Source organism: Pseudomonas paraeruginosa, assembly GCF_003025345.2.
GTDB lineage: Bacteria > Pseudomonadota > Gammaproteobacteria > Pseudomonadales > Pseudomonadaceae > Pseudomonas > Pseudomonas paraeruginosa.
In genome coordinates this window covers 1,125,278-1,182,038 of record NZ_CP020560.1, presented here as the reverse complement: position 1 = coordinate 1,182,038, position 56,761 = coordinate 1,125,278, and the positions used below count along the sequence as shown (strand labels likewise).

General features: G+C 65.8%; 51 protein-coding genes and 2 pseudogenes (1 of these 53 only partly in view). 17 read left to right on the top strand and 36 right to left on the bottom strand.

The features are described 5' to 3' along the window. The 6 genes from B7D75_RS05695 to B7D75_RS05670 form a co-directional block, all read right to left on the bottom strand. Nucleotides 1-353: the 5' portion of a hypothetical protein gene (locus B7D75_RS05695; RefSeq protein WP_124103543.1), read on the bottom strand. It extends 121 nt beyond the left edge of the window; only the first 353 of its 474 coding nucleotides appear in the window; it begins with the start codon at nt 351-353; the stop codon falls past the left edge of the window. 97 nt (nt 354-450) lie between these two features. Then, a complete protein-coding gene (locus B7D75_RS05690; protein ID WP_058172679.1) occupies nt 451-1,101 on the bottom strand; it encodes a BRCT domain-containing protein in 651 nt (216 codons plus the stop codon). 131 nt (nt 1,102-1,232) lie between these two features. Beyond that, a complete protein-coding gene (locus tag B7D75_RS05685) occupies nt 1,233-1,544 on the bottom strand; it encodes an outer membrane protein assembly factor BamE (protein ID WP_031631670.1) in 312 nt (103 codons plus the stop codon). A 68-nt stretch (nt 1,545-1,612) separates the two neighbouring features. Then, nucleotides 1,613-2,569, bottom strand: a complete 957-nt coding sequence (locus tag B7D75_RS05680; protein ID WP_223716503.1) for a tyrosine-type recombinase/integrase — start codon at nt 2,567-2,569, stop codon at nt 1,613-1,615. Between the two features lie 519 nt (nt 2,570-3,088). After that, nucleotides 3,089-3,412 (bottom strand): hypothetical protein, encoded by a 324-nt coding sequence (locus B7D75_RS05675; protein WP_034081197.1) that lies wholly within the window; start codon nt 3,410-3,412, stop codon nt 3,089-3,091. A gap of 202 nt (nt 3,413-3,614) precedes the next feature. Beyond that, entirely contained in the window at nt 3,615-5,180 is a 1,566-nt protein-coding gene (locus tag B7D75_RS05670) for an EAL domain-containing protein (RefSeq protein ID WP_012074549.1), read from the bottom strand. Nucleotides 5,181-5,311: 131 nt separating this feature from the next. On the opposite strand from B7D75_RS05670, the gene B7D75_RS05665 reads away from it, so the two are divergent. Next, a complete protein-coding gene (locus B7D75_RS05665) occupies nt 5,312-5,809 on the top strand; it encodes an RDD family protein (protein WP_053816777.1) in 498 nt (165 codons plus the stop codon). A 176-nt stretch (nt 5,810-5,985) separates the two neighbouring features. Here the strand turns inward: B7D75_RS05665 and lptG are convergent, their stop codons facing one another. Next, the gene (gene lptG / locus B7D75_RS05660) at nt 5,986-7,053 is read right to left on the bottom strand and encodes an LPS export ABC transporter permease LptG (protein WP_012074547.1); all 1,068 of its coding nucleotides are present in this window, start codon (nt 7,051-7,053) and stop codon (nt 5,986-5,988) included. Further along, nucleotides 7,046-8,164: an LPS export ABC transporter permease LptF gene (gene lptF / locus B7D75_RS05655; RefSeq protein WP_107113823.1), complete on the bottom strand. Its 1,119-nt coding sequence runs from the start codon at nt 8,162-8,164 to the stop codon at nt 7,046-7,048. The genes lptG and lptF overlap by 8 nt, the downstream gene beginning before the upstream one ends. A 512-nt stretch (nt 8,165-8,676) precedes the next feature. On the opposite strand from lptF, the gene B7D75_RS05650 reads away from it, so the two are divergent. The 4 genes from B7D75_RS05650 to B7D75_RS05635 all read left to right on the top strand — a co-directional run bounded on the left by B7D75_RS05650 (nt 8,677) and on the right by B7D75_RS05635 (nt 13,942). Further along, the gene (locus B7D75_RS05650) at nt 8,677-10,164 is read left to right on the top strand and encodes a leucyl aminopeptidase (protein WP_107113822.1); all 1,488 of its coding nucleotides are present in this window, start codon (nt 8,677-8,679) and stop codon (nt 10,162-10,164) included. Next, on the top strand, nt 10,161-10,589 hold the full coding sequence (holC, locus tag B7D75_RS05645) for a DNA polymerase III subunit chi (RefSeq protein ID WP_053816775.1): 429 nt from the start codon (nt 10,161-10,163) through the stop codon (nt 10,587-10,589). The genes B7D75_RS05650 and holC overlap by 4 nt, the downstream gene beginning before the upstream one ends. A gap of 11 nt (nt 10,590-10,600) precedes the next feature. Next, complete coding sequence (locus tag B7D75_RS05640; protein ID WP_034081205.1) at nt 10,601-10,969, top strand: hypothetical protein; 369 nt, start codon at nt 10,601-10,603, stop codon at nt 10,967-10,969. A 120-nt stretch (nt 10,970-11,089) separates the two neighbouring features. Beyond that, on the top strand, nt 11,090-13,942 hold the full coding sequence (locus B7D75_RS05635; protein ID WP_043100977.1) for a valine--tRNA ligase: 2,853 nt from the start codon (nt 11,090-11,092) through the stop codon (nt 13,940-13,942). A gap of 37 nt (nt 13,943-13,979) precedes the next feature. Here the strand turns inward: B7D75_RS05635 and B7D75_RS05630 are convergent, their stop codons facing one another. Beyond that, on the bottom strand, nt 13,980-14,393 hold the full coding sequence (locus B7D75_RS05630) for a putative signal transducing protein (RefSeq protein WP_003157606.1): 414 nt from the start codon (nt 14,391-14,393) through the stop codon (nt 13,980-13,982). 194 nt (nt 14,394-14,587) lie between these two features. Between B7D75_RS05630 and B7D75_RS05625 the strand changes: the two genes are divergently transcribed. The 5 genes from B7D75_RS05625 to rlmF all read left to right on the top strand — a co-directional run bounded on the left by B7D75_RS05625 (nt 14,588) and on the right by rlmF (nt 20,381). Further along, nucleotides 14,588-15,565, top strand: coding sequence for an ABC transporter substrate-binding protein (locus tag B7D75_RS05625; protein WP_107113821.1), 978 nt, complete (start codon nt 14,588-14,590; stop codon nt 15,563-15,565). An 82-nt stretch (nt 15,566-15,647) separates the two neighbouring features. Continuing rightward, nucleotides 15,648-16,538, top strand: coding sequence for an ABC transporter permease (locus B7D75_RS05620; RefSeq protein WP_003157608.1), 891 nt, complete (start codon nt 15,648-15,650; stop codon nt 16,536-16,538). Between the two features lie 2 nt (nt 16,539-16,540). Continuing rightward, on the top strand, nt 16,541-17,335 hold the full coding sequence (locus tag B7D75_RS05615; protein WP_012074543.1) for an ABC transporter ATP-binding protein: 795 nt from the start codon (nt 16,541-16,543) through the stop codon (nt 17,333-17,335). A 117-nt stretch (nt 17,336-17,452) separates the two neighbouring features. Beyond that, nucleotides 17,453-19,285 carry an SLC13 family permease gene (locus B7D75_RS05610; RefSeq protein WP_107113820.1) on the top strand — a complete coding sequence of 611 codons (1,833 nt, stop codon included), beginning with the start codon at nt 17,453-17,455 and terminating at the stop codon, nt 19,283-19,285. A 91-nt stretch (nt 19,286-19,376) separates the two neighbouring features. Then, a complete protein-coding gene (rlmF, locus tag B7D75_RS05605) occupies nt 19,377-20,381 on the top strand; it encodes a 23S rRNA (adenine(1618)-N(6))-methyltransferase RlmF (RefSeq protein WP_034081235.1) in 1,005 nt (334 codons plus the stop codon). A 222-nt stretch (nt 20,382-20,603) separates the two neighbouring features. On the opposite strand, the gene B7D75_RS05600 is transcribed toward rlmF, so the two are convergent. The 4 genes from B7D75_RS05600 to B7D75_RS05585 form a co-directional block, all read right to left on the bottom strand. Further along, nucleotides 20,604-21,857: an OprD family porin gene (locus B7D75_RS05600; RefSeq protein ID WP_043100979.1), complete on the bottom strand. Its 1,254-nt coding sequence runs from the start codon at nt 21,855-21,857 to the stop codon at nt 20,604-20,606. A 39-nt stretch (nt 21,858-21,896) separates the two neighbouring features. Continuing rightward, nucleotides 21,897-23,201, bottom strand: a complete 1,305-nt coding sequence (locus B7D75_RS05595) for a CitMHS family transporter (protein ID WP_012074539.1) — start codon at nt 23,199-23,201, stop codon at nt 21,897-21,899. 126 nt (nt 23,202-23,327) lie between these two features. Beyond that, on the bottom strand, nt 23,328-24,635 hold the full coding sequence (gene dctA / locus B7D75_RS05590; RefSeq protein ID WP_107113819.1) for a C4-dicarboxylate transporter DctA: 1,308 nt from the start codon (nt 24,633-24,635) through the stop codon (nt 23,328-23,330). Between the two features lie 60 nt (nt 24,636-24,695). Next, a complete protein-coding gene (locus tag B7D75_RS05585; protein ID WP_107113818.1) occupies nt 24,696-25,775 on the bottom strand; it encodes a 4-oxalomesaconate tautomerase in 1,080 nt (359 codons plus the stop codon). Nucleotides 25,776-25,919: 144 nt separating this feature from the next. On the opposite strand from B7D75_RS05585, the gene B7D75_RS05580 reads away from it, so the two are divergent. Further along, entirely contained in the window at nt 25,920-26,813 is an 894-nt protein-coding gene (locus B7D75_RS05580) for a LysR family transcriptional regulator (protein ID WP_003151833.1), read from the top strand. 148 nt (nt 26,814-26,961) lie between these two features. Here B7D75_RS05580 and B7D75_RS05575 read toward each other — a convergent pair whose 3' ends face one another. Continuing rightward, the gene (locus tag B7D75_RS05575; RefSeq protein ID WP_107113817.1) at nt 26,962-27,573 is read right to left on the bottom strand and encodes a glutathione S-transferase; all 612 of its coding nucleotides are present in this window, start codon (nt 27,571-27,573) and stop codon (nt 26,962-26,964) included. A 123-nt stretch (nt 27,574-27,696) separates the two neighbouring features. Between B7D75_RS05575 and B7D75_RS05570 the strand changes: the two genes are divergently transcribed. Further along, entirely contained in the window at nt 27,697-28,593 is an 897-nt protein-coding gene (locus tag B7D75_RS05570; RefSeq protein WP_012074535.1) for a LysR substrate-binding domain-containing protein, read from the top strand. Here the strand turns inward: B7D75_RS05570 and B7D75_RS05565 are convergent. Next, nucleotides 28,583-29,125 carry a hydrolase gene (locus B7D75_RS05565; RefSeq protein ID WP_012074534.1) on the bottom strand — a complete coding sequence of 181 codons (543 nt, stop codon included), beginning with the start codon at nt 29,123-29,125 and terminating at the stop codon, nt 28,583-28,585. The two genes, B7D75_RS05570 and B7D75_RS05565, sit on opposite strands and share 11 nt — an antisense overlap. A gap of 103 nt (nt 29,126-29,228) precedes the next feature. Between B7D75_RS05565 and B7D75_RS05560 the strand changes: the two genes are divergently transcribed. The 3 genes from B7D75_RS05560 (at nt 29,229) to yejK (ending at nt 32,225) form a co-directional block, all read left to right on the top strand. Next, a complete protein-coding gene (locus B7D75_RS05560) occupies nt 29,229-29,699 on the top strand; it encodes an SRPBCC family protein (RefSeq protein ID WP_012074533.1) in 471 nt (156 codons plus the stop codon). Nucleotides 29,700-29,772: 73 nt separating this feature from the next. Next, complete coding sequence (locus tag B7D75_RS05555; RefSeq protein ID WP_107113816.1) at nt 29,773-31,128, top strand: TAXI family TRAP transporter solute-binding subunit; 1,356 nt, start codon at nt 29,773-29,775, stop codon at nt 31,126-31,128. A 92-nt stretch (nt 31,129-31,220) separates the two neighbouring features. Next, nucleotides 31,221-32,225, top strand: a complete 1,005-nt coding sequence (gene yejK, locus B7D75_RS05550; protein ID WP_003092908.1) for a nucleoid-associated protein YejK — start codon at nt 31,221-31,223, stop codon at nt 32,223-32,225. 42 nt (nt 32,226-32,267) lie between these two features. Here yejK and B7D75_RS05545 read toward each other — a convergent pair whose 3' ends face one another. The 20 genes and pseudogenes from B7D75_RS05545 to B7D75_RS05450 form a co-directional block, all read right to left on the bottom strand. Next, nucleotides 32,268-33,179 (bottom strand): hypothetical protein, encoded by a 912-nt coding sequence (locus B7D75_RS05545; protein WP_107113815.1) that lies wholly within the window; start codon nt 33,177-33,179, stop codon nt 32,268-32,270. Between the two features lie 103 nt (nt 33,180-33,282). Beyond that, a pseudogene (locus B7D75_RS05540) lies at nt 33,283-33,573 on the bottom strand (VIT1/CCC1 transporter family protein); the annotation flags it as partial. Further along, nucleotides 33,530-34,465 carry a glutathione S-transferase family protein gene (locus tag B7D75_RS05535; protein WP_012074529.1) on the bottom strand — a complete coding sequence of 312 codons (936 nt, stop codon included), beginning with the start codon at nt 34,463-34,465 and terminating at the stop codon, nt 33,530-33,532. The pseudogene B7D75_RS05540 and the gene B7D75_RS05535, both read right to left, overlap by 44 nt. Nucleotides 34,466-34,587: 122 nt before the next feature. Next, entirely contained in the window at nt 34,588-35,277 is a 690-nt protein-coding gene (locus B7D75_RS05530; RefSeq protein ID WP_012074528.1) for a CatB-related O-acetyltransferase, read from the bottom strand. Nucleotides 35,278-35,305: 28 nt separating this feature from the next. After that, nucleotides 35,306-35,620 carry a GIY-YIG nuclease family protein gene (locus B7D75_RS05525; RefSeq protein ID WP_003152939.1) on the bottom strand — a complete coding sequence of 105 codons (315 nt, stop codon included), beginning with the start codon at nt 35,618-35,620 and terminating at the stop codon, nt 35,306-35,308. Further along, a complete protein-coding gene (locus B7D75_RS05520) occupies nt 35,613-36,314 on the bottom strand; it encodes a glutathione S-transferase C-terminal domain-containing protein (protein ID WP_012074527.1) in 702 nt (233 codons plus the stop codon). The genes B7D75_RS05525 and B7D75_RS05520 overlap by 8 nt, the downstream gene beginning before the upstream one ends. A gap of 66 nt (nt 36,315-36,380) precedes the next feature. After that, complete coding sequence (locus tag B7D75_RS05515) at nt 36,381-36,863, bottom strand: nuclear transport factor 2 family protein (protein ID WP_053813452.1); 483 nt, start codon at nt 36,861-36,863, stop codon at nt 36,381-36,383. A 73-nt stretch (nt 36,864-36,936) separates the two neighbouring features. Beyond that, a complete protein-coding gene (gene pcsA / locus B7D75_RS05510; RefSeq protein WP_023443016.1) occupies nt 36,937-37,653 on the bottom strand; it encodes a phosphatidylcholine synthase in 717 nt (238 codons plus the stop codon). A gap of 112 nt (nt 37,654-37,765) precedes the next feature. After that, nucleotides 37,766-38,791: an amino acid ABC transporter substrate-binding protein gene (locus B7D75_RS05505; RefSeq protein WP_012074525.1), complete on the bottom strand. Its 1,026-nt coding sequence runs from the start codon at nt 38,789-38,791 to the stop codon at nt 37,766-37,768. 250 nt (nt 38,792-39,041) lie between these two features. Further along, nucleotides 39,042-39,695 carry a hypothetical protein gene (locus B7D75_RS05500; RefSeq protein ID WP_033997054.1) on the bottom strand — a complete coding sequence of 218 codons (654 nt, stop codon included), beginning with the start codon at nt 39,693-39,695 and terminating at the stop codon, nt 39,042-39,044. A gap of 3 nt (nt 39,696-39,698) precedes the next feature. Continuing rightward, entirely contained in the window at nt 39,699-39,959 is a 261-nt protein-coding gene (locus B7D75_RS05495) for a PAAR domain-containing protein (RefSeq protein ID WP_033997057.1), read from the bottom strand. Between the two features lie 102 nt (nt 39,960-40,061). After that, on the bottom strand, nt 40,062-40,472 hold the full coding sequence (locus B7D75_RS29705; protein ID WP_228380088.1) for a DUF2388 domain-containing protein: 411 nt from the start codon (nt 40,470-40,472) through the stop codon (nt 40,062-40,064). A gap of 4 nt (nt 40,473-40,476) precedes the next feature. Then, nucleotides 40,477-42,020 (bottom strand): annotated as a pseudogene (locus tag B7D75_RS05485) (type VI lipase adapter Tla3 domain-containing protein). Nucleotides 42,021-42,079: 59 nt separating this feature from the next. Beyond that, complete coding sequence (locus B7D75_RS05480) at nt 42,080-43,633, bottom strand: type VI lipase adapter Tla3 domain-containing protein (RefSeq protein ID WP_322887930.1); 1,554 nt, start codon at nt 43,631-43,633, stop codon at nt 42,080-42,082. Nucleotides 43,634-43,707: 74 nt separating this feature from the next. Continuing rightward, entirely contained in the window at nt 43,708-45,264 is a 1,557-nt protein-coding gene (locus B7D75_RS05475) for a type VI lipase adapter Tla3 domain-containing protein (protein ID WP_407692173.1), read from the bottom strand. A gap of 68 nt (nt 45,265-45,332) precedes the next feature. Beyond that, nucleotides 45,333-46,925 (bottom strand): type VI lipase adapter Tla3 domain-containing protein, encoded by a 1,593-nt coding sequence (locus B7D75_RS05470; protein ID WP_311622000.1) that lies wholly within the window; start codon nt 46,923-46,925, stop codon nt 45,333-45,335. Further along, nucleotides 46,925-49,075 carry a T6SS effector phospholipase Tle3 domain-containing protein gene (locus B7D75_RS05465; RefSeq protein WP_107113814.1) on the bottom strand — a complete coding sequence of 717 codons (2,151 nt, stop codon included), beginning with the start codon at nt 49,073-49,075 and terminating at the stop codon, nt 46,925-46,927. The genes B7D75_RS05470 and B7D75_RS05465 overlap by 1 nt, the downstream gene beginning before the upstream one ends. Then, nucleotides 49,072-49,569 (bottom strand): hypothetical protein, encoded by a 498-nt coding sequence (locus B7D75_RS05460; RefSeq protein WP_012074521.1) that lies wholly within the window; start codon nt 49,567-49,569, stop codon nt 49,072-49,074. The genes B7D75_RS05465 and B7D75_RS05460 overlap by 4 nt, the downstream gene beginning before the upstream one ends. 3 nt (nt 49,570-49,572) lie before the next feature. Next, a complete protein-coding gene (locus B7D75_RS05455; RefSeq protein WP_058136892.1) occupies nt 49,573-52,632 on the bottom strand; it encodes a type VI secretion system Vgr family protein in 3,060 nt (1,019 codons plus the stop codon). A gap of 172 nt (nt 52,633-52,804) precedes the next feature. Next, nucleotides 52,805-53,323, bottom strand: a complete 519-nt coding sequence (locus B7D75_RS05450) for an Hcp family type VI secretion system effector (RefSeq protein WP_012074519.1) — start codon at nt 53,321-53,323, stop codon at nt 52,805-52,807. 102 nt (nt 53,324-53,425) lie between these two features. On the opposite strand from B7D75_RS05450, the gene B7D75_RS29310 reads away from it, so the two are divergent. Both B7D75_RS29310 and B7D75_RS05445 read left to right on the top strand, forming a co-directional pair. Then, nucleotides 53,426-53,947 carry a hypothetical protein gene (locus B7D75_RS29310; protein WP_162600465.1) on the top strand — a complete coding sequence of 174 codons (522 nt, stop codon included), beginning with the start codon at nt 53,426-53,428 and terminating at the stop codon, nt 53,945-53,947. 166 nt (nt 53,948-54,113) lie between these two features. After that, nucleotides 54,114-54,761 carry an alpha/beta hydrolase gene (locus B7D75_RS05445; RefSeq protein WP_043103461.1) on the top strand — a complete coding sequence of 216 codons (648 nt, stop codon included), beginning with the start codon at nt 54,114-54,116 and terminating at the stop codon, nt 54,759-54,761. A gap of 15 nt (nt 54,762-54,776) precedes the next feature. On the opposite strand, the gene B7D75_RS05440 is transcribed toward B7D75_RS05445, so the two are convergent. After that, entirely contained in the window at nt 54,777-56,675 is a 1,899-nt protein-coding gene (locus tag B7D75_RS05440) for an acyl-CoA synthetase (RefSeq protein WP_107113813.1), read from the bottom strand. Nucleotides 56,676-56,761: the final 86 nt, after the last annotated feature.

Below are 56,761 nucleotides of genomic sequence, written 5' to 3'. Positions count from 1 at the left end.
AGTTGGCGCCACATCTGCCTGGCAATATGGCGAAGCTCATGCGGACCTCCAACGCGCATCGTGTGCAGCCATACCATCAGGGCTGCGGCATCACTTGGTTGGCCGACCTTTTGGTATTCCCTGATAACCCGCCCTATCTTGAGCACGACGGTTGGATCCATGGAGTAAGAAACTATGGGATCAAGGAAGTTGTACCCTTCATCCTCCCAGTGGTGCCGCTGATGGGTTGCGATGGCAACGAGATAGCCGAGCTCGCTTCCATCCATAGAGGAAATCCTGTCAACGAATGACTCCATTTCCTTCCGCTGGATTCTCCCGAACCACGCCAGCATCCATCTGGATAAAAAAGCCATCATTGGCCTCCTATAAATCCCCACCCCTCCAGATGACCTTGCCTATGATGCGGTGCTTGTGAGCCTGCGACCCATATGCGATGACGCTGTGGTTCACCTAGACCAGATTGAACATCGAGGCTTGCCAGTGCTTCTCGCTGATGATCGCAATGGGATGCCCTTCCTCGCGCAGCTCGACAGCTCGCTTGATCTTGGTTCCATACGTGCTGTGTAGCCACTGCTCGTTGCCGATCTCGCCGACGACCAGGTAGTGCACCTTTTTGCTGATGCCTGAAGCTATTCCCCCGCCGCGGTTGACGACGATCTCTTCGCAATGCTTCCTGGGGCCGTAGACCATGACGCCAGTGAAAACGTAGAGATGGCCCGACCACTCAAGCTTGGGAGCTGGATTGTTGAGCGGAAGAGCATTCGATGGAGTAAAGGCATTGTCGCTTGGTTTCGGCTTGGAAGCAGAGAGGCCACCAAACCCTCTAAGAATCTCGAGCAGTTCGGCAGACTCATCAGCGTCTAACACGCCATCGGACAGCATGTCTGAGAGCCTCCTGTAGAGGAGGTTGGTCACTGGATCGTCAAGATGGACCAGGTTCGTAGCGATCCAATCCTGTAGGAACTCGGCCTCCTGCTGATTGATATGCCCATCAGCAGTGATCCCGGCGGCCAGTCCTGCGAGCGCATCGACAGATCTTCGGTCTATGCGTTTCTCGTGGAAAATCCGACTCCCCCCAAATTCAGCATGCAAATCGACCATCATTCGTCTCCTTGAACTTCAGGTTCCCATCAGACTCTTTGCGCGTTCCAGACAAGCAGTATTCTGGGCTGGATGTAGGTCTCTCAGCTAGCCCATGATCGGCCCGATCTCCGCCCCGCCAGACGAGCACCTCAGCGCTTCCCGGGTCGGCCGTTGGTCATCACGTATCGCTTGACCCTGTTTTCCTTGTCGAAAAGGACAGTGAGGTTCTGCTGCTCCATGCCAGTGCCAAAAGGCCCTACGTAGACGTAGAACCAAATCGCTTGGAGATTTCCTTCGGAGTCAAAAGACTGGGAAAGCGGGTTTCCGAACCGCTCCAGCATCTGGTCGTAGGTGGTTTGACCTTGAACGATCTGGCGGACGTCATCCTGTTCAATCGGCGTTCCGTTGCTGGCGCAGCCAGCCAGGGTGATCAACAGCGCTGCAATAACGAGTATACGCATACCTACCTCCTTGCCCTGAAACGCCATCATAATGCCGTGAAAAGAACTGACCTGCACCGACTGAAGGCTCAGCCCAAGCGGCTCGCCACCTCTGTTGCAGTCGCATTGTAGTAGACCATGAGCGAGCGCGGGTCACGGTGTCCCGTCATCCTAGCCAGGTCGAGCACATCGAGTTTCCTGGCGAGCCTGGTGGTCGCCTCGTGACGGGTGTCGTGGAAGTTCAGCCCGTCGATTTTCTGTCTGTCCCGCACCTTCCGAAAGAGGGTATCGGCCGAGCCGGACGTCAGCGTAAACAGGTTCTGGCGCTTCCCGGCAGCATCTACCAGAACTTGGAGCAAGGTCACCGCACGGGAACTGAGCGGCACCTTACGGGCATCTCCGTTCTTCGTCTTGTCCAGTTCGACGTAGCGGGCACTCAAGTGGACCCGGGCAGCAACGAGGCCGAGGATCTCACCCTGCCGCATAGCCGTCTCCAGGGCGATCAGGAAGGCGTAGGCAAGCTCCTGCATCTTGCCGACCGGCGCCACGCCCTCCTGATACCCGAGCCCCTCAAGGATCAGGGCTTCCTCGGCAGCCGAAATGCGCCTGTCCCGCGGCGGGCGACTCTTCGGGCGCCGCACTTCGCGAACGGGGTTTGTCGGGCACCATCTCCACTCCCGTCGTGCCTGCTCGAACACGCTCGACAGCAACGTCATTTCACGGCGCACAGACGACGTGGCCACCGACTTCAAGCGGTGATCGCGCCAGGCCGCGATCTGGTCTGCGCCGATATCACAGATTCGCTCGCCGACAAACTCCAAGTCATTGACCAGCTTGTCGAGCCGGATCTCTTCCCAGCGTTTGCCGGCCTTGGTGGGTGAGACTTCGTCCTTGTATTTCTCCAGCGCCTCCTTCAGAGTGAAGTTCGATGCCCCTTTGGGGCTCCCAACTCTCGCCAGAATCTCGGCCTCCCGCTGAATCGCCCAGGCCACCGCCTCGGCCTTGGTGGAAAAGGTGCCGGAGTCTCGAACGCCCTTCTTTGCCACCTCGGCGCGCCATCCACCGCTTCGCTTTCTGTACGATGCCACCACATGCCCCGCTTGGCGTAAATTTGGCGTAAAGGGTATCAGGAAATTACGCCAAGCTGCGGGAAGTCGCAGGGCCGCGCCGAAGGAAAACCCCGGTAAATCAGGCCATTACAGGAAGACGATGGAAGTTTCGGGATCCTACCGAGCCGGCCTAGGTGCCCTCCCGAGGCACCATCCTGGATTCCCATGCCTTCCCGAGGGGACCCAGGACAGCAGAGAAACCGGCCTTAGCGCCGGTTTTTTGTTGCCTGCATTTCCTCATCCAATCCAGGCAACCTCATAACTGCGCGACAGCCTGAACGCCATCACGAGCTTGCGCAGCGGTCCGGCTGGAACACCGGCCGAGCCACCATCGTCCCGGAAACGTGCAGCGCCGCAGCTCCGCAAGCCCGGCAGGAGCGGCCTCGGCGGAGCATACGGGGAGAAGGCATATGCCGTCGTAGCGCAGCGGATATTGCAAGCGCTTTCGAAGCCATCTCACGCGCAGGAAAAGTCCAGCCGCGCAACGCCATTGATCAACACATGCGAGTCCGTCCGTTCCTTGACCACCCGCGCGGCCTTGCTCTGCGCTTCGCAGTACTTCACCGCATCCTCGTAGGCAGCAGCTTTGGCGCCCCGTATACGTCCACGCCCGGGAGAGGCTTCGACCTCGGCCCGATAGAGACCGTCCGCGACTTCCTTTATGTCCGCGTGGTAGCTCAGTCCGATGAAGCCCAGTTCGGTCCTGTCGTTCTTTACCGCGCACCCCTGAAGGACGATGGTGAACACGGCGCCAGCAATGATGCTCCTCTTCGATTTCATCGAATGTCTCTCTCTTGGGTTCTATGGCGCTCATGGTTCTAAGGCACCGCCGCTTAAATTCTTCTTAAGGGAGAGTTTCACCACCGCCAACCGAGCCGAACGACTTTCGATATTCACTCACATCGATACCCTGCCAGCCGGGAATCCCGCATCGCTGCTGCTCCCCCGCTCCGCCGTGCGCGCTCCAGCGCCGCAGGAACAGTTAGTGTCCGGCCACGAACGCTGGCTGGTCAGCCTGTGCACTCAGGCTGGCAAGAAAACTCTCCAGCGGCATCGGCCGGCCGATCAGGTAGCCTTGCAGGTAATCCACCCCGCGGGCGGCCAGGTAGTCGCGCTGCTCGGGGGTTTCCACGCCTTCGGCGACGATGTCCAGGTCGAGCTTGGCGGAGAGTTCGACGATGCTGTCGAGGATGTGTCCGGAGAGGGTATCGATGCCGATGCGGGCGACGAAGCTCTGGTCGATCTTCAGGCAGTCCACCTGGAACTTGCGCAGGTAGGCCAGGCTGGAATGGCCGGTGCCGAAGTCGTCGATGGCGATCTTCACCCCCAGCTCGTGCAGTTCGGCGAACAGCCGATCGGTAACCGCGCTCGACTCGATCAGCTCGCGCTCGGTCAGCTCCAGGACCAGGGTGATGTGCCCGGGCGGAAACGCCGCCAACAGCTCGCGACAGTCGTCCACCAACGCCAGTTCGTGGCAATGGGTGGCGCTGATGTTGAAACCGATGTGGAAGCCCGGCTCCAGCTTCCCGGCATGCCCGCCCAGGTCTTCCGCGACCTGGCGCATCAGCGCGCGCGTCATCGGTACGATCAGCCCCGAGCGCTCGGCGAAGGGGATGAACAGGTCCGGCCGGATCAGGCCCTCGCGCGGATGGCGCCAGCGCATCAGGACCTCGACACCGATCCAGGCGCCGCCCTGGCCGGGACTCAACGGCTGGTAGTAGGGAATGAACTCGTTGGCGTCGAGAGCCCGGCGCAACTCGCCGCTGGGCGAGGCGACGCGCCGCGACAGCCAGTAGCAGAGGGTACCGGCCAGGGCGCCGAAGAACAGCAGCAGGCCGAACATCGCCGGGTTCTGCGAGCGGATCGAGCGCCACTGCTCGCCCTCCGGAAAGCCCGACAGGACCCGGAACGGGTAGCGCTGCGAGGCGAGATCCTGGGCGGCCACCGCATAGAGCGGCGGCGCATCGCGGTGCGTGCGGCCCTCGGCGTCCAGCCAGTGGGGCCCGACCACCAGGACCTGGCGACTGCGCCGGTCGACCAGGTCAAGCACGTAGCTCAGATAACGCCCGTCGATGGCCGACAGCACGCCGCGGCGGCCGTCCGAATCGCGCAGCACCAGCAGCGCCGAGTCCGGCGTCACCTGGTTGCCGGGCATCAGCCGAAGGCGTCCGTCGACGTAGCTGTCGATCCGTACCGGCTCGTCGAAGCCACCGAACAGCGAGGTGCAATAGATGGTGCGGTCGCGCGTCAGGTTTACCGAGCGAACGAACGGCATGGTCGCCACCTGCTCGCGCAACGCCAGCTCGGCCTCGGGGCACGGGCGCCCCGCCACCGGCATGACGTTGCGCGCGGCCAGCGCGGCGTTGTCGAGCATCCGCTCGAATTGCCGCACCGCGTTCCCGGCAGCCTGCTCGGAGGTCAGCTGGAGGCTGCGCCCGGCCTGCCAATAGAGGATCAGCAGGCCGAGAAGGATCGGCAGCATCCCGACCAGGACGGACAACAACAGCCGCAGCGCCTTGCGCCGCGCTCGCCTCACCGGAATCGGCATGGAAAAGACTCGAAATGATTGGGAACTGCCAGAAGCCTAGAACAACCGGGAAAAAGCGTGCCCCGGGTGGACGGCGCCGGCGACGGATGCACGTATAATCGCCGCTTTTGCCGATGCCGCGGAACACGCCGATGCCGAAACACATGCTCTCCCCCAAGGGCGACTATGCCCCCGCAGGACTGGTCCGCCGCCTGGCGGCGATGTTCTACGACTTCCTGCTCTGCGTGGCGCTGATGATGGTGGTCACCCTGGTCTACCAGCAAGGCATCCTTCGACTGATCTACGGCAGCGACCACCTGCGCGAGCTGGCCGACCGCGGCGCGCTGATCGGCGACCCACTGCTCTCGACCCTGCTGGTGTTCGCGTTGTTCGGCTTCTTCGCCAAGTTCTGGACCCATAGCGGCCAGACCCTGGGCATGCAGGTCTGGGGTCTGCGCGTGCAGAACCGCGACGGCAGCGCCATCAGCCTGCTGCAGGCGTTGCTGCGCTTCATGATCGCCATCGCCTCCTGGCTGTGCCTCGGCCTCGGCTTCCTGTGGATGCTCTGGGACAGCGACAAGCGCACCTGGCACGACCGTTATTCGGAGAGCCAGGTAGTCAGATTGCCGAAGAACATCCACAAGAAGTGAGCGGAAACCACGGTCCGGCCGGCACCCCCTGCCGGCAATCCACGGACTGCTAGCCCCCCGGCGCCGTGCGCCGATAATCCGGAACAGCGACGGTTGTCCGCCCTGCTGCACGCACGGCACGGAAACGGAAAGGCCACCCGAAGGTGGCCTTTTTGCGTTCTCGCAGACCGAGCCCGTCAGCCCGCCCGGCGTAGCAGCCAGAGGCCCGCCAGGGCGCAGGCCGAGGCAGGGATCACCACCGCCAGCAGCGGCGGGAAATCGAACACCAGGCTCGACGGCCCAAGCAGATCCTGGGCGATGCGGAAGACGAAGCCCACCAGCACGCCGGTGAAGATCCGCTGGCCCAGGGTCACCGAACGCAGCGGGCCGAAGATGAACGAAATCGCCATCAGCACCAGGGCGGCGGTCACCAGCGGCTGCAGCACCTTGGTCCAGAACGCCAGCCAGTAGCGGTTGTTGTTCAGGCCCTGGTCGGCCAGGTAGTGGATGTACTGCCAGAGGCCGCTGATCGACAGCGCCTCGGGCTCCATCACCACGGTATTCAACAGTTGCGGACTGAGCTGGGCATCCCAGCGTTCGGTCGGCAGCTTGACCACCTCGGAGCGTTTCTCCTGTGGGTGCAGCAGTGTGGTGGTGACGTCTTCCAGTTGCCAATGGTCGGTCTCGAAACGCGCGCGCTTGGCGAAGCTGGCCGATTGCAACCCGCGCTGCTCGTCGAAGCGGTAGCGGGTAACGCCATACAGCACGCCATTGGGCTGCACCGCGTTGATGTGGATGTATTCGCGTCCCTGGCGATGCCACAGGCCGCGCTTGGAACTTTGCGAGTCGCCACCGCCCTGGGCCAGGGCGCGGCCGCTCTGGGCGATATTCTCGGTCCAGGGCGCGACGTACTCGCCGACCAGGATGCCAGCCAGCATCAGTACCAGCATCGGCTTCATCACCGCCCAGACGATCCGCGACAGCGACACCCCGGCGGCGCGCATGATGGTCAGTTCGCTGTTGCTGGCCAGGGTGCCGAGGCCGACCAGGCAGCCGATCAGCGCCGCCATCGGCAGCATGTCGTAGGCGCGGCGCGGCGCGGTCAGTGCGATGAAGCGCAGGGCCTCGCCGATGCCGTAGCTGGCGCTGATATCGTTCAGTTCGTCGATGAAGGCGAACAGCAACGCCAGGCCGAGAATCACGCCGAGCACCGCGAGAATCGCGACGAAGACGGTGACACCGATGTAACGATCGAGCTTAACCATGCGCCACCTCGCGACCGGCACGGGAGGACGCCAGCTTCAGGCGCAAGGGATCCCAGTAGAACAGGACGAGGCCGATCGCCAGGAACAGCCCGTGTACCCACCACAGGCCCACGGCCATGGGGATCTTGCCTTTGTCCAGCTGGCCGCGCACGGCGATCAGCAGGGCCAGGTAGGCCATGTAGAGGAGGATCGCCGGCAGCAGCTTGAGGAAGCGTCCCTGGCGCGGGTTGACCCGCGACAGCGGCACCGCCAGCAGGGTCACCACGAACACCAGCAGCGGGGTCGACAGGCGCCATTGCAACTCCGCCTGGTAGCGCGGGTTGGCGCTACCGAGCAGGTCGGTGGTGGGCACCGCGTCGCGCTCGCTGACCTCGCTGCTGGCTTCCGGCTTGGGCAGCATCACGCCATAGGTGTCGTACTTGATGGCACGGTAGTTGGCCTGCCCGGGGTTGCCATCGTAGCGGTAGCCGTTGTGCAGGATCAGATAGCGGCTGCCGTCCGCCTGAATGTTCTGGGTGCCCTTCTCCGCCACCAGGATCGAGATGCCGCGTTCCTGGTTGCTGCTGTTGAGGTCTTTCTGCGAGATGAAGATGCCGGCCAGCTCGCCGCGGTCCTTCGACAGATCTTCGGTGTAGGTCACCCGGGTGCCGTCGCGCATCGCCTGGAAGCGACCCGGGACCAGGGTGTCGAACTCGGTCAGGGTATCCTGCTTGTTCAGCAGCAGGGCGAACTGGTTGATGCCCTGGGGCGCCAGGAACAGGCTCAGCCAGGCTACCAGGATCGCCACCAGCAGCGCCGGCGCCATGGTGTAGCCGAGCAGGCGCTTCTGGCTCATGCCGGTCGCCGAGAGCACCGTCATCTCGCTTTCCAGGTAGAGCCGGCCATAGGCCAGCAGGATGCCGAGGAACAGGCCCAGCGGCAGGATCAATTGCAGGAAACCGGGAATCCGGAACGCCATGATCAGGAACAGCGAGCCGGGGTCGAGCAGCCCCTGGGCCGCCTGCGCCAGGTACTTGATGAAACGGCCACTCATGATGATCACCAGCAGCACGGCGCTGACGGCGCTCATGGTGACCAGCACTTCACGGGACAAATAGCGGAAAACGATCAATCCGGACACTCCTGGGTTGCCAGGCTCTGACAGGACCTCGCGGCCCCGTCATCACGCGTTTCCGGCCATGGCGACATGGCGCGGAGAAAATAGCCGGTATTATCCTGCGATTCGGCGAGCCTGTCACTGCGCAGGCCGAACCAAGAGCCCGATAGACCGTCGCGGGGAACGCTCGTTCAGCGCGTTCCAATTTATTTGCCGTCGCCGCCGACCGGCTCGCCGCCCGCCCCGGACGCCGGACGAAAAGGTGGTGGATAGCTAGCGTCGGCCGGACGCACACGGTCGTGCCAGAGACGCCGGACTTGTGCGACCATGTGCGGCAACGGCCGGAGGGCGGTTGCCGCAGGCGTCGCTCGAGCGGTTCCGGCGCCGTGAATACCGGCACTCGACCGGCCCCCGCGTCGCTCCGGCGATGACGCGAGCCACGCAACGGAGCCTGCCGGAACGATCGCTCATCGGTAATGGATGCCGCCCTTGCGTCATCCCGACTGTCTGTATTGGGGACCTCTTCCATGGAATTCCTTGTAAAAAGCGTACGCCCGGAAACCCTGAAAACCGCCACGCTGGTGCTCGCCGTGGACGAAGGCCGCAAGCTCGGCGCCAGCGCCAAGGCGGTCGACGACGCCACCGGCGGCGCGATCGGCGCCGTGCTCAAGCGCGGCGACCTGGCCGGCAAGGTCGGCCAGACCCTGCTCCTGCAGAACCTGCCCAACCTCAAGGCCGAGCGCGTGCTGCTGGTCGGCGCCGGCAAGGAGCGCGAACTGGGCGACCGCCAGTACCGCAAGCTGGCCTCCGCCGTGCTGTCGACCCTCAAGGGCCTGGCCGGCGCCGATGCCGTACTGGCCCTCGGCGATCTCGCGGTGAAAGGTCGCGACGCCCACGCCAAGGCGCGCCTGCTGGTGGAAACCCTGGCCGATGGCCTGTACGTGTTCGATCGCTACAAGAGCCAGAAAGCCGAGCCGCTGAAACTGAAGAAGCTGACCCTGCTCGCCGACAAGGCCGACAGCGCCGCCGTCGAGCAAGGGAGCAAGGAAGCCCAGGCCATCGCCAACGGCATGGCCCTGACCCGCGACCTCGGCAACCTGCCGCCGAACGTCTGCCACCCGACCTTCCTCGGCGAGCAGGCCAAGGCCCTGGCCAAGGAATTCAAGGGCCTGAAGGTCGAAGTCCACGACGAGCAGAAGCTGCGCGAACTGGGCATGGGCTCGTTCCTCGCCGTCGCCCAGGGCAGCGAACAGCCGCCGCGGCTGATCGTCCTGCAATACAACGGCGCGAAGAAGGACCAGGCGCCGCACGTGCTGGTCGGCAAGGGCATCACCTTCGACACCGGCGGCATCAGCCTCAAGCCGGGTCTGGGCATGGACGAGATGAAGTTCGACATGTGCGGCGCCGCCAGCGTCTTCGGCACCTTCCGCGCGGTGCTCGAGCTGCAGCTGCCGATCAACCTGGTCGGCCTGCTCGCCTGCGCCGAGAACATGCCCAGCGGCGGAGCCACCCGTCCGGGCGACATCGTCACCACCATGAGCGGGCAGACCGTCGAGATCCTCAACACCGACGCCGAAGGGCGCCTGGTGCTGTGCGACGCACTGACCTATGCCGAGCGCTTCAAGCCGCAGTCGGTGGTCGACATCGCCACCCTCACCGGCGCCTGCATCGTCGCCCTGGGCAGCAACACCTCGGGCCTGATGGGCAACAACGAGGCGCTGGTCAGGCAACTGCTCAAGGCCGGCGAGTTCGCCGACGACCGCGCCTGGCAGTTGCCGCTGTTCGACGAGTACCAGGAACAGCTGGACAGCCCCTTCGCCGACATCGCCAACATCGGCGGTCCGAAGGCTGGCACCATCACCGCCGGCTGCTTCCTCTCGCGCTTCGCCAAGAAGTACCACTGGGCGCACCTGGACATCGCCGGCACCGCCTGGATCAGCGGCGGCAAGGACAAAGGCGCCACCGGCCGCCCGGTACCGCTGCTGACCCAGTACCTGCTGGAACGGGCCAAGTGACCCGGGTCGACTTCTACGTGATCCCCAGCGCCGATCCGTCGGCGCGCCTGCAGGTCGCCTGCCGCCTGGCCGAGAAGGCCTGGCGGCAAGGCATGCGGGTCTACCTGCATTGCGCCGACGAGGCGCAGCGCGGCGAGCTGGACGGCCGCCTGTGGAGCTTCCGCGGCGAGGCCTTCGTCCCCCACAGCCTGGCCGAAGACGACGCCGAGGCGCCGGTGGCGCTGGGCCTGGGCGCCGACGCCGGGAACCATCGCGACCTGCTGATCAACCTGGCCCTCGAGGCGCCCGGCTTCGTCCCGAACTTCGCGCGGGTGGCCGAACTGGTGGTCGAGGAACCGACGATCCGCCAGGCGGCACGGGATAAGTTCCGCTTCTACCGGGAGCGGGGCTATCCTCTACAGGACCATCGTTTGCCGCGTATCTGAAGTGCACGACCATGGACAGCCACAAACCGACACAACCCCCGGAGCGCTTGCTCGATGACCTGGAGTCGATCCACGACCTGCTCTACGAAAGCAACGAGCCGCCCTTGCTGACCGAATCCTTCGAGCCGGACAACATTCCCCTGCTCTCCGACGTCGTCTCCCCCGGCACCGCCCCGCGCGCCTCCGAGCCGCTGGCCGAAGCGCCCGCACCGACGGGCCTGGCGCCCGCCGAACAGGAGCGCCTGGACGACGAGCTGCGCGCCTCCGCCGAGCTGATCCTGCAAGAGGTCATCGACGACTTCGCCCCGCAGATCGAAGCCGAGCTGCGCCGCCGCCTGCAGGCCCGCCTCGGGCGCCTGCTCGGCCAGCGCAACGACTGAGCCGGGCGCCGTGCGCGCCCGGCGCGGCCCGCGGCCTTACCCCCGGGCCGCCATCCCCGCTATACTCCCGGACTTTCTTCGCATTTTCCCCAGCCATATTCAGCTTTGGTCCCCTTTCGCATGGACAAGACTTACCAGCCGCACGCCATCGAGACTTCCTGGTACGAGACCTGGGAGTCCAACGACTACTTCGCTCCGAGCGGCGAAGGCCAGCCCTACACCATCATGATCCCGCCGCCGAACGTGACCGGCAGCCTGCACATGGGCCATGGCTTCAACAACGCGATCATGGACGCGCTGATCCGCTACCGCCGCATGCAGGGCCGCAACACCCTGTGGCAACCGGGCACCGACCACGCCGGCATCGCCACCCAGATGGTGGTCGAGCGCCAGCTCGGCGCCCAGGGCGTGAGCCGTCACGACCTCGGCCGGGAGAAGTTCCTGGAGAAGGTCTGGGAATGGAAGGAACAGTCCGGCGGCAACATCACCCGGCAGATTCGTCGCCTGGGCTCCTCGGTGGACTGGTCGCGCGAGCGCTTCACCATGGACGACGGCCTCTCCGAAGCGGTCAAGGAAGCCTTCGTGCGCCTGCATGAAGACGGCCTGATCTACCGCGGCAAGCGCCTGGTGAACTGGGACACCAAGCTGCACACCGCGATTTCCGACCTGGAAGTGGAAAACCACGACGAAAAGGGCCACCTCTGGCACCTGCGCTACCCGCTGGTAAACGGCGCGAAGACCAGCGAAGGCCTGGATTACCTGGTGGTCGCCACCACCCGTCCGGAAACCCTGCTGGGCGACGCCGCGGTCGCGGTGCACCCGGAAGACGAGCGCTACGCCAAGCTGATCGGCCAGTTCGCCGAACTGCCGATCGTCGGCCGGCACATCCCGATCATCGCCGACGAGTACGTCGATCGCGAGTTCGGCACCGGCTGCGTGAAGATCACCCCGGCCCATGATTTCAACGACTATGAGGTCGGCAAGCGCCACGACCTGCCGCTGATCAACATCTTCGACAAGAACGCCGCGGTGCTGGCCCAGGCCCAGGTGTTCCACCTCGACGGCAGCGTCAACCCGAACCTCGACCCCAGCCTGCCGCAGAGCTACGCCGGCATGGACCGCTTCGAGGCGCGCAAGGCCATCGTCGCCGAGTTCGAGGCCATGGGCCTGCTGGAGAAGATCGACGACCACGCGCTGAAAGTGCCGAAGGGCGACCGTTCCGGCACCGTCATCGAACCCTGGCTGACCGACCAGTGGTACGTCAGCACCAAGCCGTTGGCCGAGGACGCCATCGCCGCCGTGGAAGACGGCCGCATCCAGTTCGTGCCCAAGCAGTACGAGAACATGTACTTCTCCTGGATGCGCGACATCCAGGACTGGTGCATCAGCCGCCAGCTCTGGTGGGGCCACCGCATCCCGGCCTGGTACGACGAGGCCGGCAACGTCTACGTCGGCCGCGACGAGGTCGAGGTGCGCAGCAAGCACCAGCTCGGCAATGACGTCGAGTTGCGCCAGGACGAAGACGTTCTCGACACCTGGTTCAGCTCCGGCCTGTGGACCTTCTCCACCCTCGGCTGGCCGCAGCAGACCGAGTTCCTCAAGACCTTCCACCCCACCGACGTGCTGGTCACCGGCTTCGACATCATCTTCTTCTGGGTCGCGCGGATGATCATGCTCACCATGCACCTGGTGAAGAATCCCGACGGCACCCCGCAGATCCCGTTCAAGACCGTCTACGTCCATGGCCTGGTGCGCGACGGCCAGGGCCAGAAGATGTCCAAGTCCAAGGGCAACGTGCTCGACCCGCTGGACATCGTCGACGGCATCGACCTCGATACCCTGCTGCAAAAGCGCACCAGCGGCATGATGCAGCCGAAGCTGGCGGAGAAGATCGCCAAGCAGACCCGCGCCGAATTCCCCGAAGGCATCGCCAGCTACGGCACCGACGCCCTGCGCTTCACCTTCTGCTCGCTGGCCTCCACCGGCCGCGACATCAAGTTCGACATGGGCCGCGTCGAAGGCTTCCGCAACTTCTGCAACAAGATCTGGAACGCCGCCAACTTCGTCATCGAGAACACCGATGGCCAGGACACCGGGGTCAACGGCGAGCCGGTCGAGCTGTCCTCGGTCGACCGCTGGATCATCTCCCAGTTGCAGCGCACCGAGCAGGAAGTCACCCGCCAGCTCGACGCCTTCCGCTTCGACCTGGCCGCCCAGGCCCTCTATGAGTTCATCTGGGACGAGTACTGCGCCTGGTACCTGGAGCTGGTCAAGCCGGTGCTGTGGGACGAGAACGCCCCCATCGAGCGCCAGCGCGGCACTCGTCGTACCCTGATCCGCGTGCTGGAGACGGCTCTGCGCCTGGCGCACCCGTTCATGCCGTTCATCACCGAGGAAATCTGGCAGCGCATCAAGGCCCAGGCCGGCAAGCAAGGCCCGACCCTGATGCTGCAACCCTGGCCGGTGGCCGACGAAGGCCGGATCGACGCCGCCGCCGAAGGCGACATCGAGTGGGTCAAGGCGCTGATGCTCGGCGTGCGGCAGATCCGCGGCGAGATGAACATCTCCATGGCCAAGCGCATCGACATCATCCTCAAGAACGCCTCGCCCAGCGACCAGCGCCGCCTGGCCGACAACGAGCCGCTGCTGATGAAACTGGCCAAGCTGGAAAGCATCCGCGTGCTGGAAGCCGGCGAGGAAGCGCCGATGTCCGCCACCGCCCTGGTCGGCGATATGGAAGTATTGGTGCCAATGGCCGGCCTGATCGACAAGGGCGCCGAACTGGGACGCCTGGACAAGGAGATCCAGCGCCTGGAAGGCGAGGTCAAGCGCGTCGGCGGCAAGTTGTCCAACGAAGGCTTCGTCGCCAAGGCCCCGGCCGACGTGATCGAGAAGGAGCGCGCCAAGCTCGCCGAGGCCGAACAGGCCCTGGCCAAGTTGGCCGAGCAACGGCAGAAGATCGCCGCGCTCTAACTCCAGCGCCCGCCTCCCAGAGGCGGGCGTTTTTCTTTCACTCGCATAGAGGCAACGGTACTTCGCTGCGGAGACCGCAGGCCTCGCACACTAACCGACGCCGGATCGGCCACAGCGGTACGTTGAGCAGCAGGATGCCAAGGAAAGCCTGGCGGCGGCCGTCCACCTTCCAGGCCACCTGGTCGCTGCCGCAACGCAAGCACTGGAACTCGCTGCTGCCCTGCTCGGCCCGCAGCGCCTCGCTTTCATCGGTGGCCAGCAGCGCCAACGCCTCTTCGCGACAGACCGTGGGCACTTGCAGGCGCACGCCGCCCAGGGCGTTGGAGTACAGCCATTGCATGTTGATGGTGTGCTCGTCGGCGACGAACGCCGGAATTCCAGCGGCCTCCAGACGGGCGCGAGCGATCTGCGCTTCCAGGGGATGGGAAAAACGGCCGATGGTCGTGAGCATGTCGCCTCCTTTCGGTCACGGTCCGACGCCGACACCTTACCCGGATCACCCCGAGCGGTAATCCCACCGCAAGAAAAAACATCAAACCTGCTGACGACTTGCGCGAAAAATGCGATGTTTCGGCCACGCTGTACCCGCACCGTCCAATCAGAACAATTCGCTACAGCGCGCCAATACAATCAGGAGATCGCCGCATGATGCAGGCCTATAAGAATAAATGGTTGCCCCTCAGTGTCCTGGCCCTTGGCATGGCCCTGTCCTTCGGCGCCAACGCCGACGAGCAGAAGTCGGTCGCCGTGACCGCCATCGTCGAGCACCCGGCGCTGGATGCCGCCCGCGACGGGGTCAAGGAAGCCCTCCAGGAGGCCGGCTACGAAGACGGCAAGAACCTCAAGTGGCAATACCAGAGCGCCCAGGGCAATACCGGCACCGCCGCGCAGATCGCCCGCAAGTTCATCGGCGACAAGCCCGACGTGATCGTCGGCATCGCCACCCCCTCGGCCCAGGCGCTGGTGGCCGCGACCAAGAGCATTCCGATCGTCTTCAGTACCGTCACCGACCCGGTCGGCGCGCGCCTGACGCCGAGCTGGGAAGCCTCCGGCACCAACGTCACCGGGGTTTCCGACATGCTCGCGCTGGACAAGCAGATCGAGCTGATCAAGAAAGTGGTGCCGGGCGCCAAGCGCATCGGCATGGTCTACAACCCCGGCGAAGCCAACTCCGTGGTGGTGGTCAAGGAACTCAAGGAACTGCTGCCGAAGATGGGCCTGAGCCTGGTCGAGGCCTCGGCCCCGCGTTCGGTGGACGTCAGTTCGGCGGCGCGCAGCCTGGTCGGCAAGGTCGACGCGATCTACACCAACACCGACAACAACGTGGTGTCCGCCTACGAGGCGCTGGTCAAGGTCGGCAACGACGCGAAGATCCCGCTGATCGCCTCCGACACCGACAGCGTCAAGCGCGGCGCGATCGCCGCCCTCGGCATCAACTACAAGGAGATGGGCAAGCAGACCGGCCGCATGGTGGTGCGCATCCTCAAGGGCGAGAAGCCGGGCGAGATCAAGCCGGAGACCAGCGACAAGCTGCAACTCTTCGTCAACCCGGGGGCCGCGCAGAAGCAAGGCGTGACCCTGTCCGACGAGCTGGTCAAGTCGGCTGCGGAAGTCATCCAGTAAAAAAGCGGCCGCCGGCCGCGGGTTTCTCGCCCGTGGCCGGACGGCACGATAATCCTGCCTTCACGCACTCGGTTACCAAGTCATGTCTCTGTTTTCCCTGTTCGGTGCCCTGGAGATCGGCCTGATCTTCAGCCTGGTGGCACTCGGCGTGTTCATCTCCTTCCGCCTGCTGCGCTTCCCCGACCTCACGGTGGACGGCAGCTTCCCGCTCGGCGGCGCGGTCTGCGCGACCCTCATCGCCCTCGGCTGGGACCCCTACAGCGCGACCCTGGTGGCCACCGCCGCCGGCGCGCTGGCCGGGCTGGCCACCGGCCTGCTCAACGTCAAGCTGAAGATCATGGACCTGCTCGCCAGCATCCTGATGATGATCGCGCTCTACTCGATCAACCTGCGCATCATGGGCAAGCCCAACGTGCCGCTGATCGCCGAGCCGACGCTGTTCACCCTGCTGCAGCCGGAATGGCTCAGCGACTATGTGTTCCGCCCGCTGTTGCTGGTATTCATCGTGATCGCCGCGAAGCTGCTGCTGGACTGGTTCTTCACCACCCAGAAGGGCCTGGCGATCCGCGCCACCGGCTCCAACCCGCGGATGGCCCGTGCCCAGGGGGTCAATACCGGCGGCATGATCCTGCTCGGCATGGCCATTTCCAACGCACTGGTGGCGCTGGCCGGCGCACTGTTCGCGCAGACCCAGGGCGGCGCCGACATTTCCATGGGCATCGGCACCATCGTCATCGGCCTGGCCGCGGTGATCGTCGGCGAGAGCATCCTGCCCTCGCGCCGGCTGATCCTGGCGACCCTCGCGGTGATCCTCGGCGCCATCGTCTACCGCTTCTTCATCGCCCTGGCGCTGAACAGCGACTTCATCGGCCTGCAGGCCCAGGACCTGAACCTGGTCACCGCGGTGCTGGTCACTGTCGCCCTGGTGATCCCGATGATGAAGAAACGCCTGCTCGGCAAGAAGGGGGCCTGACCATGCTCAGCGCGAAGAACCTGAAGATCACCTTCAACCCCGGCACTCCCATCGAGACCCGCGCCCTGCGCGGCCTGTCGCTGGACATCCCGGCCGGCCAGTTCGTCACCGTGATCGGCTCCAACGGCGCCGGCAAGTCGACCTTCCTCAACGCGGTCTCCGGCGACCTGCCGATCGACAGCGGGCAGATCCTGATCGACGACGAAGACGTCACCCGCAAGCCGGTCTGGGCCCGTGCCAACCGCGTCGCGCGGGTTTTCCAGGACCCCATGGCGGGTACCTGCGAGGACCTCACCATCGAGGAGAACATGGCCCTGGCGCAGCGTCGCGGGGCCGGCCGCGGCCTCGGCCGGGCGGTGCAAGCGTCGATGCGCGACGGTTTCCGGGAAAGCCTGGCGACCCTCGGCCTCGGCCTGGAGAACCGCCTCGGCGACCGCATCGGCCTGCTCTCCGGCGGCCAGCGCCAGGCCGTCAGCCTGCTGATGGCGGCGCTGCAACCCTCGCGCATCCTGCTGCTCGACGAACACACCGCGGCGCTCGACCCGCGCACCGCCGACTTCGTCCTGCATCTCACCGCACGGATCGTCGCCGAGAAGAAACTCACCACCATGATGGTCACCCACAGCATGCGCCAGGCGCTGGACGTCGGCGAACGCACGGTGATGCTGCACCAGGGCCAGGTGGTGCTTGACGTCTCCGGGGATGAACGCAAGGGCCTCGACGTGCCGGATCTGCTGGCGATGTTCGAGAAGGTGCGCGGCGAGAAGCTCGCCGACGACGCCCTGCTGCTCGGCTGAGCCCACCCGGCGCCTCTTCGCCCCGAGCCGGGGAGGCGCCGGCGACCTGCAACAGATCAAGGCACGCCCCGCGTCCGTCTGCCACACTCGCAGGCATCCTCCCGCCCGGATGCCCGCATGAACCTCGAACTGCTCTGGGTGGTCGGCCTGCTCGCCACCACCGTCGCCCTCTTCATCCACAACCGCCTGCGCCTGGACGTGATCGCCCTGCTGGTGATCATGGCCTTCAGCGTCAGCGGAACCCTGACCCTCAACGAGGCCCTGGCCGGCTTCAGCGATCCGAGCGTGGTGCTGATCGCCGCGCTGTTCGTGATCGGCGAAGGCCTGGTGCGCACCGGGGTGGCCTACCAGGTCGGCGACTGGCTGATCGCCCGCGCCGGCAGCAGCGAAGCGCGCCTGCTGGTGCTGCTGATGCTGGCGGTGGCCGGGCTGGGCTCGGTGATGAGTTCCACCGGGGTGGTGGCGATCTTCATCCCGGTGGTCCTGAGCATCGCCGCCAAGCTGAAGATCCCGCCGGGCCGGCTGATGATGCCGCTGGCCTTCGCAGGGCTGATCAGCGGCATGATGACCCTGGTCGCCACGCCGCCGAACATGGTGGTGAACAGCGAGCTGGCGCGCGAGGGTCATGCCGGCTTCGGCTTCTTCGCCTTCACCCCGATAGGCCTGATGGTGCTCGCCATCGGCGTGGCCTACATGCTGCTCACGCGCAACTGGCTGAACGCCGCCAGCCCGGCGGAAGTCGGCGCGCCGAAGGCGCGGCGGACCCTGCGCGACCTGATCCGCGACTACCGCCTGGCCGGCCGCGAACGGCGCCTGCAGGTACAGCTCGGCTCGCCGCTGATCGGCAGCACCCTGGAGGAACTGCAACTGCGCACCCGCCTGGGCGCCAACGTGGTCGGCCTGGAGCGGGTGCGCAAGTTCCACAGCGAGGTGGTCAAGGTCGGCGGCAGCACCGAGCTGAAGGCCGGCGACGTGCTCCTGCTGGACGTTTTCGCGCCACCGCAGGACATGGACCGGCGCTGCGCCGAGCTGAACCTGGTGCGCCTGCCGTTTCGCGCCAGCTATTTCATCGACCAGTCGCGGGAGGTCGGCATGGCCGAGGTGACCCTGCCGCCGGATTCCACCCTGCTCGGCAAGAGCGTGCTGGAACTGGGCTTCCGCTCGCAGTACGGGCTCAACGTGGTCGGCCTGCGCCGCGACCACGAGGCGCTCACCGACGGCATGCTGGAAGAGAAGCTGCGCCTGGGCGACACCCTGCTGGTGATCGGCGCCTGGAAGGCGATCCGCCAGTTGCAGGGGCGCGGCCGCGACTTCCTGGTGCTCAGCCTGCCGGCGGAGATCGACGAGGTGGCGCCAGCCCTGAGCAAGGCTCCGCATGCGCTGCTGAGCCTGGCCGTGATGGTGGCGCTGATGGTCAGCGGGGTGGTGCCCAACGTGGTCGCGGCGCTGGTCGGCTGCCTGCTGATGGGCCTGTTCCGCTGCATCGACATGGACGGCGCCTACCGTGCGATCCACTGGCAGAGCCTGATCCTGATCGTCGGCATGCTGCCCTTCGCCCTGGCCCTGCAGAAGACCGGCGGCATCGACCTGGCGGTCTCGCTGCTGGTCGACGCCCTCGGCGACGCCGGCCCGCGCGTGCTGCTGGCCAGCATGTTCCTGCTCACCGCGGCCATCGGCCTGTTCATCTCCAACACCGCTACCGCGGTGCTGATGGCGCCGATCGCCATCGCCACCGCCAACCAGATCGGCGCCTCGCCCTACCCCTTCGCCATGGTGGTGGCGGTGGCGGCCTCGGCGGCCTTCATGACGCCGATCTCCTCGCCGGTGAACACCCTGGTGCTGGGCCCCGGCCAGTACCGTTTCGGCGACTTCGTCAGGATCGGCGTGCCGTTCACCCTGCTGGTGATGTTCGTCTGCGTGCTGGTGATCCCGTGGCTGTTCCCGTTGTGACCGGACCAGGGCCGCGCCGCCCGGCAGAAACACTGGCCAGCCTCCGGCGGATGTGAATAATGCCCGCCTCGCCGTAATGGAAACCGAGATCATGCCCCGTCCGTCCAGTCCACGCCCCGACGCCGAGCGCAAGAGCGCCAGCCCGCTACACCCACGCAATCGCCATCTGGGACGCTACGACTTTCCGGGCCTGATCGCCGGCAATCCGGAGCTGGAACGCTTCGTCATCGTCAACCCGTACGGCAAGCCGAGCATCGACTTCGCCGACCCGCTGGCGGTGAAGGCCTTCAACCGCGCGCTGCTGCAACAGTTCTACGACGTGCGCGAGTGGAACATTCCCGAGGGCTACCTGTGCCCGCCCGTCCCCGGTCGCGCCGACTACCTGCACTACCTGGCCGACCTGCTCGGTGCCAGCCACGACGGCGTGATCCCGCGCGGCACCGGCCTGCGCGCGCTGGACGTCGGAACCGGAGCCAACTGCATCTACCCGCTGCTCGGCCACCACGAGTACGGCTGGCGCTTCGTCGGCGCCGACATCGACCCGCAATCGCTAGCCTCGGCCGCGGCGATCCTTGCCGCCAACCCGCGTTTCGCCGCCGCCATCGAGCTGCGCCGCCAGCCGGATCGCCGGCACATCTTCGAAGGGCTGATCGACTCCGCCGAGCGCTTCGACATGACCCTCTGCAACCCACCCTTTCACGCCTCGCTGGACGAGGCCACGCGCGGCAGCCGGCGCAAGTGGAAGAACCTCGGCAAGCTCGACCCGGGCCGCACCCTGCCGCTGCTGAATTTCGGCGGCCAGGGCGCCGAACTGCACTGCGAGGGCGGCGAAGCGGCCTTCCTCGCCAGCATGGCCGGGGAAAGCCGGGCGTTCGCCACGCAAGTGTTCTGGTTCACCACCCTGGTGTCCAAGGCGAGCAACCTGCCAAACCTCCAGGAGCGCCTGAAAACACTGGGCGCCAGCGATATCCGCGTGGTGGACATGGCCCAGGGGCAGAAGCAGAGCCGCTTCGTCGCCTGGACCTACCTCGACAAGAAGCAGCGCCGGGCCTGGCGCAGGGAGCGCTGGAGCGCAGCCGTACCGCTGGGCGAATAACCGGTACGACGCTCCCCCGCTCCCATTGTTCCCGCCTGCGGAGCGCGACGAAAGCAGAAACGAACGTCTCGATTCCGGACCCGCCGAACGCGGCGGATATCGTGCCCTACCCGAAGCGCCTGACGACAACCGGCTCAGTGCGGTGGAGTGATAGCCGGCGTCGTGGCCAGCCTGGCCTTCCTCCAGGAGATTGAAGGCGCCCCCACAACGGCCGTGGTTGCGCTACCAGAGGGCGATATCGTAGGTCAGGTAGATCCGGTTGCTGTCGCGCCCTCGGGAAAAATCCGAACGGTAGACATAATTGCGTAGTTTCACCCCCAGTCCTTTCACAGGCCCCGACTGCACCACGTAAGCCAACTCCGCATCACGTTCCCACTCTTTCTCTCCGCGCTCGCCGGAACGGCCGTTGCTACCGCCCAGATAGCGCACCATGAAGGTCAGCCCCGGCACAGCCGCAGCCACGAAATCATAGGAATATCTGGCCATCCAGGTCTTCTCTTCCTCTCCGATGAACTTGCCGATGCCGACATTGCTGAACGAATACACCGTAGCTCCGCTGACATAGGGCAACCCCGCCTCACCATCGAGCCACTGGTATCCCGCGCCGAAGACGTGCCCGGAGTGCCTGAAGCCCAGTTGCCCGCTGAACATGTCGTTGTCGATCCCCCCGGCATGGGCCGCACCCATGTCATGGCTGCGGAAATAACGCAGGTCCGTGGTCAGCAGGCCGCCAGCCAATGCCAGGTCGTGCTGCATGCCGACGAAATCCTGCCGGTAGAAATGCTCCAGTTGGCCATGGAAGTAGCTCAAGCGCAGGCGTTCGCCGACGGAGCGCTCCATGCCGGCGTAAGCGAAGCCACCGAATCCCCGGCCTGCATGAGCGTCGGCATACAAGCCGGTGCTATCGGAGGAATCGCGCAGTTTGAAACGGTCCAGATAGCCCACGTCCAGACTGAGGCCATCGATGGGGCTGCTGGTCAGTTGGGTACCCCGATACGTCTGGGGCAGCAGGCGCGCATCGTTGTAGATCAGCAGGGGATTCTTCGGCAGCAGGGTGCCGTGCCTGAGCACCGTCTGCCCGAGTCGTGCCTTGAGGGTCGCGCCGAGACTGCCGAACTCGTCCGCCGCACGACCATCGTCGTGTACCGGCAACAAGCCGGTGCCGGCGCGGCCCCGGCCGGAATCGAGGTGCACGCCCAGCAGGCCCAGGGTGTCGATCCCCAGTCCCAGCGAACCGTCGGTGTAGCCGGACTGGTAGTCGAACAGCAGCCCCTGCGCCCACTCGACACGCTCGCTCCTGGCATTGGCGGCGGCGCGCGGGCTCATGCCGTGTTCGTCACGGAAGTTCTCGTTGAAATAGACATTGCGCAGTTGCAGCCTGAGCCTGCTCTCTTCGATGAACCCGGCTGCGCCGGCAGCGGACAGCCAGGCGCACAGCAGGCCGCAGGCGGCCCCGCGCAGTATGAGTGACGACATGCAAAGTACCCTCTTTCGGTTATCGGCGCCGGGCTTCGCTCAGACGAAAAAGGACAGCGCGCCGGTGGCCAGAGCCAGCGCGGTGATGACCAGCGAGGTCAGCACCGCCCACTTGACCGTCGCTCGCTGGAAATCGCCGATGTCACGATCGACCATCCCCATCAGCAGCAAGGTCGAGGCCACCAGCGGACTCATCAGGTGTACCGGCTGGCCCAGCACCGAGGCGCGGGCGATTTCCACCGGATCGATGCCATAGGCGGCGGCCGCGTTGGCCAGGATCGGCACCACGCCGAAGTAGTAGGCATCGTTGGAGAGCACGAAGGTCAGCGGCATGCTGGTCAGCGCCACCACCAGCGGGAACCAGTGCCCCCAGGCGTCGGGAATCCAGCCGACCAGCGCCTGGGCCAGCGCATCGACCATCCGGGTGCCGGAAAAGATGCCGGCGAAGATGCCGGCGGCGAATACCAGCAACACCACCGTCATGGCGTTGCCGGAGTGAGCCTGGATGCGCTGCTTCTGTTGCTCCAGCGCCGGGTAGTTGATCATCAGCGCGGCGACGAAACCGATCATGAACAGGATCGCGGCGTGCATCGCCCCCAGGACCAGCGCGGCCATCACCGCGATGACCAACGCCAGGTTCATGTAGGCCAGGCGCGGACGCTTGTGTGGAGTGGCCTCCAGGATCGCCTCGATGTAGCAATCGCCACCACCGGATTCGAGCCTGACGTTGCCGATGCGCCTGCGTTCGGAGCGGCCAAGCAGGAACGCGCTGAATACAACCCAGGCGGCGCCGCCGACCATGGTCGGCAGCATGGGTATGAAGTATTCCGAGGCATCCAGGCCAAGGGCGGCGATGGCGCGGGTCGCAGGCCCGCCCCAGGGGCTGAGTCCGCTCATGATGCTCAGCGACAGCATCGACAGCGTGGCCAGGATCATCGGGTCCATGCCGATGCGCCTGTACAGCGGCAGCATGGCGGCGCAGGTGATCATGTAGGTGGTGGTACCGTCTCCGTCGAGCGCCACCAGCAAGGACAACAACGCGGTGCCGACGGCGATCTTCATGGGATCGCCGTTGACGCGCCTGAGTATCTTGCGGATCAACGGGTCGAACAGGCCGGCGTCGATCATCAGGCCGAAGAACAGGATGGCGAACAGCAACAGCGCGGCCGACGGGGCGACCATTTTCAGCCCGTCGAGCATCAACTTGCCGAGGTCGGGGGCGAAGCCGCCGATCACGGCGAAGACGATCGGCACCAAGGTCAGGGCAACGATCGGCGACAAGCGTTTGCTCATGATCAGGCAGGTGAAGGTCACCACCATGAGCAGGCCCAGAAGTGCGAGCATGGTTTGCATCTCTTGTTCTTATTGTTCCTGCGGCCGCCCGCCGGGCAGACGGCCCCCAGCCCCGACCGGCCTCGAAAAGGCAGCGGGCGGGATCGTAAGTCGACTATGGATAGGCTGGGAACGTGCTCAGGCGTTGCGCTGAGGTTCGCTCGACCAGTCTGCCTCGAGGCGGTTCGACACCATCGGTGCAGAACCATCCAGGACGCGCACCAGGGTTTCCCGTTCGCAGGCATTTTCCGACAGGGAAATCACCACGGTGGCTACCGCGTTGCTCGCCAGGCTGGTCAGAGCCCGGGCTTCGGACATGAAGCGATCGATGCCGATCAGCAGCGCCAGCCCCGCCAGCGGAATGTCGTGGATGACCGTCAAGGTCGAAGCCAGGGCGACGAAACCGCTGCCGGTCACCCCGGCCGCCCCCTTGGACGAGAGCAGCATGATGGCGAGCATGGTGATGGTCTGACCCAGCGTCAGGTCGATGTCGCAGGCCTGGGCGATGAAGACGGCGGCCAGCGACAGGTAGATGGCCGTGCCGTCGAGGTTGAAGGAATAACCCGTAGGCAGCACCAACCCTACGACGCCCTTTCTGCAGCCCAGCGCCTCGAGTTTTTCCAGCATTCGTGGCAACACCGGCTCGGTGGAGGATGTGCCCAGCACCACCAGGAATTCCTCGCGCAGGTAGCGCAGCAGCTTCCACAGGCTGAAGCCGTGGGCCCGGCAGATACCGCCCAGCACCACCAGCACGAAGAAGGCGCAGGCGATGTACAGGGTACCGATCAGCTTGGCCAGCGCTCCCAGCGAGCTGATGCCGTACTGGCCGACGGTAAAGGCCAGGGCGCCGAAGGCGCCGACCGGGGCGAAACGCATCAGGTAGCCGAAGATACGGAAAACCATCTGCGAAGCAGACTCGATTACCACCAGTAGCGGCCGCCCCCTTTCGCCCAGCGACGACAGGGCGAATCCCGACAGCGCCGCGATGAACAGCACCGGCAGCACCTCGCCCTTGTCGAACGCACCGACAAAGGTCACGGGAATGATGTGCATGAAAAAGTCGACCACGCTCAGCCTGGCCGCCGAGGCCGCGTACTGGCCAAGTCCCTCGGTACTGAGGGTGGAAGGGTCGATATTCATGCCGTCCCCCGGACGGAACAGGGAGACCGCCGCCAGGCCGATCGCCAGGCTGATCACGGTCAGCACCAGGAACAGCAGCAGCGTCTTGCCCATCAGGCATCCCAGGGAGCGTTTGTCGGTCATGCCGGCGATGCCGGTGACGATGGTGCAGAACACCACGGGCGCGATCATCATCTTGACCAGCTTGATGAAGGCGTCGCCCAGCGGCTTCAACGCGACCGCCTGGTCCGCCCATACATGACCGATCAGCACACCCAGCACGACGGCGCAGAGAATCTGGAAGTACAACGACTTGACGAGTTTCATGAGGCATCACCCATTGTTGAAATTGTTCGGATGCGCTTTGGGGATTACACAGCCTGTGCTTCAGCCAGCCAGCTTGCGCTGGCTCGATACATAGACGAAGCCCGAGAAAAGGCGCCGCGCGGTACGCACGACCGAAGCCTGGATCGTCTGTCCTTCCGTGCCGCTGCGTGAAAGTGCCACGTCGATCACGCCACAGGGATGTTCCAGGCGAACCTCTGTCAGGTCCCAGGCCCTATCGCCGATCATGCGCATGGCCACGCTTCCCGGGCTGACGCAGGCGGTCGCCAGGCCGATGGCCCCGGTAATGGCCAACGCACGATGACAGTTGTGCGGCATGAAGTAGCGCACCTGGAGGGTACCGCCGTGCTGCGGAGGGGAAATCAGCACCGGCTTGGGAATGACCATGCCACTGACATCGCCTAGCCCCATTGCCCTGCCCGCCCGCAGGCGCAGTGCCTCCAGGCGCTGCAACAGGCGGGTGTCGGCATCCAGCCAGGCCGGGGTTTCCGAGCCTGAGACGCCCAACTGGCGAGCCTCGACGATCATCATCGGCATAGCCATGTCGATGCACGTGATCGCCACCCCGTCGATCACGTCCAGCGCGCCGCCGGTGGGGAACAGCCTGCCCGTCTTGCTGCCTACCGCATCAAGGAAGGTCAGCAGCACAGGGGCGGCCGTGCCTGGCACGCCATCGATCGCCGTGCGGCCTTCGTAGCGAACCACCCCTCCAGGGGTCTCGACCAGCGCATCGACGAAGGTGTTGGTATTGAGATTACGGATACGCACCAGCGTCTTGCCAGCCTGGGCCTCGACCAGGCCTTGCTCGATGGCGAACGGCCCCACGGCGCAAAGCATGTTGCCGCAGTTGGGCGCGGTGTCGACCCGGCGCTGGCCGACCATCACCTGGACGAACAGGTAATCGACATCGGCCTCGGGGTGCGGCGACGGGCTGACGATGGCTACCTTGCTGGTTTGCGGACTGCCACCACCGATTCCGTCGATTTCCAGCTCGTGGCCCGAGCCCATCAGGTCGATCAACAACTCGTCACGCTCAGCGATATTGGCAGGCAGGTCCCGGGCATGGAAGAACGGGCCTTTGGAAGTACCGCCGCGCATCAGGACACAAGGGATTCGTTGCATTTCCACTGACTCTTGTTGATCAATTGGCATGATTGATGTGTTTGAAACAAGAGTGACAGAGGCGTATAAATCAATCCAATGCAAATATCAGCCAGATTATTGCGTTTAACAAATCAATAATTATCTGGGATCGAGAGAAGAATCATGGAATATGAGCTGCAAGATCTTAAATCTTTCGTGAAAATCGCAGAACTCGGCAGCTTTCATGAAGCTGCCGACGCGCTTCACCTGTCCCAACCAGCCCTGAGTCGGAGGATGAAGAAACTCGAAGAAGGGCTAGGCACGCCTCTCCTCGATCGCACTACCCGGCGCGTCAGTCTGACCAGCGTCGGCCGTGACTTTCTGCCCAAGGCTCGCCGCCTGCTCGACGACTTCGAAGACTCGATCCTCAGCATTCGTGAACTCGCGGAGCGCCAGACGGGGCAGGTCACCCTTGCCTGCATCCCCACGGCGGCCTTCTACTTCCTGCCGTCCGTGATCCGCCTCTACAACGAGCAATACCCGAAAATCCGCATCCGCCTGCTGGATCTGAGCGCCAACGATGGACTCGAGTCCGTATTGCGCGGCGAGGCCGACTTCGGCATCAACATGATGAGCGGCCAGCACCCTGACATCGAATTCGTCCCCCTGGTCCAGGAACACTTCGTGCTGGCCTGCCGACGGGACCACGAGCTGGCCGGGCGCGCCTCGGTGACCTGGACCGAACTGGCCGACTATCGCCTGATCGGCGTAGGCCGGCTCAGCGGCAATCGCATGCTGCTCGACCACGCGCTCTCCGGCCTCAGTTGGCGCCCCAAATGGTTCTACGAGGTCCAGCACCTGTCCACCTCACTGGGCATGGTCGAAGCTGGGTTGGGCGTCTCGGCGATGCCCAGCCTGGCCATGCCAGCGGATGACCACCCGACCCTGGTCAGCATCCCGCTGATCGAACCGCAGGTCACACGCACCCTCGGGATGGTCTACCGCCGTGGTGCTTCGCTCTCGCCCGCCGCGGAAAAGTTCGTTTCGATTCTCCTGGAAAAATGGTCCGGCGACTGATGCCTCTCCACATCTCGAAAACGCCCATAGCCAATCGTCGGCGGAGCCAGCCCCGCACGAACTCTGCCGCGGACAACCACAACAGCGCTTCGACCATGTCGACCAGCTCATGTATCGACACCAGTTGCCACCCTTCACGCCCGGTGGTTCAGACCGGCGGCGTCTCCAGGAACACCGGCAACCCCTCCGCATAATCCGAATAGCCCGCCAGTTCCGGGTATTCGCCGGCGACGTCCCGCTCGGCGACCACCAGTTGGCTGAAGCGCCAGGCCACCGCGACGGTCACCCCGACCAGGTCGAGGCCGCCGTCGCGCGCCAGCGGTTCCTGGCGCAGCGCCGCCTCCAGCCAGTCGAAGGCCGCCAGCAACTGCCCTTCCACCCGCTCCAGCCAGGGGCCGTGGCGGCGCTCCTCGGGGCGCAGGTTCAGTTCGTAGTAGATCTGCACCGATTTCTCGCAGGCCACCAGCGCCGCGCCGATCAGGCTCAGCGCTCGTGCACGGACCTCCGGCCGTTGCGGCAGCAGGCTGCGTTCCGGGCCGGCCAGGCACTCCAGGTAATCGAGGATCAGGCTGGAATCCATCAGCACGGTGCCGTCGTCGAGCACCAGGCTGGGCGCCTTGACCATCGGGTTGAACAGGCTGAACGCCTCGAAATTGCGAAATACCGACAGCGGCCGATGTTCGTAGGGCAGGTCCAGCAGGCGCAGGGCGATGGCGACCCGGCGGACGAAAGGCGAATCCAGCATACCGATCAGTTGCATCGCGGCATCCTTTGTCGATGATTAAGCGCCGCTAAGAGGGCAGCGCCTGGAAAAATCACTCTAGTCGTTGCACAGCGCGAAAAATATCGAGATAAATTCAGCGAATCCTTTAGAAAAACTTACATGAGCGACCTTCCTCCCCTCACTGCGCTGCGCAGCTTCGAAGCGGTCGCCCGGCTCGGCAGCATCAGCCAGGCCGCCAGCGAGCTGCACGTCACTCACTCGGCGATCAGCCAGCAGATCAAGCTGCTGGAAAACCTCCTCGGCCTGGCCCTGTTCGTCCGCGAGGGGCGCGGCCTGCGCCTGAGCGAGAACGGCCGGTTCTACGCCCTGCAGGTACGCGCCTCGCTGGGCGAGATCGCCGACGCCACGCGGGTGGTGCGGGCGCGTCCGCGGGAGGGTGAGCTGGTGGTCACGGTGATGCCGTCCTTCGGCCTGAACTGGCTGCTGCCGCGCCTGCCGCGTTTCCGCCAGCGCCATCCGCAGTGCCGGGTGCGACTGATCGCCAGCCTCGACGTGCAGAACCTGCGCCAGGGCCTGGCGGACCTTGGGGTGCGGATCGGCAAGGGTGATTGGGAAGGGGTCGGCTGTGAACGGCTGTTCGACGACGAACTGCTGATGGTCGCCGCGCCCGCTTTCAACGGCGGCCGCCTGCCACGCACGCCGAGCGAGATCGTCGCCTGCCCGACCCTGCGCTCCACCGAATCCTGGGCGCTCTGGTGCCAGCGCGCCGGCGTGGCGGAACCGCAGCACGGGTTGCTGATCAACGATTCGAACCTGTTGCTGGAGGCCGTGCGCCTGGGCCAGGGCATCGCCCTGGAGCGGCGCAGCCTGGTCGCCGGCGCCCTCGCCGAGGGCCGCCTGGTGCAACTGGGCGAGATCCGCGTGCCCTACCCCTATCCCTACTGGCTGGTCTGGCCGCAGCGCGAGGCGCCGAGCGAGCGTCACCAGGCCTTCGCCGACTGGCTGCGTGAGGAGGCCCGGCGCTACCAGGCCGAGCAGCCGCCGCTCAGCGAATGAAGTTGCGGCTGATCTCGCGGAAGCGCTCGCTGCCGGCGCGTTCCATCCATTCGAAGGCGACCATCTCCCGCGACACGATCATCGCTCCGGCCTGGCGCATCCGCTCCACGGCCAGCGCCTTGTCGCCCGGCCGCCGCGAGCCGATCGCCTCCTCCACGACGAACACCTCGCGCCCGCGGCCAAGCAGGTCGAGCACGGTCTGCAGCACGCAGACGTGCGCCTCGCTGCCGCAGACCACGAACTGCCGGCGGTCGCCGCCGGGCGCGCGCAGCAGGGCGCCGTCGGCGGCGGCCGAAAAGTCCAGCTTCTCGAGGATCTGCGTGGCGTCCAGTTCGTCGCGCAGGGCCGCCACCGTCGGCCCCAGGCCCTTGCTGTACTGCTCGCTGGCCAGCACCGGCACGTCCAGCGCGCGGGCCACGCGCAACAGCCACTGGCTGTACTCGACCAGCGCCGGGCCGTGGTCGATGGCCGGCAGCAGGCGTTCCTGGATGTCGACCAGCAGCAGGGTCGAGGTTGCGGCGCGGATCAGCATGGCGTCCTCCTTCGGTTCGACGTCTCGGTTCGTCTGACTTAGGCTTGCACGGCACGGACGCCATGGACAGCGCGCCCTCCCTCAACCCTAGCAGGAGCCCGCAATGAACATCAGCCTGCATTTCGAATCGCGCCTGCAGGCCAGCCCGGAACAGCTCTGGCGATGGATCACCTCGGTGGATGGGATTCTCCGCGAGATGCGCCCGCTGTTGAGCATGAGCGTACCGCCCGGTGTCCGCAGCCTCGCGGACCTCGAAGTGGAGCCGCGGCGGCCGCTGTTTCGCAGCCGCATGCGCCTGTTCGGCGTGCTGCCGCTGGGCACCTCGCAACTGACCCTGCTGGAGCTGACGCCCGGCCAGGGCTTCATCGAACAGTCGCCGATGACCGGCATGCGTCTCTGGCGCCACGAGCGACGCATCCTGCCGAGCCCCGGTGGCGCGGGAGAATGCCTGCTGGTCGATCAACTGACCGTGCGCCCGCTGTTCGCCGCCGGGCTGGTACGCTGGTTCCTCACCCGCATCTTCCGTCACCGCCACCGGGTGCTCGGCCGGCAGTTCCGCGCCGCCCCGCGGTGACCCTCGACTACGCTGTGGAGGACGCCTGGCCGCGTCCCCCACGCCCTTCTGGAGAGCAGCACAAGGACCGCTCATGAATCGCATCAAGCACCTGCTCAAGGACCTCGCCATCCTGATCCGCGCCAACCTCTGGCTGATCCCGGTGATCGCCGCCCTGGTCGCCGCGGTGTTCTATTTCGTCGCCCCGCCACCGCCGATGAGCGCGACCATGGCTACCGGCGCCGAGGGCGGCGGCTATGCCGTGTTCGCCGGCAAGCTCCGGGAGAAGCTCAGGGAGCAGGGCTTCGAACTGAAGCTGGTGCCCAGCGCCGGCTCGCGCGACAACCTGGAGCGCCTGCTCGGCGACGGCGAGGTCGACATCGCCCTGGTGCAGAGCGGCCAGGAACGCCAGCTCGACGCCAGGCAGGTGCGCCGGTTGCAGACCCTCGGCGCGGTCTACCAGGAACCGCTCTGGCTGTTCCACCGCAGCAACGTGCACATCGACCGGATCAGCGACCTGCTGCACCTGCGCCTGGCCATCGGCAGCGATGGCAGCGGCACCCGCGCCGCCACCGAGGCGATCCTGCAGGCCAACGATATCGCCCCCGGGCATTATCCGATCACCTGGGAAGCGCGCGGCGGCAACGCGGTGGCAGACGATCTGCTGGCCGGCAAGCTGGACGCCGCCTTCCTCGTCGGGCCGGCGGAGAACCCGGCGATCCAGAGGCTCGCCGACAGCGACCAGCTGCGCCTGGCCAATTTCCGCCGCAGCGCCGCCTACGAGGCGCGCCTGCCGTTCCTCAAGCGGGTCGAGGTCGGCGAGGGCCTGCTCAACCTGCCGCGCAACGTGCCGGAACGCAACATCAGCACCCTGTCGCCGGTGGCCACCCTGGTGATCAACGAGCGCTTCCACCCGGCGCTGGTCCCGCTGGTGCTGGAGGCCGCGCGCGAGGTGATGAAGGACGGCACGCTGCTCGACAAGCCCGGCGCCTTCCCCAGCGCCGAACCGCGCACCCTGCGCCTGCACGAAGACGCCGAACGCTACTACAAGAGCGGCCTGCCGCTGCTGCAGCGCTACCTGCCGTTCCGCATCGCCTCCCTGGCGGACCGCTACATCATCCTGCTGATTCCGTTCATCGCCATTCTCATTCCGCTGATGAAGTCCATCGGCCCGCTGTACCGCTGGCGCATCCGCGCACGCATCTACCGCTGGTACCGCTACATCCGCGACATCGACCGCAAGCTCGACAGCGGCACCGACGCCGAGCAGCTGAGGAGCGAGATCGAGCGGCTGGAGAAGCTGGAGAGCGAGCTGAACACCGTGGAGGTGCCGCTCTCCTACTACCACGAGCTGTACGAGCTGCACCTGCACCTGAACTTCGTGATCAGGCGCCTGCACGGCCTGCAGGAACGCCAGGCGACGCAGGCAGAAGCCGGCAACCTCGGGTAAACTGGCCGATCCGCGGGCGCGCCAGCAGCGTGTCCCGCAGCGTCGCGGAAACCTGCGCGGCGCCGCCGATTACCTGAAAGGTCGAACCTGACATGCCGATCCATCACGCCATCGTCCACCTGATCGAGAAGAAGCCCGACGGCACCCCGGCCGTGCTCCACGCGCGCGACGCCGAGCTGGGCGACTCCCAGGCCATCGAGAACCTGCTGGCCGACCTCAACGAAAGCTACAACGCCAAGAACAAGGCCTGGGGCTTCTTCCAGGGCGAGTCCGGGGCCTACCCGTTCAGCGGCTGGCTCGGCGAGTACCTGGAGGGTGACCGCGACTTCGTCGGCTTCAGCCGCGAAGCGGTCGAGCACCTGCAGAAGCTGATGGAGGAGTCCAATCTCTCCACCGGCGGCCACGTCCTGTTCGCCCACTACCAGCAAGGCATGACCGACTACCTGGCGATCGCCCTGCTGCACCACAGCGAAGGCGTGGCGGTGAACGAATCGCTGGAAGTCACCCCGTCGCGCCACCTGGACCTCGGCCAGTTGCACCTGGCCGCGCGGATCAACATTTCCGAATGGCGCAACAACAAGCAGTCGAAGCAGTACATCTCGTTCATCAAGGGCAAGGGCGGGAAGAAGGTCTCCGATTACTTCCGCGACTTCATCGGCTGCCAGGAAGGGGTCGATTCGCCGAGCGAGACGCGTACCCTGCTGAAGGCCTTCAGCGACTTCGTCGAAAGCGAGGACATGGCCGAGGAACAGGCCCGCGAGAAAACCGAGACGCTGGTCGACTACGCCACCTCGCAGGCGCGCATCGGCGAGCCGATGACCCTCGACGCGCTCTCCGAACTGATGGACGACCAGCAACCACGGGCGTTCTACGACTACATCCGCAACAAGGACTACGGCCTGTCGCCGGAAATCCCGGCGGACAAGCGCACCCTCAACCAGTTCCGTCGCTTCACCGGCCGCGCCGAAGGCCTGTCGATCAGCTTCGAGGCGCACCTGCTGGGCTCAAAGGTGGAGTATGACGAAGAGCGCGACATGCTCATCATCCGCCAGTTGCCGACCCAGTTGAAGGACCAGCTCAAGCGGCGCAAGGACTGAGCCGCGCCGCCCGGGAGCGCCGCCGGCGCTCCCCTTCCCTCCTCAGCCGCAGGCCCAGTCGAAGCGCATGTCGCGGAAATCGAGCTGGGCGTTGCCGCCGCCGAAGTTGTAGCCGCCCAGGTATTCCTCGAACTCCACGTAGAAGGGACTCATCTCCGGCACGCCCTGCACCGGACGCATGGTGCCGCCGATATGGTTCGGCAGGTGCCCTTCCACCCAGGGATGCTCGCGGTAGTTGTCGCGCTCGATCTTGCCGTCCAGCCAGTAGTGCGGCAGCTGGTAGCCGCCGTCGCCGTATTCGCTGGGCACCACCCCGGCGTTGGGATCCTGCACCCGCGCCGTCCAGCGCAGCGGGTAGCGCTGCTGGTGGCCGGCCGCCGGGCGGCCGCCGAGTGCACGCAGCAGGTAGTAGTCGTCCTCCGCCCAGTCCGGCACGAAGCTGGCCGCCGAGCCCGCCTCCAGCCATTGCGGCGGCTCGGTCTGCGCCAACAGCGGGTTGCCCGCCGGCAGCGCCGGCGGCTGGCAGGGCGCGCCGCTGAATTCAGCGGCGTCGAGCAGGATCACCGCATAGGCGCCGCCGAGGATGTCCTCCATCCGATGCAAACGCGGATGGCTATTGCGCCCGGCCTCCCAGAACGGCCGCAGTTCCGCTTCGGCCGGCGGTTGCGCGGGCGGATCGATGAGCATCTCGCGAATGCCGTCGACGCTGGTCGGTCCACCGTCGTTCTGGTCCGGGGCGAGGGAGAAGAAGCTCAGCGCGACGATCTCCGGGCCATGCACCCGGTAATCCTCCGGCAGCAGCAGGGTGAAGCCGTGCATCAGCGGATAGCCGGTGTCCGGATCCAGCGGCCACTGCTCAGGACGGATACCCGGCGGCAGGCCGAAGCACCAGCCGTGGTTGGCTTCGCCGGCATGCGCGGCGTCGTTGACGATTTCGATGTCGTAGGCGTTCATGGCCACTCCCTGGTCGGTTTTTCCTGTTCCCGGCCACGCCGGCCGGGCTCCGCAGTGTAAGGCGGCACGCGCCGCAGGCGAAGGGTTTTCAGCCCAGGCCCACGCCGAGCGCCATCGAGCAGGCGCCGGACACCAGTCCGGCCAGCCCGGTGAGGACGATGGACGAATGCACCATGCTCGCCCCCGCCACGCCCATTACCAGGCACAGGTTCGACACCAGGCCGTCGTTGGCGCCGAGCACTGCGGCGCACAGCTTGGTGCCGGCGTCGCGGTCCGGCCTCGCCCCGGGCAACGCGCACTGCGACGGATCGGCGTCCGGCCGCGGCAGGGGGGGGGCCCGCCGACATGCCTCAGCGCGCCTCGATGCGGAAGCCCAGGCGCGGGAAGTGCACATGCACCGTGCCGGCACGCGGATCCTCGCGGCGCAGGATGAGTTCTTCGCTGCCGGCGAAGAGCAGCTCGCCCTGTACCGCGTCGACGCCGTAGTCGGTGGCGGCGATGGCCACCGCCTGGCCGGGCAGGAAGCCGTTGGGATCGTTGAAGGATTCGTCCGGCAATGCCGCGGGCTGGCTGCCGCGGGCCACCTCCAGGGCTTCCTCCGCGCTCATCTCGGCCGGCGCGCCGTGGCCGAAGCCGAGCACCCGGCCCAACCAGGCCTGCACCTGCGGATAGTCATCCACCAGCGGCGCGGTGACCGGCGTGCCCTTGAGGAACCACAGGCAGTGTGCCACGGCGAAGTCGGCGACGGATGGCTCACCGAACAGGAAGTCGCCCTCCTCGCGCGCCAGCTGGCGTTCCAGCCGCGCCATGAAGCCCGGCCACTGGTGGCGCGCCTGCTCCAGCGACAGGCGGCTGGCGCTGCCGCCGCTGAACAGCTGGCTGCGGTCGGCCATGAAGGCCTTGAGGAATTCCGGCGGCAGCTTGCCGAAGCGCACGGCGATGGATTCCGGAGCGAACACCAGGCTCACCGCGTGCTGGAACAGCACCGCATCGGCCCATTGGGCGAAGCTCGCGGCGGTCATCTCCCGGCCTTCGGGAAACAGCGCCGGCACCGCCTTTTCCTGCTCCAGGCGACGGGCGATCAACGCGGTATCGCAATACACGTCGGCGCCGACCTGCAGCACCGGGGTCTTCCGGTAGCCACCGGTCAGCGCCACCAGGTCCGGCTTGGGCATCACCGGCGGAATCATCACCGAGCGCCAGGACAGTTGCTTGAAACCGAGCAGCAGGCGCGCCTTCTCGGCGAAGGGCGAAGTGGGATAGTGATGCAGGATCAGCTCTGACATGGGCGCCTCCGGGCGGATGTGAAACACCAGCTTAGCGCGGCGGGGAAAACGCGCCTATGACAATCCGGGACATGAAGCGCAACCCATCGCGGAGGGCGATGACGCCCCCGCGGCGGATCCGCTCAGTCCAGCCGGCAGCCTTGCCGGGTGATGGTCATCCGCCGGTACGTCGCGCGCGGCGCCGCGCGCGCCTCCAGGGCGGCGAGGAAATCCTGCGGTCGGTCCAGCGGCAAGCCGGTGAGGAAGGAAGTATCCAGCTCCCACCAGCGCGAGGCGAGCAGGCGCTCGACGATTTCCGGCGGATGCCGGTAGCGGATCACCTGCGCCGGCGTGCCGGCGACGATGGCGTAGGGCGGCACGTCGCGCGTCACCACGGCACGCGTGGCGATGATCGCCCCGGTGCCGACCTTGACCCCCTCCATCACCATCGCGCTGTGTCCGATCCAGACGTCGTGGCCGATCTCCGCGTAGCTCGGCGCCGGCTCGTAGCGCAGCGCGGTGCCGGTGTGCTGGAACGGATGGCTGCTCACCCAGTCGCTGGGATGGGTGTGTTTTTCCTGGCCGATGAAGCAGTCCGAGCCGATCGAGCAGAAACGCCCGATGGACGCCACCAGAGACAGGTCGGTGCCGCTGCGCACATAGCTGTAGGCGCCGATCTCCAGCCTCGGCGGGACGATGCGCAGGTGGCCAAGTTCGACGCGCTCCTCGAGCACCAGCGTGGTGCGCTTGCCGACACTGGCCGGGCCGCCGGCGAGCTTGCAGCCGCGGCGGCGGATCCAGCGTTTCCACCAATGATTCTTCAGGTAACCCACGAATACCCCATGACCGCAGATGAACGTCCTAGATTGCCGGCTCGCCAACCTCGCGCAACACCGGTACACCGACCAACAGGCGCTCCTTGGCGCGCTTGCTCAGGGCCTTGATCGCCCGCTCGCGGCGCAGGGCGTCGCCCTTGCTGGCGCAGGCCTCGACGTAGACCAGCGCGCGTGCCGGGCTGGAATGGAAGAAGCGAGCGCCCTTGCCGCTGCAGTGGGTATCGAAGCGACGCAGCGGATCGTCGCTGATGCCGCAATACAGCGCGCCGTTTGCCGCCCTTACCAGGTACACCGACCAGCTCTTCCCGAGCGCCACCGTGGCGGCCGTCGCCTCACTCACTCCAGACCCGCTCCCGCATCCGCTCGCAATATGCCACCAGGCGCGGATAGCCGCGCGCCACATGGCTGAGCGGAGTATCCAGGGTCGCCTCGATGAGGTTGGCGAGGATACCGTAAGCGGCGGCATCGGCGCTGCACGGATGTTCGCCGCCGTAGTACGGGACCTGGCCGAGCAGGCCATCCAGCGCATCGAGGTCGTCGCGGGCGAAGGCCAGCAGTTCGTCCCGGCTGTGGGCGCCGAGGCCCTGGGCCTTGAGGGTATGGCCCACCCTGCGGCGCATCAGCGCCGCCACCGCGTCGCGCACGCCGAACGGCAGCGCGCCGAAGAACACCGGCTTGAGCACCCGCCAGCTGTCCTCGTCGAACCAGCGGAAATACAGCATCAGGTAGTACAGGTGTTCGTCGCACAGACGCGTGATCGCCCGTGCCCAGCCCTTGCCGCGGGCGTCCAGGCCGGCGTCGAGGGTGACCCCGTAACGCTCGTCGAGGGTACGGATGATGATTTCGCTGTCGCCGATCGCCTCGCCGTCGATACGCACGTAGGGCAGCTTGCCCTTGGGTGCCTTGCGCGGATCGCGGACGACCTTCACCTGGTACTCCAGGCCGGCCAGGCGCAACCAGGTTTCCAGCTTCAGGCAGTAGGGACTGGCATTGGGAACGTTGAATGCGGCGGGGAACTGGAAGAGCGTGATCATCGCGGCGTCCTGCGGGTTGTCCGCGGCGAGCTTAGGAGATTATCCGCGCTTCGGCCACCGCCAGCCTCAGCCGGCCGCCGGATGGGCTGCCTGGTAGGCGGCCAGGCCCTTGCGCGCCTGCTGGCGGATCGCCCGCTGCAGCGGCGGCGTCCAGCCCAGCAGCAGGCCCGTGAGGCCGAGCGCCTGGCGGCTCCAGCGCCACAGGTCGAAATGGTCGCGATGCTCGACGATCAAGCCATCGGCGAAACGGAAGCGGGCTTCGATGCGGTTCTCTACCCTGCGCCCGGTCTGGGTGAACAGGTAGTGGGCCACCCATTGCGCGCGCCCCTCGTTCCCGTCGGCGCGGACGTCCGCGTAGTCCAGGCGGAAATCCCGGGCCCGGCTGGCCAGCAGGCGCCACATGTCGCCTACCTCGCGCCCGCGCAGCTCGCCGAAGGCCGGGTCGTGGAAGGTCGCCTGCGGCGCGTAGCAAGCCGCCATGGCCTCGCCGTCGAGGCGCTGGAAGGCCTGGTAGAAGCGCTCGATCAGTTCGGCGTTGGGATGGTCCATGGGGGCTCCCTTGCGGAGAGTGGAAGTTCATCCGGCGTCCCCGCACGGGAACGCCGTTGCCGCCCAGGCCGGTTCAGCCGAACCACTCGCGGGCGCTGCGCCACAGGCAGATGCCGACGAAATAGGCCGAGGCGGCGAACCACAGGCCGAGCAGGAGCGGCAGGTCGGCCGGCTGCTGGACGATCAGCAGGCCGCTGCTGATCAGCCAGACGAAGGTCACCGCGATGTTCAGCGGCATGAACTGGCGCACGCGGAACGGGTGGAGGAACTTCATCCGGGTCAGGGTCAGGGCGGCCAGCACCAGCACGGTGGCGAGGTTGACCCAGGGGTGCAGGTCGAGCACGTAGAAGTACACCGCCACCACGTTCCAGGCGGCCGGGAAGCCGACGAAGTAGTTGTCGGTGCTCTTCATGTTGACGTTGCAGAAGCAGAACAGCGACGAGACCAGGATCACCCCCACCGCCAGCAACTCGAAGTGCTCCGGCAGGGGAATGTAGCGGTAGATGAAGATCGCCGGGATGAACACGTAGGTCAGGTAGTCGATCACCAGATCGAGTACCGAGCCGTCGAAGTGCGGCAGCATCTCCTTGACTTCGTACTTGCGCGCCAGGGTGCCGTCGAGGCCGTCCACCAGCAGCGCCACGCCGAGCCAGAGCAGGCAGGCCTGGGGTTTGTTGTCGACCAGCGCGAGCAGGGCCAGCAGGGCCAGGATCACGCCGCTGGCGGTGACGGCGTGGACGCCCCAGGCCTTGGCTTTGTTGATGGGAGTCATCGATAGGTTCACGGGCATTTCTCTTGTTCGGTGTTCGGCATGACACGTCGCTCTATAGTGCACCGGCACCGGTGCGTCTGTCTGTTATCGGATTGTCGGTGCTGGCGAGAGTTCAGCCAGCCCCCGCCGGTCAGCGGATCGGCGGCGCATAGTGCAGGCCGCCGAGATTCCATTGCGCGTTGAGCCCGCGCGGCATCTTCAGCGGGCTGCCGTCACCGACGTTGCGGGCGAAGATCTCGCCGTAGTTGCCGACCTGGCGCACCATCTGCACCACCCAGTCGCGCGGCAGCTGCAGGTCCTTGCCGACGTCACCCTCGCTGCCGAGCAGGCGGGCGACGTCCGGGTTGCGGCTGTCCCTGGCCTGGCGCTCGACGTTACTCGAGGTGACGCCCAGTTCCTCGGCATTGAGCAGGCCGTACAGGGTCCAGCGGACGATGTTGAACCAGGCCTCGTCGCCCTGGCGCACGGCCGGGCCGAGCGGCTCCTTGGAGATCACTTCCGGCAGCACCACGTACTGCTCCGGCTTGGCCAGCTTCAGGCGCTGGGCGTAGAGCTGCGACTGGTCGGAGCTGAGCACGTCGCACTGCCCCGCCTCCAGGGCGCGGGCGCTCTTCTCGTAGCTGTCGTCGAGGACCGCCTTGTAGCGGATGCCGTGGGCGCGGAAATAATCCGCCACGTTCAGCTCGTTGGTGGTGCCGGACTGGATGCACACCGTCGCGTCCTTCAGCTCGCGGGCGCTGGACACGCCGAGCCGGCGGTTGACCAGGAAGCCCTGGCCGTCGAAATAGGTGACGCCGGTGAAGTGGATGCCCAGCGCGGTGTCCCGCGCGCTGGTCCAGGACGTGTTGCGCGACAGCAGGTCGACCGTGCCGGACTGCAACGCGGAAAAGCGTTCGGTGGTGGACAGCGGGGTGAAGCGCACCTTCCCGGCGTCGCCGAACAGCGCGGCGGCCAGCGCCCGGCAGAAATCGACGTCGAGGCCCTGGTAGCGGCCCTTGGCGTCAGCGTAGGAGAACCCCGCCAGGCCATCGCTGACGCCGCACTGCAGGTAGCCCTTGCGCTTCACCGCATCCAGCGTCGCCCCGGCCTGGGCCGTGGCGCTGGCGCCGAGGCAAAGGGCGGCCAGCAACAGCCAGGTACCTTTCATTATCGTCATCTGTTCGCCACTCCCTTCGCCCCTCGTCCCGTAAGCTGCGTACCCGGCCCGTCACCGAACTGTAACCGCAACCGCCGCGGCACCGGCAGGGGCTGCCCGCCACGAGGCGACGACGGGCGACGAACGGTGTGCCCGGCGCACTTCCCTTAGCAAAGCGCATCCGCGGGGAATTGGCGAATGTCCGGACTCCGGCAACCCGCCGCGCCGAGTTGGCGGCGGGGCGGCATCGGCGAAAGACGGTGGCGCGGCGTTATGCGGAGGACGCTTTCCTCTTCCGCGTCCCACTCGCCTTCAGCAGCCGCTGCTCCCTGGCGCACACCGGGCACCAGGACCCGCGCAACACCGCCGCGCCCATGGCTTTCCATTCATGGCCCTGGCGACAGCGGAACGAATAGCGCCAGTTCAGCCCGGCGAACCTGTCGACCAGGCACTCCCCGCCGTGGCGGGCAGCCTGGGCCTCGAGCTGCTGCAACCTGTGGTCCTGCGTGGACTGGCGATGACAATGGGGGCATTGCGCCCGCCGAAGCAACTGCTCGCCCGTCCGCAACCAATGGTGCCCGGCCGGGCATCGACAGCGATGGCCCGCCTTGCTTCCAAGCCAACCCGCTTCCAGGCAGGTTACTCCCGCCGCACGGGTGGCATCGGACAGGCGCCGGTTGCGCAGCTCCGCCGCACAGGTCGGGCAGGCGTCGGTCCTGGCGCGGGCAAGCGCATCGGCGCTCCTGTCGAAGACATGGCCTTGCCGGCAACGGAAGCGGTACTTGCGCGACCAGCCTTTCCATTCATCGTCCAGGCATTGCAATTCATACCGCAGCAGGAGTTCCCGGAACTTGCCCGAGTCCAGGGCGACGGCAGCGGCATGCGACGCAACGTCACTCCGCCGGGTAGGCTGGCTCCCCTGCATCCCTCAGTTCTCCGCCGCTCCCAACGGCCCGCTGGCGATCAGGCTGGCACCGCAGGCCGTCTTCATCCCGTGCAGGGCCACCGGCACCCCGTCCACATCCAGCAGTGCGCTGCCTTCGATAATGGGGAAGGTCCCTTTGCACAAGGGGCAAACCACCTGGTGGCCAACCCCGGCCATCGGCTTACCGTTGAGATCGGTCTGGCCGAACGCTTCTATAACCGTGCCACCGTGGTCGGTGCTATCACCGAGCCGGACGATATCCATCGTTGTCCTCCTCACTCTCCATCTGGTCGACCCACCCGGTCAGCCGGTTCCCCGACCTGGCTGCGCATCGCGCCCTCCGCTGGGAGGAGCACTCTGCCCACCTCACTCCGCTGCGCTCCAGGCCAGCACGCCCGCCGCGAAAGCTTTCCGTTCCAGCCTGGGTCCAGGGACACCGGCAAGATAGTCGCGCCAGGCACGCTCCAACTGCGCGCCGTCGATAACACCCGCCGAAGCCACGAAGGCGGCGGCGTCCTCGCGGGCATACGCGTATTTCTTGAATACGAACATTCCTTCGAACGGCCGGGTATCGCTCACATAGCCGGACCCCATCGTCGTCAACAAGGGCGGAACGAATGTCGTTCCCAAGGTAGCCTGCGCACTGAATTCCCCCAGGTCGAACGAAGAATCGGCCCAGCAAAGCTGGCTGAACAGCGCAATACAGAAGCCCCATGCATATTCCGAACATCCTGTCCTTGTCATCTGACGAAAACTCCATCCGAGGCGGGAAACCATCGATCTACAAATCGTCCAGCCAGTCGCTCCTAGGCTTGAGGCTGCTCAGAACTCTTCCAGGGCATAGTCTTCGCCGGGCGGCAACCGGGTCGTTAGTCGACTGGCGGTCTGCGGCAGCAGGTCGACGCCGAACGGGTCGTGAGCGGGCTTCTTCCCCGGGGTCGGCGAGCTGATGCCGATCAGGGTCGCCTGGTCCTTGCGCCGCAACGGCATCACCATGCTGCTGTCGCCGTTGAGGTAGCTGGCCATGGTCGCCAGGGCGATGCCGACGAAGGGCGAGGCGGCGCCGGTGTCGCCCAGGCGCTGGGTCAGGTCGTAGCTTTCCCGCGAGTCCAGCAAGTCCAGCAAGTCCAGCAAGTCCAGCGAACTCTGCGCGGCGCCCAGCGCCGGGGTGAGTTCGGCCAGCGGCGTGGTGTTCAGCCCACCGTCGTAGAACAGCCGGGCGGGCGCCGGCCTCAGCCCGGCACTGGCCGTCTTCCAGGCAGCGGCCAGTTGCGCGGTGAGGGCTTCGCGCTTGAGGCGTTCGCCGGTGTCCGGGCGGGTCAGCGGCACACTCACCGGCCGATGCAGCCTGGCCAATACCGGCAACGCATCCCACTGCTCCAGGGCGCGCGCGGTCCAGGGCTGAGGAATGAACCGCGTGGGGCGGAACTCCACCGGCGGCTTGCGCCAGCCCCAGCCACGGAATTCGGGGTCGATCCGGTTTTCGTTAACCTTGGTGTAGGGGGCGAACTGGCGTAGCCAGTCGACCCGCTCGGGGCGGCCGACGATCAGGGCGACCATGGTGTCTGTGAGAGCTCCCGACACGCGAGGTCCGGAACCTCCTCCTAAAGACTTCCCAGAGACATTTTTACTCGATAAGGCCCATGCCATATTGATCCCTTCGTTGGCATATACCAGTACCGCAGGCAGATCAGGATGATGCTCGAACAGACGGAACAAGGTTTCTAATACCCCCTCGGGGGTATCGTTGCAGATGATGCCATCTTGCAGGTTAGCAATACGGTGCCAATGCAGCCCCGCCGGAACACGGAGATCATTGACTTTTACCGACAGGCTTTCCCGTGTTTCTTCGGGAGTGAAGCGTAGGTTAGGCGTGTTCGAATCCCAACCACGCACCACCGTCACCGTCGGTATCGGCCATTTCTCTAGGAAGTTTTTCAGCCCCAGCTCTAAGGCGTCCGCTTGGCGCTTCTCATACGCCATGTCCTTGTCATCCGCGGACGTCGGATACTTCTTCGGGTCCATCGGCAGGATGCTGCCGACATGCAAGGCCTCAGTCTGCGCAGCGTTCTGCTCCTGCAAGGCCTTCCACACCTGCCCCTGGCGAAACACATCCAGGCTCATGCCTATGCTGAGCACATCCAAGGTTTCCAGGCGTGGAGAAGTTTTCGGAGCGTGATAAGCATCAGCGGACATGGTGGCCTCCTTGGCCGGGGGGTAGGCGGTAACGGACGTCGCCGGACTGGCGAAGCAGCGCAACACCGAAAGGTCCGTTCCGCTCGCCTGCGACGCCGAGGCACTGGTCGCCACTCCCGCTGCGAACAGGCACGACAGCAGCCTTCCCTTTCGCCTCGCTCCCACGCTATCCACTCCTGCCCGCTCCACTACAGGTCGTCCAGCCAGTCGATACCGGGTTTGAGGCTGCTCAGGAACTCTTCCAGGGCATAGTCTTCGCCGGGCGGCAACCGGGTAGCGAGCCGACTGGCGGGCGCCGCAGGGGCGGCCGCTGACGGCGGACCGTCGCCGCTGGCGGTCTGCGGCAGCAGGTCGACGCCGAACGGGTCGTGAGCGGGCTTCTTCCCAGGCGTCGGCGAACTGATGCCGATCAGGGTCGCCTGGTCCTTGCGCCGCAACGGCATCACCATGCTGCTGTCACCGTTGAGGTAGCTGGCCATGGTCGCCAGGGCGATACCGACAAAGGGCGAGGCGGCGCCGGTGTCGCCCAGGCGCTGGGTCAGGTCGTAGCTTTCCCGCGAGTCCAGCAGGTCCAGCGAACTCTGCGCGGCGCCCAGCGCCGGGGTGAGTTCCGCCAGCGGCGTGGCGTTCAGCCCGCCGTCGTAGAACAGCCGGGCGGGCGCCGGCCTCAGCCCGGTACTGGCCGTCTTCCAGGCAGCGGCCAGTTGCGCAGTGAGGGCTTCGCGCTTGAGGCGTTCGCCGGTGTCCGGGCGGGTCAGCGGCACACTCACCGGCCGATGCAGCCTGGCCAGCACCGGTAACGCATCCCACTGCTCCAGGGCGCGCGCGGTCCAGGGCTGAGGAATGAACCGCGTGGGGCGGAACTCCACCGGCGGCTTGCGCCAGCCCCAGCCACGGAATTCGGGGTCGATCCGGTTTTCGTTGGCCTTGGTGTAGGGGGCGTACTGGCGTAGCCAGTCGACCCGCTCGGGGCGGCCGACGATCAGGGCGACCATTGCATCGGTAAGCTTTCCAGGTATCCGCGGGCCTGACACGGCGCCTAGTGACTTCAACGTTACATCTCTACTGGAAAGCGCCCCCGCCATACTGATGCCTTCATTGGCATACACCAACACTGCTGGCAAGTCAGGGTTGCGTTCGAACAAACTGAACAACGCCTCCAGTACTCCTTCAGGCGTATCGTTACAGATAATACCATCCTGCAAATTGGCAATCCGATGCCAATGCAGTCCAGCCGGCGTTCTTAGATTATTGACCTTGACCGATAAGCTACGCTTCGTCCTTTCTGCGGAGAATCGTAAGTTCGGCGTGCTCGGATCCCAGCCACGCACCACCGTCACCGTCGGTATCGGCCATTTCTCCAGGAAGTTTTTCAGCCCCAGCTCTAAGGCGTCCGCTTGGCGCTTTTCATATGCCATATCCTTGTCATCCGCGGACGTCGGATACTTCTTCGGGTCCATCGGCAGAATGCTACCGACATGCAACGCCTCGGCCTGCGCATTCTGCTCCTGCAAGGCCTTCCACACCTGCCCCTGGCGAAACACATCCAGGCTCATGCCTATGCTGAGCACGTCCAGGGTTTCCAGGCGCGGCGAAGTTTTCGGAGCGTGATAAGCATCAGCGGACATGGCGGCCTCCTTGGCCGGGGGGTAGGCGGTAACGGACGTCGCCGGACTGGCGAAGCAGCGCAACACCGAAAGGTCCGTTCCGCTCGCCTGCGACGCCGAGGCACTGGTCGCCACTCCCGCTGCGAACAGGCACGACAGCAACCTTCCCTTTCGCCTCGCGCCCACGCCATCCACTCCTGCCCGCTCCACTACAGGTCGTCCAGCCAGTCGGTACCGGGTTTGAGGCTGCTCAGGAACTCTTCCAGGGCATAGTCTTCGCCGGGCGGCAACCGGGTAGCGAGCCGACTGGCGGGCGCCGCAGGGGCGGCCGCTGACGGCGGACCGTCGCCGCTGGCGGTCTGCGGCAGCAGGTCGACGCCGAACGGGTCGTGAGCGGGCTTCTTCCCAGGCGTCGGCGAACTGATGCCGATCAGGGTCGCCTGGTCCTTGCGCCGCAACGGCATCACCATGCTGCTGTCACCGTTGAGGTAGCTGGCCATGGTCGCCAGGGCGATACCGACAAAGGGCGAGGCGGCGCCGGTGTCGCCCAGGCGCTGGGTCAGGTCGTAGCTTTCCCGCGAGTCCAGCAGGTCCAGCGAACTCTGCGCGGCGCCCAGCGCCGGGGTGAGTTCCGCCAGCGGCGTGGCGTTCAGCCCGCCGTCGTAGAACAGCCGGGCGGGCGCCGGTGTCAGTGTGGCGCTGGCCGTCCTCCAGCCGGCGGCCAGTTGCGCGGTGAGGGCTTCGCGCTTGAGGCGTTCGCCGGTGTCCGGGCGGGTCAGCGGCACACTCACCGGCCGATGCAACTTGGCCAATACCGGCAACGCATCCCACTGCTCCAGGGCGCGCGCGGTCCAGGGCTGGGGAATGAACCGCGTGGGGCGGAACTCCACCGGCGGCTTGCGCCAGCCCCAGCCACGGAATTCGGGGTCGATCCGGTTTTCGTTGACCTTGGTGTAGGGGGCGTACTGGCGTAGCCAGTCGACCCGCTCGGGGCGGCCGACGATCAGGGCGACCATTGCATCGGTAAGCTTTCCAGGTATCCGCGGGCCTGACACGGCGCCTAGTGACTTCAACGTTACATCTCTACTGGAAAGCGCCCCCGCCATACTGATGCCTTCATTGGCATACACCAACACTGCCGGCAAGTCAGGGTTGCGTTCGAACAAACTGAACAACGCCTCCAGTACTCCTTCAGGCGTATCGTTACAGATAATGCCATCCTGCAAATTGGCAATCCGATGCCAATGCAGTCCAGCCGGAACACGGAGATCATTGACTTTTACTGACAGGCTTTCCCGCGTCTCCTCCGGAGTGAAGCGTAGGTTAGGAGTGCTCGGATCCCAACTACGCACCACCGTCACCGTTGGTATCGGCCATTTCTCCAGAAAGTTTTTCAGCCCCAGTTCCAGGGCGTCCGCTTGACGCTTTTCATACGCCATATCCTTGTCATCCGCGGACGTCGGATACTTCTTCGGGTCCATCGGCAGGATGCTGCCGACATGCAAGGCCTCGGCCTGTACCGCATTCTGCTCCTGCAAGGCCTTCCATACCTGACCCTGGCGAAACACATCCAGGCTCATGCCTATGCTGAGCACATCCAGGGTTTCCAGGCGCGGCGAAGTTTTCGGAGCGTGATAAGCATCAGCGGACATAGCGGCCTCCTTGGCCGGGGCGTAGGCGGTAACGGACGTCGCCGGACTGGCAAAGCAGCGCATCGCGGAAAAGTCCGTACCGTTCGCCTGTGACGCCAGGGCGCTGGCCGCCACTCCCGCTGCGAACAGGAGCAACCTTCCCTTTCGCCTCGCGCCCACGCCATCCACTCCTGCTCGCTCCACTACAGGTCGTCCAGCCAGTCGGTACCGGGTTTGAGGCTGCTCAGGAACTCTTCCAGGGCATAGTCTTCGCCGGGCGGCAACCGGGTAGCGAGCCGACTGGCGGGCGCCGCAGGGGCGGCCGATGGCGGCGGACCGTCGCCGCTGGCGGTCTGCGGCAGCAGGTCGACGCCGAACGGGTCGTGAGCGGGCTTCTTCCCCGGGGTCGGCGAACTGATGCCGATCAGGGTCGCCTGGTCCTTGCGCCGCAACGGCATCACCATGCTGCTGTCACCGTTGAGATAGCTGGCCATGGTCGCCAGGGCGATACCGACAAAGGGCGAGGCGGCACCGGTGTCGCCCAGGCGCTGGGTCAGGTCGTAGCTTTCCCGCGAGTCCAGCAGGTCCAGTGAACTCTGCGCGGCGCCCAGCGCCGGGGTGAGTTCGGCCAGCGGCGTGGCGTTCAGCCCACCGTCGTAGAACAGCCGGGCAGGCGCCGGTGTCAGTGTGGCGCTGGCCGTCCTCCAGGCGGCGGCCAGTTGCGCGGTGAGGGCTTCGCGCTTGAGGCGTTCGCCGGTGTCCGGGCGGGTCAGCGACACACTCACCGGCCGATGCAACTTGGCCAATACCGGCAACGCATCCCACTGCTCCAGGGCGCGCGCGGTCCAGGGCTGAGGAATGAACGGCGTGGGGCGGAACTCCACCGGCGGCTTGCGCCAGCCCCAGCCACGGAATTCGGGGTCGATCCGGTTTTCGTTGACCTTGGTGTAGGGGGCGTACTGGCGTAGCCAGTCGACCCGCTCGGGGCGGCCGACGATCAGGGCGACCATGGTGTCTGTCAAGGTTCCCGGTACGCGAGGGCCAGAACCGCCCCCCAAAGATTTCAAAGTTATATCTCGGCTTGATAAAGAGCCGGCCATATTTATTCCATCATTGGCATATATCAAAACTGCTGGAAGGTCTGGATGACGCTCGAAAAGGCGAAACACTGCCTCCAGTACTCCCTCAGGTGTGTCATTACAGACGATGCCATCTTGCAGATTCGCAATGCGATGCCAATGCAGTCCCGCAGGAACACGTATGTCATTAACCATGACCGATAAGCTTTCCTGCGTTTCCTCTGGGGTAAAACGTAGGTTAGGAGTACTCGGGTTCCAACCACGCACCACCGTCACTGTTGGGATAGGCCATTTTTCCAAAAAATTCTTCAGTCCTAACTCCAGTGCATCAGCCTCGCGTTTCGAATAAGCCATATCCTTGTCAGACGCAGAAATCGGATACTTCTTCGGGTCCATCGGCAGAATGCTACCGACATGCAAGGCCTCGGCCTGTATGGCATTTTGCTTCTGCAAGGCCTTCCACACCTGCCCCTGGCGAAACACATCCAGGCTCATGCCTATGCTGAGCACGTCCAGGGTTTCCAGGCGCGGCGAAGTTGTCGGTGCGTGATAAGCATCAGCGGACATGGTGGCCTCCTTGGCCGAGGCGTAGGCAGTAACGGACGTCGCCGGACTGGCGAAGCAGCGCATCAAGGACAGTGGCGACTCAGCCGCCTGCCCCACAGTGCAATTCAAAAGGACACCGACAAAAGAGAGAACGAAGAGCATCAAGCGCATTAGATCGGCCCTCCAAAACGTACCGGTTGTTCGTGATAGCGGTCCAGGATGGTTTGCGTCGCCACCAAAGTGGGTAGGCTATTGCCTACTATTGAAGGGAAGTTTCCAGATTTTCGGTAAATCACTGCAGAGTCAATCAACTCTCTATTTTCATATTCTTCGGCACGATATAGTGCGTAAAGCTCTTCATCGGGAAGATCAACTTCAGAGTCCGCTTGCTCATTTATTCCTCCTCGCGGGGCTCTCCAATCCAACCGCCAATCCGCCACCCGACACAGATACTGATAGAAAACCACATCATCCACGCTGTCCCCGGCCCCGATGGCCAGGTCATAGGCCAGTACCCGCCGGCTATGCTCCGGGTTGTTGGGTATGGCCGAGTGGAACGACAAGGGCTCCAGATGGCCCTCCGCCGTCTGCAGGCGCAGCCGGGCCTCGTAGGGAGTTTCCGCGCGGGTGACGAGAACCATGCCGGTACCCAGTTCACGAGCGGAAAACACATGGGTCTGCTGGGCCAGTTCCTTGCCTTCGTTCAACGCCCTTTCCACGCTGCGCGCGTCGCGCCCGTAGCGGTACGCCAGCGCGGCGTCCACCTGTTGCGCGACGGCGTGCCCGCTGTCCTTCTCCTTCCAGCCGCCGTTGCTTACGCCGATGGCGGCGTCGATCGGATCGAGGGTATCGCGCACCTGATAGACGCCGCTGGCGGAGTTCTCTCCCGGCGCCGTGACGGTTCCGTCGAAATCGAATCGCGCTTCCGTCGGCAACGGCAGACGCGGCGCGGTCAGCAGCACGCTGTCGCCCTGGTCGAAGTTCGCCCGGCCGAATCTGTCCTTGCCGCCCAGCCCGGTGTCTTCCCAGGTCTTCTCGCCGGCCAGCAGAAGAGGGTAGACATGGGGAGGGGCGTGCCCGCCGATCTTTTCCTTCTCGCCATTGCGCTTGCGTACGGTGAAGATGCGCTGGTGAAAACCCTGCGGCAGCCCGGTCCTTCCCGGGAGCCCGTTGACCTGCTCAGCAATGCCGCGCCAGCCGATACCCTGGACGTTGGCAAGTCCCACCGTCTGGTCCTGGGGCGTGAAGTACAGGTAGACGCTGCCGCGATTGTCGCGCTCGTCGAAGCTGAGCCGTTCCCCGTCGATGCTCGTCTGGCAGCCCTGGCCACCCACCCAGCCGGGGCCGCCTATCGCGCCATAGCCTTGGCAGTTGCGCAACGCGACGCTGCTCAGCGCGGGGACCGGATGGCGTCGGCCGCAGATGAACTCGAGGATGCCCTTGAGCGTGGCCAACCGCGCCTCGCGAGTCTGCTGGCCGTTCCAGTTCTGGAACTTCTCGTTGAGGGGTTCGAACAGGCCGTAGGGGGAGTTGAGCATGATCACCCCGTCCGCCGGCGCCACGCCGTCGTCCTTGAGGAAGGCATGTGCCAGCAGGGTCAACAGGGTGCCCTGGCTGTGCCCGACGACATTGATGGTGTCGTCGGGGTAACGCTTGCGGATGATCTTGATCAGCATGGCCAGGCGCATGGCCGCCAGGACCATGTACTTGCGCCCCGCCGCCGAAAACAGCGGATGGGTCATGGTGCCGCCGAACCAGTCCAGCGACACGAAACCGAACAGCTTGCCGTTGAAGCCCTGGCCCCACATGTCCGGCAGGTTGGTGGTGGCATTGACGAACTGCCCGCCTTCCTTGGTGCCGGACTTGTCCAGCCGGTTGCCGTTGCGGTCCAGCCATTCGCCGTGGGCCGCGGTCTTGTTGATGTATTGCTCTTCCTCGCGGAAGCCCCAGTAGAAAGGTACGACCACGCTGCGTACGGCGGCCCCGCCGGCGCCACTGGCGAAGTTGCGCCGGTAGTAGACGGCGTCGGGGTTCTCCGCCTTGCCTTCGTCGTCCGCCGGCAGGCTGTAGCCCGCCGGCGTCAGGTAGCCGGGATTGGCCTGCCCGCCGGGCAAGGTCGGCGGCATGTCCAGGCGCTCGTTGAGTCCCTGGCAGAGCCCGCGCTCGATCCGCTCGTAGCAGCCGGCGAGATCGTTGACGCCATGCACCACGATGGTCACGCAAGGCTTGGGCGGAGGCGGCACCAGGTGCACGTCGCCGCCCTTGGGCAGGGTGATGGACTGGGCAGAGACGATCGTCCTCGACCGAACCCTAACGTTCATGGTTTCTCTCCTTGCCGCTCCTCGGCGTTGCGTCTTGCCAGGCAGGTCGCGTCATCGAGCAGCAACCAGTTGCCAGGTTCGCCGGCCAGGCAGAATTCGACGGCGATGCTGGAAACCGTTTGCCGGTGCCGACGGCTGCGCTCGTTGAAATGAATGAACGCGTTGTAGCTCCCTCCGGGCTGCAAGCGCTCCGGCCGGCGCAGGAGCGCGCTGGAGCCGGGATAGTCGCCGAATACCTCGATCTCCCCGGCACGCCACCCCGGAGGGAGTTCGATCCGCCACAGCGTTTCCTGGCAACGGCTGCCGACCCGCCGACATACCGAAACACGGGTGATCTCGACGTCGTTGGTTTCCGCCAGCAAGGGGCGTAGATCCAGTGTCACGCGCCCGGAGCCGGCGTACACCGGGATCTGCGGCGGCAGTTTGGAAACGGCCAGGGCCTGGACGCTTTCCAGGCCGAGCAGACAGACAATGAGCAAGGTCTTGCATTTCATCGGTCAGTATCCCGTTGGGAAGTTTTTCAGTACGCCAGCGAACCTGCTGTTTGCAGAGGCTTCCCCGAACTCGTTCTTCTCGAGGAAATAATCTCGAACGATGTCTCCCTGCTGTTCGATGTTGTAGTCCTTCAACGTCTTTCCCGGCTCCAACCGGTAGGCGTACTGGTCGCCCAGGAGAAACTGCCTGGCTTGCTGGTAGGCCCCCACCATAAGGACGTTGACGCCATGCTGGTGCTGCCAGACATGGGTCATTTCGTGGATGAACAGGCCCTGGCGCTGCAGGCTCTCCAGGCTCCAGTCCGCCACGCCGCGCAACTCCTCGCCGAAGTAGATGTGGCCGTTCGGCGCCATCACGTAGTCCTTGCCCTGCCAGGGGACATAGTCCTCGTCGCGCAGGCGGACCGTGGAATAGTCGATGGAATCGCCGAATACGCCTTTCGCCAGGCTGATTTCCCCTTCGCTGAGAGCACGTCCGGCCTCGGCGTCGGGGCCACCCAGGAGCTTGCCGAGGGCAACCGCCGCGCCAACCGCCGCCGTTATCCCGGCAACTGCGGAGGCGGGCGATTTCGCGTGTTTCATATCGACCTTGGCGATGTTCATCGCATCCTTCTGCAGCAACCGGGTGGCGCCTTCGGCGTCGGTGACGCCCTCGATGACCTCGCCGTTGGCCATGGTGATGGTATAAGGCACGTTGGGCATGGCCGTCTGCCCGTCCAGTTGCTTGAGGACGAACCGCCGCTGCGTCTCGCCCACCTCGAACTGCGGCAGCTCGGCTTCCAGGCTGGCCGCACCGACATGACTGTGCTTCGCCGCCTTGACCACGAAGTTGCCGGGCATGCCCAGCTCGATGTTGCCGCCCTTGAGGGTCAGGTAGGCGCCGCCACACATCAGGGTGATGTGCTCCTTCGCCGTGACCAGCACGTGTTTCTGGCTGGCGCTGACCTCCACGCTCTGCTCGGCCTCCAGGCGGATGTCGTTCTTCTGCGCCTGCAGCAGCATCGGCCCCTGGTGGGCGATCTGGCGCAGTTCGCCGCCCTGGGCGAACAGGCCGATGTCGCTGCCGGCGTTGACCACCACCTTCTGCCCGGCGGTCACCTGCTGGTTCTGCCGGGCCACGCTGTCGACGTGCTCGCCGGCGGCCAGGGTCAGGCTCGCCGGCGTCGCCGCGGCGATCCCCGCCGGGCCGCTCAGGGCGATCGCCGGCTTGCCGCCGACGCCCTGCCCGGGTTCGTCGTTGGCGCCAAGGCCGAGGTCGCGCACGGCTTCCTGGAGGCTCTGCTGCGGCGCCGCATCGTGCCCCACGCCCTGGTGCGCCCCAGCGTAGTCGCCCAGCTCGCGAGCCAGTTCCAGCGCCGCTTCCAGCACCTGCACCACCACGCCACGCTCGAGATGGCCGGCACCGGCCCTGAGCTGCTCCTCGGCGCTCAGCAGCAGGCCCCTGGCCGCACGCACCGCGCCATGTTCGTCTGTGCGCAGTTCGAAGCCCTCGCCGCGCGGCTGGCCGCCTTCGGGCCGAGGATGGGTCAGGTAGCCCAGGTGCAGCGCGCTGGCGCCGTGGTCGCTCATCAGCGCCGCACTGATCTGCGCCGTGGTGTCGTCGATGCGCAGTTCGTTGGCCCGGCTGCCCTTGTACTCCTTGCTCTTGATGGTGCTGAGGATCTTGTGGTCAGGCAGCGCGTAGGGCGGCCGGTTGGTCGCCCGGTAGGTGCGCCCGGTGATGATCGGCTGGTCGCAGTCTCCGTCCAGGTAGTCGACGATCACCTCCTGGCCGATCCGCGGGATCGCCATGTGCCCCCAGTCGGCGCCCGCCCAGTTCTGCGCGACGCGGATCCAGCAGGTGCTGAATTCGTCCGGACGGCCCTCGCGATCCCAGGGGAACCGCACCTTCACTCGTCCCCACTCGTCGCAATGGATCTCTTCCCCTGCCGGGCCGACCACCGTGGCGATCTGCGGACCGTCGATGCGCGGCCGGGGCAGCGGCTCGGGACGCCATTCGGCGTCCTCGGGCACCAGTTCGGCGCGCAGGTCGTAGCTCACCCCCAGAGGTGCGTCGGCGGACTCTTCCTCCTGGCCGGCATACTGGGTGCCGCGATGGACCACCCGCACCGGCCGCCACCAGGCGTTGAAGTCGGCGCGCGGATGACCGCTCAGCTCGAACGCGTGGCCCGGGATCAGCCGCGGGTCGTCGCCGCTGACGCAGGCCACCCGCGCGTCGCGCCGGTGCCCGCGCAGGCGGTTTTCGCTGAAGGGCCGGCCCGCGGCACTCTGCTTGTAGCGCCCGGGGTAGTCGTAGCGCTCGTAGGTCGAGCCCTGGTGCTCGAGCGCCTCGCCATGCAGGTGCTGTTCCTGGTCGAAGGTCGGCCGCTTGAAGCTGTAGTCGCGCTGGGTCTGCCGCGCCGTGCGGACGTTTTCGCTGTAGCGCAAGGCATGCAGCACCGGCCGCGGGTTGTCGCCCTCCGGCTGGGCGCTGAACAGCACCGGGCCGCCGGCGATGCGCTCCTGGACATAGAGCCGGTCGCAGCAGACCAGGGTGTGGCGCTGCTCGTCGAAGCGGAAGTAGTAGACCAGACCCTCCTCGAAGGCCAGCCGGTCGTGCAGGTAGCGATCGCTGTCGCCGGCCTGCACGCAGTATTCGCGCGGCAGATGCTCGTGGTAGATGCGCTGCTCGTGGTCGAGCACCTGGTGCTCTTGCAGCAACGCCTGGAGGATCTCCGGAACGCTCTTGTTCTGGAAGATGCGCCAGTTGGAACTCAGCTCCAGGCGCGCCAGCTGCGGCTCCAGCAGCAGTTCGTAGCGGGTCCGGCGAAAGCCCGAGGCCCCCTGGGTGAAGCGGCTGACGAGGCCATGGACGTAGCGGACGGGTCGGCCGTCCTGCCACAGGGTGAAGGTGCCCGGCTGGTCGAGCACCTGCTTGAAATCGACGGCGCGCCTGTCACTGGCCAGCTTCAGGTGCAGGCGGAAAGGCTCGCAGAGCGCTTCCTCCAGCTCGAACTCGACAACGTCGAACGCGAGCTTGCCTTCGCCGACGACGAAGGTGAACTTCAGGTCCCTTTGACGCATGGATCGTTCCCTGTTCCAGTGGCGGGCCCTTCCCGTTCCGTCGGGGGGGCCGGCCCATGCTACTACTGTTGCCCGGTCGACCTCCGGATGTCTCCCGGTCCGGGTCGATTCTGCGAAGCGCGGACGCTTCCGGGTGGCGGGGAGCCGCACGCGCGGCCGGCTCCCCGGACCCTCAGCCGGCGACCGGCGAGCGCCAATCGTCGGAACCGGAGGTGCCGGAGACTTCGTGGGTCCAGGTGATCTTGCGGTAGGTGAAATGCACGTCCTCCAGGTGGGTGAAGTGGGCGTTGCCCGGGTCCTGGCAGTTGTGCATGTAGTCCTTGATGTCGACGATGATCGCGTCTTCCAGGACGGTGGTGTAGTAGTGTTCCTGGGTGCCGGCGGCGGAGGTGCGGAACCACTGGATCTCGACCTTGGTCAGGCGCTCGCCCGAGGTCAGCGCGGCGAGCAGCAGCGGCGAGGCCTTGTCGAAGACCTTGGTGATGACCACCGGCTTGTGCACGCGCTGGCCGGTCGGCTGGCCGGACTGCGGGTCACGAGGGATGATCACCTCGTGGTTGAAGCCCTGGACCATCACCTGGTCCTCATGGCCCTCCTGGTAGGTGTTGCCGACCGAGTCCTCGGTGAAGGCGCCGGCAGTGATCAGGCCCTGCTTGGTGCCGGTGATGGACATATAGGCGGGTGTTGCCATGGATGCATTCCTTGTCATGTGGAGCCGGGACGACATGTCCTGGGCGCCGATTCCTAGACAAGGAACGTGCCATCTTCAGTAGAACCCTTTTGAATCAGTAACTTGGGTGAAACCCCTCAAGCCAGGGGGGCGCTTATTGGCGCGAAAACAGCAAAAATTGTGCAACTTCTTGCACACTGCTATGCAAGAAGTTGCACAGTCGCTTCCAAGCCACAAAAGACAAGGCTCACAGCGATCCATGCACAGCTTTTCCCGAAGTTATCCACCAAAAGGTTGCACACCAGCGCCAGTATTCTCCGGATGAAAAAAGGCTCCAGCGATCCTTCCGGAAAAGCCGGTTCGCGGATCGCATTGCCCTCGATCGGCGCCCTCGCCTGCCGCTCCCCGCCTCGCCCTCGCGGCAGCGCAGCAGCAGCTACTTCTGCGCACACCCAGCCGATGTCGTACCGCCAGCGAGACATCGATGAGGCGCTTTCCAGCGAGGGCGCGCCGGGTTCGCCGCCGGCGGCTTGGCAATCCAGCAATCTCTTGGCAGCATCGAACGCCGAGCATACGCTGCCGTCGAAGCGACGAGCCGCCGCGCACGCCAGCAATCTGGATGACGCGCCGCCACGGGAGCGCTGAAGAAACCACCGGACCGATGCAGGATCGCCTGAAGTCCTCCTGTCGCTGTTTGCGAAGGACCGGACATGCCCCGACGCAACGCGCAGCAGCACCCCATATGACATGCCGCACTCTCGGCATTTGCCCGTTGGGCAAAATAGCCCACTCGCCCCCATCTGGAGCCGTTATGAGCGAACCCCTGATCCTCGATGCCCCCAATGCCGACGCCTGCATCATCTGGCTGCACGGCCTGGGCGCCGACCGCACCGACTTCAAGCCGGTGGCCGAAGCCCTGCAGGTGGTCCTGCCGAGCACCCGATTCATCCTTCCGCAAGCGCCGAGCCAGGCGGTCACGGTCAACGGCGGCTGGGTGATGCCGAGCTGGTACGACATCCTCGCCTTCAGCCCGGCGCGGGCGATCGACGAGGACCAGTTGAACGCCTCCGCCGACCAGGTCATCGCCCTGCTCGACGAACAGCGCGCCAAGGGCATCGCCGCCGAGCGGATCATCCTCGCCGGTTTCTCCCAGGGCGGCGCGGTGGTCCTGCACACCGCCTTCCGTCGCTACGGCAAGCCGCTCGGCGGGGTCCTGGCGCTGTCCACCTATGCGCCGACTTTCGACGACCTGGCGCTGGACGACGACCTCAGGCGGACTCCGGTCCTGCACCTGCACGGCAGCCAGGACGACGTGGTCGCCCCGGCGCTCGGCCGCGCTGCCCATGACGCTTTGCAGGCGCAAGGCGTGGAGGTGGGCTGGCACGACTACCCGATGGGGCACGAGGTATCCCTGGAGGAAGTCCACGATATCGGCGCCTGGCTGCGCAAGCGCCTCTGACGCCCGCAGCGTCTCTCAGCCGGCGTGCAGCCGGTAGGCCAGCGCGTAGCCGCCGAGCATCTCCTGCAGCGCCGCCCGGCGTGTCTCGTCGAGACCGGGAATGTGCAGGTGGGCAAGCTGGCCGTGGCGCTCGTCGGTGACGACGTCCACGCGAATGTCCGCCGCGATCTTCCGCCCCTCTTCCTCCAGCACCCGGCGGATCGCGTCCAGGCGCAGCGCCGGCTTGAAGGTCTTGCCCACCGCGGTGAGCGGGATGCTCTCGATCAGCCAGACATCCTTGGGCACCGCCGCCCGTTCCGGCACATGGCGGCCGGCATGTTCCAGCAGTTCCTCCTCGCTGGCACGGGCGCCGGGCTTGAGCTGGACGTATACCACCGGCAGCTCGCCGGCCCTCGCATCCGGCTTGCCCACCGCCGCCGCCAGGGCCACGGCCGGGTGCTTGTGCAGCGCCTCTTCGATCATCTGCGGGTCGATGTTGTGGCCGCCACGGATGATCAGGTCCTTGCTGCGCCCGGTGAGCCAGATATAGCCGTCCTCGTCGATGCGGCCGAGATCGCCGGTGTTGAACCAGTCGCCGTCGACCCAGATGTCGCGGTTCTTCTCTTGCTGCAGGTAGCCCTTGAACACCGTCGGGCCCTTCAGGCAGAGGTTGCCCGCCTCGTTCGGCGCGGCATCGCGCAGGTAACGGCCGTCGCCGTCGAGCACGGCGACCTTCACCTGGCAGTACGGCAGGCGCAGGCCGATCGAGCCCGGCCGGCGCTCACCGCCGCGCGGGTTGCAGCTGGTGCCGCAGGTGCCTTCGGTGAGTCCATAACCTTCGATCACCTTGAGCCCGGTGCGCGCCTCGAACTGGCGGATCAGCTCCACCGGCATCGGTGCCGCGCCGCACAGGGCGAAGCGCAGGCTGGACAGGTCGCGACCGTCGCTGGGCACCTGCAGCAGCGCGGCGTAGATGGTCGGCACGCCGCTGAAACTGGTGACCCGGTAGCGCTCCACCAGCTTCCAGAAGTCCTGGATCAGGGTCGGATTGCGGTAGCCCTGAGGTCCGGCCAGGAGCACCTGGGCGCCGCGATGGAACGGCGCCAGGCCGGTGACCATCACGCCGTTGACATGGAACAGCGGCAGGCCGCAGAGCAGCACGTCGTCCACCCCGTAGTCGGCGTTCAGGCCCATGATCTCGGCCATCGCCACCTCGTTGAAGTGGCTGTGCGGGGCCAGCTTCGGGGTACCGGTGGTACCGCCGGTGTGGAAATAGGAGGCGACGTCGTCCGGATGGATCACCCGCCCGCTTTCCAGGCGGTCTGCCGGGCAATCGGCAATCAGCGCATCGAAATCCAGCACGCCCTCCGGCAGCGGCCCGCGCTGGGCCTTGAGCGCCTCGCGCTGCGGCGCCGGCAACAGGTTGGCCGGATCGACCACGACGATCGCGTACAACTCCGGCAACTGCGCGCGCAGGCCGGCGACCTTCTGCCACAGGTCGCTGCCGGGGAACGGCGCCAGGGTCACCAGCACCCGGGTGTTGGAGGCGCGGACCAGCTCGGCGATGTGCTCCGGCTCCAGCAGCGGGTTGATCGCGTTGACGATCCCGGCCGCCTCGCCGCCCCAGATCACGTAGTGGGTCTGCGGCAGGTTCGGCAGCAGGAAGGACACCGCCTGGTCGCTCTCCAGGCCCAGCCGGTGCAGGGCGTTGGCGGTCTGGGTGACGCGGGCGAACAGCTCGGCGTAGCTGATCCGCAGCGGCTCCTCGGCGGCGCTGCCATGCAGCAGGCAGCTCAGCGCGATGCGCTGGCCATGGCGCTGGGCCGAGCGTCGCAGCAGTTCGTAGGTGCTGGACGGCAGGTCGCGCTGCTCCAGCGGCACGCGTTCCAGGGCTTCGATATCGCGCAGCCCGGCGATCGGTTGGGACGGATTCATGGTTTTCTTGTTCTTCCGTGGGTGAGTGAGCGGACACTCGCCGGATCGCTCCGGCACCGTCCCCGAAGATGCCACCCTCGCCAGTC

Bases quoted from the DNA above. Each gene is read 5' to 3' on its own strand.
- B7D75_RS05690 (WP_058172679.1), bottom strand. From the start codon at position 1,101: ATGGTCGATTTGCATGCTGAATTTGGGGGGAGTCGGATTTTCCACGAG.
- B7D75_RS05555 (WP_107113816.1), top strand. From the start codon at position 29,773: ATGAATCGCATCAAGCACCTGCTCAAGGACCTCGCCATCCTGATCCGC.
- B7D75_RS05670 (WP_012074549.1), bottom strand. From the start codon at position 5,180: ATGCCGATTCCGGTGAGGCGAGCGCGGCGCAAGGCGCTGCGGCTGTTG.
- B7D75_RS05635 (WP_043100977.1), top strand. From the start codon at position 11,090: ATGGACAAGACTTACCAGCCGCACGCCATCGAGACTTCCTGGTACGAG.
- B7D75_RS05545 (WP_107113815.1), bottom strand. From the start codon at position 33,179: ATGAACGCCTACGACATCGAAATCGTCAACGACGCCGCGCATGCCGGC.
- B7D75_RS05665 (WP_053816777.1), top strand. From the start codon at position 5,312: ATGCCGAAACACATGCTCTCCCCCAAGGGCGACTATGCCCCCGCAGGA.
- B7D75_RS05495 (WP_033997057.1), bottom strand. From the start codon at position 39,959: ATGGATATCGTCCGGCTCGGTGATAGCACCGACCACGGTGGCACGGTT.
- B7D75_RS05520 (WP_012074527.1), bottom strand. From the start codon at position 36,314: ATGATCACGCTCTTCCAGTTCCCCGCCGCATTCAACGTTCCCAATGCC.
- B7D75_RS05640 (WP_034081205.1), top strand. From the start codon at position 10,601: ATGGACAGCCACAAACCGACACAACCCCCGGAGCGCTTGCTCGATGAC.
- B7D75_RS05675 (WP_034081197.1), bottom strand. From the start codon at position 3,412: ATGAAATCGAAGAGGAGCATCATTGCTGGCGCCGTGTTCACCATCGTC.
- B7D75_RS05470 (WP_311622000.1), bottom strand. From the start codon at position 46,925: ATGCGCTTGATGCTCTTCGTTCTCTCTTTTGTCGGTGTCCTTTTGAAT.
- B7D75_RS05535 (WP_012074529.1), bottom strand. From the start codon at position 34,465: ATGTCAGAGCTGATCCTGCATCACTATCCCACTTCGCCCTTCGCCGAG.
- B7D75_RS05630 (WP_003157606.1), bottom strand. From the start codon at position 14,393: ATGCTCACGACCATCGGCCGTTTTTCCCATCCCCTGGAAGCGCAGATC.
- B7D75_RS05595 (WP_012074539.1), bottom strand. From the start codon at position 23,201: ATGCTCGCACTTCTGGGCCTGCTCATGGTGGTGACCTTCACCTGCCTG.
- B7D75_RS05625 (WP_107113821.1), top strand. From the start codon at position 14,588: ATGATGCAGGCCTATAAGAATAAATGGTTGCCCCTCAGTGTCCTGGCC.
- pcsA (WP_023443016.1), bottom strand. From the start codon at position 37,653: ATGCCCGTGAACCTATCGATGACTCCCATCAACAAAGCCAAGGCCTGG.
- B7D75_RS29705 (WP_228380088.1), bottom strand. From the start codon at position 40,472: ATGGTTTCCCGCCTCGGATGGAGTTTTCGTCAGATGACAAGGACAGGA.
- B7D75_RS05515 (WP_053813452.1), bottom strand. From the start codon at position 36,863: ATGGACCATCCCAACGCCGAACTGATCGAGCGCTTCTACCAGGCCTTC.
- lptG (WP_012074547.1), bottom strand. From the start codon at position 7,053: ATGGTTAAGCTCGATCGTTACATCGGTGTCACCGTCTTCGTCGCGATT.
- B7D75_RS05460 (WP_012074521.1), bottom strand. From the start codon at position 49,569: ATGAAATGCAAGACCTTGCTCATTGTCTGTCTGCTCGGCCTGGAAAGC.
- B7D75_RS05560 (WP_012074533.1), top strand. From the start codon at position 29,229: ATGAACATCAGCCTGCATTTCGAATCGCGCCTGCAGGCCAGCCCGGAA.
- B7D75_RS05450 (WP_012074519.1), bottom strand. From the start codon at position 53,323: ATGGCAACACCCGCCTATATGTCCATCACCGGCACCAAGCAGGGCCTG.
- B7D75_RS05615 (WP_012074543.1), top strand. From the start codon at position 16,541: ATGCTCAGCGCGAAGAACCTGAAGATCACCTTCAACCCCGGCACTCCC.
- B7D75_RS05500 (WP_033997054.1), bottom strand. From the start codon at position 39,695: ATGCAGGGGAGCCAGCCTACCCGGCGGAGTGACGTTGCGTCGCATGCC.
- B7D75_RS05685 (WP_031631670.1), bottom strand. From the start codon at position 1,544: ATGCGTATACTCGTTATTGCAGCGCTGTTGATCACCCTGGCTGGCTGC.
- B7D75_RS05650 (WP_107113822.1), top strand. From the start codon at position 8,677: ATGGAATTCCTTGTAAAAAGCGTACGCCCGGAAACCCTGAAAACCGCC.
- B7D75_RS05620 (WP_003157608.1), top strand. From the start codon at position 15,648: ATGTCTCTGTTTTCCCTGTTCGGTGCCCTGGAGATCGGCCTGATCTTC.
- B7D75_RS05505 (WP_012074525.1), bottom strand. From the start codon at position 38,791: ATGACGATAATGAAAGGTACCTGGCTGTTGCTGGCCGCCCTTTGCCTC.
- yejK (WP_003092908.1), top strand. From the start codon at position 31,221: ATGCCGATCCATCACGCCATCGTCCACCTGATCGAGAAGAAGCCCGAC.
- B7D75_RS05570 (WP_012074535.1), top strand. From the start codon at position 27,697: ATGAGCGACCTTCCTCCCCTCACTGCGCTGCGCAGCTTCGAAGCGGTC.
- B7D75_RS05600 (WP_043100979.1), bottom strand. From the start codon at position 21,857: ATGTCGTCACTCATACTGCGCGGGGCCGCCTGCGGCCTGCTGTGCGCC.
- B7D75_RS05440 (WP_107113813.1), bottom strand. From the start codon at position 56,675: ATGAATCCGTCCCAACCGATCGCCGGGCTGCGCGATATCGAAGCCCTG.
- B7D75_RS05565 (WP_012074534.1), bottom strand. From the start codon at position 29,125: ATGCTGATCCGCGCCGCAACCTCGACCCTGCTGCTGGTCGACATCCAG.
- B7D75_RS05580 (WP_003151833.1), top strand. From the start codon at position 25,920: ATGGAATATGAGCTGCAAGATCTTAAATCTTTCGTGAAAATCGCAGAA.
- B7D75_RS05465 (WP_107113814.1), bottom strand. From the start codon at position 49,075: ATGAACGTTAGGGTTCGGTCGAGGACGATCGTCTCTGCCCAGTCCATC.
- B7D75_RS05445 (WP_043103461.1), top strand. From the start codon at position 54,114: ATGAGCGAACCCCTGATCCTCGATGCCCCCAATGCCGACGCCTGCATC.
- B7D75_RS05610 (WP_107113820.1), top strand. From the start codon at position 17,453: ATGAACCTCGAACTGCTCTGGGTGGTCGGCCTGCTCGCCACCACCGTC.
- B7D75_RS05455 (WP_058136892.1), bottom strand. From the start codon at position 52,632: ATGCGTCAAAGGGACCTGAAGTTCACCTTCGTCGTCGGCGAAGGCAAG.
- dctA (WP_107113819.1), bottom strand. From the start codon at position 24,635: ATGAAACTCGTCAAGTCGTTGTACTTCCAGATTCTCTGCGCCGTCGTG.
- rlmF (WP_034081235.1), top strand. From the start codon at position 19,377: ATGCCCCGTCCGTCCAGTCCACGCCCCGACGCCGAGCGCAAGAGCGCC.
- B7D75_RS05585 (WP_107113818.1), bottom strand. From the start codon at position 25,775: ATGCAACGAATCCCTTGTGTCCTGATGCGCGGCGGTACTTCCAAAGGC.
- B7D75_RS05575 (WP_107113817.1), bottom strand. From the start codon at position 27,573: ATGCAACTGATCGGTATGCTGGATTCGCCTTTCGTCCGCCGGGTCGCC.